The organism is Exiguobacterium sp. SH5S4 (assembly GCF_004337045.1).
Taxonomy (GTDB): Bacteria; Bacillota; Bacilli; order Exiguobacteriales; family Exiguobacteriaceae; genus Exiguobacterium; species Exiguobacterium aurantiacum_A.
The window spans coordinates 1-43,833 of the sequence record NZ_SJUQ01000025.1; the positions used below are offsets into that span (position 1 = coordinate 1).

Genomic DNA, 43,833 nt, shown 5'->3' on the forward strand with positions numbered 1-43,833 from the left:
ATAGCGAAGCGGCCACACCCGTTCCCATGCCGAACACGGAAGTTAAGCGCTTCAGCGCCGAAAGTAGTTGGGGGTCTCCCCCTGTGAGGATAGGACGTTGCCAGGCCATATGAAGGACGACCAAGCATCTGCTTGGTCGTCTCTTTTTGTATAATTTATGCGTACGGTGTCGGATAAGGAGGATTTCCACATGACTCGAAAGCCTAAAAATAATCCATTCACGTTTATGGAAATGCTTGAACAGCACGTTCGGGAAGGACGTGTGTCGTTTCATGTGCCAGGTCATCATAACGGGACCGTGACAGATGATAGCCTCCCGACAGCATTTAATAAAATCATGCCGTATGATTTAACCGAACTTGCACATCTGGATGACCTTCATCACGCTGAAGGGATTATCCAGCAAGGTGAAGAGGCTCTTGGGACCCTGTATCAAAGTAAGAGTAAGTGGTTAGTCAACGGATCGACCGTTGGCAACTGGAGCATGTTAGCTGCGACAGTCAAACGAGGTGAGCGGGTATACGTCCAGCGAAACTCACATAAATCAGTTTGGAACGCAATTGAATGGTTGGGCTTAGAGCCGATTTTATTGACTCCTGAACTAGAACGGGGCAGTGGTCTGCCGACAGTCGTGTCCCTTCGTACCGTCGAAGCGGCGGTTACGCAATATCCCGGAGGAAAAGCGTTACTGCTTACGTCCCCGACTTACTATGGGGATATGGCAGATGTACGGGCAATCAGTCGTTTTCTGCAGACGTTAACGATTCCTTTACTCGTAGACGAGGCGCATGGGGCACACTTGATTCATCCGAATCTTCCAAACCGCTCAGCGATTTTTGAAGGTGCGAGCGCTGTCGTCCAGTCCGCCCATAAGACACTTCCGGCATTCACGATGGGGGCCTGGATCCACTATAAGGAAGATATTAATGAATCGCGTTTATTTCATGCGCTCTCTTCCTTCCAAACGTCTAGCCCGTCTTACTTGATCATGGCGTCGCTTGATCATGCTCGAGCTTATCTCGAAAATTTGAGTGACCGAGATTGGTCACTGATTCAAACGAGTCATTTAGCTTTTATTATGGAAATGAGACGTGCCGGTTTCACAATAAAAGTGGGCGATGATTTCACAAAAATGACAGTGCTGACTTATCCGAAGAACGGTTTGATCTTTAGTAGACATCTATCTTCGATTGGAATTGATATTGAACTTGCAGCCGAGGACCATGTGTTATTCTGTCTGCCGTTCCGGGAATTAAAAACGCAAGAGATCCATCATTGGGTGAAGCTGATTAAAAATGCTTCTCAGCATGTCCCACTCATTGACGAGGATGAAACAATTTATCCGTTTCCGATGACGGAGCCTGTTTCGCGCCTTCATCTTATAAAAGAAGATACACACGTCGTGCGCCTTCCGTTCGATGAAGCGATCGGACTCGTTGCAGCTGAGACGATTATCCCTTATCCGCCAGGAATTCCTTGGATTTTAAAAGGTGAGACCGTGACGGATGAGAAAATTCGTGTGTTAAAAGAGTGGATTTCGTTGGGACGGAACCTCCAGGCGAACAGACATGTTATGATAAAACAAATTGATGTTATCGTAGAGGAGTTTTAAAAGTGAAAGGTATGTTCATCACTGTCGAAGGTCCAGACGGGTCTGGAAAGACGACGCAGTTGCAATTGCTGGCTAACGCCTTGACTAAAAAAGGGTATGAGGTTGTTATGACACGAGAGCCAGGAGGAACGAAAGTCGGGAATAGCATCCGGGAAGTGTTATTGTCTCCAGAACATGACGAAATGACACCACGCACCGAAATGATGCTGTATGCAGCGTCTCGTGCACAAAACGTGGATCAGGTGATTCGTCCGGCCATCGACCGGGGTGCCATCGTTGTTTGTGACCGGTTTGTCGATGCATCCATCGCGTACCAAGGGTATGGTCTTCAGTATGACTTAGAGCAAGTCGTATCGCTCAATAAGTGGGCGACAGCTGGGGTCACACCCGATTTGACTTTCTTATTCGACCTAAGTCCAGAGCAGTCGAGTCATCGCATGAAAGAACGCGGGCAGTTAGATCGAATCGAGAGTCGGGACGAGGCGTTTCATCAACGCGTCTATGAAGGTTTCTTGACGTTACTTCAACAAAATCCTGGCCGAATGGTCCGAATCGACGCAAGCCAGACGATTGAAATCATCCAAGATGAAGTGTTCGATATCACGATAGAACGACTACACGAAAGAGGAGTGAACGAATTATGAAAATGGTAATCGCAATCGTACACGATAAAGACAGCGCGCGTTTGTCAGACGCTTTAATTGAAGAAGATTTTCGAGCGACGAAATTGGCTACGACCGGAGGTTTTTTGAAGGAAGGCAATACGACGTTCATGATCGGTGTCCCGAAAGAACGCCTTGACGATTTGCTAGGTTTGATCAAATCGAACTGCTCAAGCCGCGATCAAATGATTACGCCAATCTCGCCTATGGGTGGACATGCCGATTCATACATTCCGTATCCTGTTGAAGTCCAAGTTGGCGGAGCGACTATTTTCGTCTTGCCGATTGAAGGATTTCATCAGTTTTAATGGGAATGGTCACACATATGCGATTCCAAGAGTTGACTGAATCACAGAAAGTCGTAGCAAAAGTGATTGAGAATTCGATTGCCGCTCAAAAAATCGGGCACGCCTACATTTTTTCGGGTGACTATGAACCTTATCTGATTGAAACGGCCCAATTATTTGCCAAGGCACTTTTTTGTGGGATGCCTAGCGGGGCTGAACCTTGTGGCGTTTGCCGAAACTGCAAACGGATGGATTCTGGCAATATCGTCGACTACATGGAAGTTGAACCGGACGGGGCCAGTATCAAAAAAGAACAAATCCAGCAGCTATTGAGCGACCTGTCGTTACGGGGAGCCGAGGGCGATCGTCAAGTCTATGTGATCCATCAAGCGCATAAGATGACGACGCAAGCAGCGAACAGTTTATTAAAGTTTTTTGAGGAACCCGGTGTCGGCAAACTCGCCATTTTGGTGACGACGCAACCTCAACTGCTTCTCCCGACGATTCGTTCACGGGCTCAACACTTAGTATTTCGCCCCATTGACCGGGTCCGCCTTGCTGAAAAACTGGCAGAAGAGATGCAATGCACGAACGATTTGGCACGTCTTGCCCTGACCGTTTATCCGAAATGGGACGATGCGCGCGAGGCACTTCACAACGACTGGTTTGTACAGGCGTACGGGCTAGTGGTACAATTAGTTGAAGTATTGACAAAACGGCCGCAAGAGTTGCTTTTGTTCGCCCAAGAGAAGTGGCTCGGTCACTTCAAAGGGCGCAATGAACTCCGAGTCGGCCTCGAACTGTTCGAAAGTTGGTTGGAGGAAGCTCTCCACTTCAAAGTTCGAACCGATTATGTCCCGGAACTGTTCACGAAAGAGCAGTCGTTATATACGGCTTTCGTGAATGATCGTCCGGTACACAAAATCGTCCATGCCATCGAATTCGTTCATGAAGCGATTCGACGGCTCGAGGCAAACGTCAATCCTCAATTAACGTTCGAACGGTTAACGTTCGATTTGCAGAAGGGATAGGAGAGCGTGCTTGAAGTAGTTGGAGTCCGTTTTAAAGAAGCGGGAAAAATCTATTACTTTTCACCAGGCGAAGCAACGCTTGAACGTGGAGACCATGTCATCGTCGAGACGGTGCGAGGAATCGAATACGGTGAAATCGTCCAAGTTGGTAAACAACTAGGTGAAGACGAAGTCGTCTTGCCGTTGAAAACGATCCTTCGTGTCGCCGATCAAAAAGATGCCGAAATCGTTCAAGACAACCAATTGGCAGCTGTTGACGCTCACGCCGTCTGTGAAGAAAAAATTCGCGAACATCGACTTGAGATGAAATTAGTAGATGTTGAGTATACATTTGATCGTAATAAAGTTATTTTTTATTTCACGGCTGAGGGGCGCGTTGATTTTCGCGAGCTTGTTAAAGACTTAGCGAGCGTGTTCCGGACACGGATCGAACTCCGACAAATCGGGGTGCGGGATGAAGCGAAGCTACTCAGTGGAATCGGTCCTTGTGGTCGAGTGCTGTGTTGTTCCTCGTTCTTAGGCGAGTTCGAACCGGTGTCTATCAAGATGGCCAAGGATCAAAACCTTTCCTTGAACCCTAACAAGATCTCCGGTGTATGCGGTCGTCTCATGTGTTGTCTCAAATATGAGAACGATACGTATGAAGAATTGAAACGAGACTTGCCAGACGTCGGGAAGCGAATCAAAATTCCAGAAGGTGACGGACGTGTCGTCGGTCTCAACATCTTGGATCAGTTGATTCAAGTCGAATTGAATGACCGGACTCGTGTTGTGACGTATACGATCGATGAACTCGTCGAAGTCGGTGCGGTCAAACGAAAACCGTTGAAACAGTGATGGGGTGCTGAGCAGTGGAGAGAATGGATAAAAAAGAAGTTATGATGCGGGTCGATGCCATCGAGCAACAGATGTACGTGTTGACGGAGCATTTAAGCGTGCTCAAAGAACAACTCGCCTATTTGCTTGAAGAAAACCAACATATGTATCTCGAGAACCATCACCTGCGTGAAAAGGTTGAGCAGCTTGCAGAAGTCGAAACCCCTGATGGCGATCCGCAAATCGCTTTGTCCGGAAAAGGACAGAACAACTTGGCGGCGCTCTATCAGGAAGGGTTCCATATTTGCAACTTGCACTACGGACAAGTCAGAAAAGATGGCGATTGCCTCTTCTGTATGTCGATGTTAAATAAGCATTAATCGGGGGCGATAGACGGAGGAAATCTCTGTCCGTCGCCTCTGTTGTTATATAGGAGGGAAACAGCGTGACTGTAAAACAAGGGGAGCGCCTTGACGATTTGCTTGGACGCCCTGGTAAAATCATCCAAAGTGATGATGTCTTTTCATTCTCATTGGATGCGGTGCTACTCGCCGAATTCGTTTGGGTACCGATTCAACAAGGAAAGTTGGTCGATTTATGCGCTGGCACCGGCGCAATCCCGCTCTTTTTATCTTATCGGACGAAAGGGACGGTGACGGGCGTCGAGATTCAGCCCCGGCTCGTCGACATGGCGAATCGCAGCATTGAGGTGAACGGTCTCGAAGAGCGGCTTCACATCATCGAAGGAGATGTGAAAACGGCCGCCTCCAGTCTCGGCCATGCCCGTTATGATGTTGTGACGTGTAACCCACCTTACTTCCTGGCCAATGAGACGTCGCTTCGCAATCAAAATGAGCACCATACGATTGCTCGTCATGAAGTACTCTGTACGCTTGAAGATTGCATTCGTTCGGCAAGTCAGCTTGTGAAGCCAGGCGGGAAAGTCGCGTTCGTCCATCGGCCCGAACGGCTGCTCGATATCGTCACGCTCATGCGGGCATACCGCATTGAGCCGAAGCGGATGCAGCTCGTCTATCCGAAGGCAGGACGAGATGCGAACACATTACTTATAGAGGGGTCTAAAGATGGAAAACCAGGACTCACGATCTTACCTCCGTTTATCGTTTATGAGGAAGATGATACGTATACGAAAACGATGCGAGACATCCTCGATGCGTAACTATTATGCGTATATTCTCGAATGCAGTGACCAAACCTACTACACCGGTTACACGACCGATATCGAAAAACGGGTCACTGTACACAACGCCGGTAAAGGTGCGAAATATACGAGGGCGCGTCTCCCGGTCAGTCTTCGATACGTCAAGTCGTTCGAGACGAAACAGGAAGCGATGCGGTATGAATGGTCGATCAAACAATTGACCCGCGCTCAAAAACAGCAGCTGATGGAGGGGACGACCAATGAATTCACAGAAAAGTTATCAAACTGAGGGGCCGACGCTTTATGTCGTACCGACACCGATCGGCAACTTAGAGGACATGACGTACCGGGCCGTCCGCATCATGCGTGAAGTCGATTTGATTGCGGCCGAAGACACGCGGCAAACGATGAAACTATGTCGTCATTTCGAGATCGAGACGAAATTGGTCAGCTATCATGAGCACAATAAGCAAGTGAGCGGACCCCGTTTAATCGAAGACATTCAAAACGGTAAGTCCGTCGCCGTCGTATCGGATGCGGGCATGCCTGGTATTTCAGATCCGGGGAGTGACCTCGTCCGACTCGCGATCGAGGCGAAGCTACCGGTCGTCGTCTTGCCGGGTGCGAACGCGGCACTCACAGCACTCGTCGCATCTGGCCTCGCGACAGAACGGTTCTTATACTATGGTTTTTTACCTCGTAAAAAGAAAGAGCGGACCGAAGTGTTGGCTTCCCTTCAATATGAACCGGGCACGCTCATCTTTTATGAGGCGCCGCATCGGTTGAAAGAGATGTTGACCGGGGTGAAGGACGTACTCGGTAATCGCGAAATCGTGCTCGGTCGAGAGTTGACGAAAACGTTCGAAGAGTTTTTAAGAGGCACGGTTGAAGAGGCGCTCGCTTGGTGCGAGGGTGAGGTGCGTGGTGAATTCGTCGTCATGGTGAGCGGCTCTACAGAGTCTGCACCGACGAGCGACTGGTGGGAAACGCTGTCGCCTTTAGAGCATGTCGATCGGTACATCGAAGACGGACTCAAACCGAACGCGGCCATTAAGCAAGTCGCGAAAGAGCGTGGCTTGGCACGAAGCGAAGTCTACGATGCGTATCATCAAGTCGACAAAAAAGAGTAAGCAAGGATTCCCTTGCTTACTCTTCGCTGTAGTAGTTCTCGAGCATGTTTTTCAACTCGACGAGAACGCGCTGTGCGCCTTCAGGTGAAAGGATGAGTTTTCCGTCAGCCAACTTGAAGTTGTCGTCAGATACTTCGCCTGTCACTTGGCATGTCATGTTCGGTTTGTATTTTTTCAAGATGATTTGTTCGTTGTCGACGTAAATTTCGAGTGCATCTTTTTCAGCGATACCGAGTGTCCGGCGCAATTCAATTGGAATAACGACGCGCCCGAGCTCGTCAACTTTCCGTACAATACCTGTAGATTTCATTTTGTATTTCCTCCTCCAATGATGTCGAAATCTCGTGGTGACATGAATCGTCAAAATTCGACAATGTGGCTATAGCAAAAAGCATACTAAACTTTCCAATTGCAGTCAACTGCTTACTATTGGAAATACACATTTTCGAATAATGACGATAAGGGAATCGTATATCCATAAAATTCCCCGATTATTTGAACACGAAACAAAGAAAGGGTTTTTTTGGAACATTCTTTATGAATCAGCATCAAATTAATTCCAAACAATTGGTTTGGAAATTCTTTTGTCGAACCGTGTATAATGGAAATTGCAAATATCGAAAGGATGGAGAACATACTATGGCGAAGCCAACTTTTTATATCACGACTCCGATTTACTATCCGAGTGCGAAACTACACATTGGTCATGCCTATACGACGGTGGCCGGCGATGCGATTGCTCGCTATAAGCGCTTAAAAGGATTTGACGTCCGTTACTTGACTGGGACCGACGAGCATGGACAGAAAATTCAAGAAAAGGCCCAAGAAGCTGGCGTGACGCCACAAGCGTTTGTCGATGAAGTCGTCAAAGACATCCGTGTGCTTTGGGACAAGCTTGAGATCTCATATGACGATTACATCCGGACAACTGACGCCCGTCATAAAGCGGTCGTCGAACACGTGTTTGAGACGCTGCTCAAAAATGATGATATTTACCTCGGTGAGTACGAAGGGTGGTACTCGATTCCGGACGAGACGTACTATACAGAATCACAACTCGTTGATGGAAAAAGTCCTGACAGCGGCCATCCGGTGGAGCTCGTGCGCGAAGAGTGCTATTTCTTCCGCCTCAGCAAGTATGCGGACCGGTTGATCGAGTACTTCGAGTCACATCCGGATTTCATTTTACCGGAATCGCGTAAAACTGAAATGATCAACAACTTTTTGAAGCCGGGGCTTCAGGATTTGGCAGTCTCGCGGACGACGTTCGACTGGGGCGTACAAGTCCCGTCGAACCCGAAACACGTCGTATACGTCTGGGTCGACGCGCTCACGAACTATATCTCCGCGCTCGGCTACGGGACAGATAACGACGAATTGTTCAATCGTTACTGGCCGGCAGACGTACACTTGGTCGGGAAAGAAATCGTTCGTTTCCATACGATCATTTGGCCGGCGCTGCTCATGGCGCTTGACCTACCGTTACCGAAGCAAGTGTTCGCGCACGGCTGGTTGCTCATGAAAGACGGTAAGATGTCGAAGTCGAAAGGGAACGTCGTCGATCCGATTCCACTCATCGACCGCTACGGCCTTGATTCGCTTCGCTACTACTTGCTCCGTGAAGTCCCATTCGGTGCGGACGGCACGTTCACACCGGAAGCGTTCGTCGATCGCTTGAACTTTGATCTCGCGAACGACCTCGGGAATCTTCTCAACCGGACTGTTGCCATGATCAAGAAGTATTTCGATGGCAACGTACCGGCTTATGCGGGGAACGTGACGGCGTTCGATGCGGAACTTCTCCGTATGGTAAACGACACGACGAACAAGACAGAAGAAGCGATGGAGCACATGGAGTTCTCGGTCGCCCTCGCAAGTATTTGGCAACTCGTCAGCCGAGCCAATAAATATATCGATGAGACACAACCATGGGTGCTCGTAAAAGATGAGTCGAAGCGTGATGAGCTTGCATCTGTGATGACACACCTCGCGGGCGTACTCCGCCATGTCGCGATCATGATTCAACCGTTCATGACACGGGCGCCGAAAGAAATGTTCCGTCAGCTCGGACTCGTTGACGAAGACATGTCATGGGAAGCGCTCGATACGTTCGCTGCCTTTGATGGAGCGGTCGTGACGGACGGAACGCCGATCTTCCCACGTCGAGACGTGAAAGAAGAAGTCGATGCGATTCAAGAGATGATGCGTCAAGCTTCGCAAGCGCGCATCGAAGCGGAAGCAACGCCGGCTGAAGCTGAAGATGAGGACGTCCGTCCAGAAATCACGATCGATGTGTTCGACCAAGTTGAGTTTCGGGTCGGGCAAATCGTCGAAGCAGATAAGATCAAGAAAGCGAAAAAACTATTAAAGCTTCAAGTCGACCTTGGCGGCGAAACGCGACAAATCGTCTCGGGAATCGCCGAATGGTATGCGCCGGAAGACTTAGTCGGTAAAAAAGTGATCGTCGTCGCCAACTTGAAACCGGTCAAACTCCGCGGTGAACTGTCTCAAGGAATGATTTTAGCAGCCGATAAAGATGGTAAGCTAGAACTCGCCACCGTCTCAGAAAATATGCCGAACGGGGCCATCGTCAAATAATTTTGAGGGAGACTTCGGTCTCCCTCTCTTTGTCTAAAGAAGGAGGATGCATCATGTTGATTGATACGCACACCCATATTAACGCTGAGCAGTTCAATGAAGATGTCGAGGCGACAATCGAGCGTGCTCGCACTGCCGGCGTCTCGCCGATGCTCGTCGTCGGATTCGATACACCTACGATTGACCGTGCCATTGAGTTGGCCGAGGCGTATGAGGACGTCTACGCCATCGTCGGCTGGCATCCGGTCGACGCGATCGACTGCACCGAAGCTGAACTCGACCGAATTGAAGCGCTTATGGCACATCCTAAAGTGATGGCACTCGGGGAAATCGGCCTCGATTACCATTGGGACAAGTCACCGAAAGATGTACAGCAGCGTGTGTTCCGTCAGCAAATCGCGATCGCGAAGCGGACGAACATGCCGATCGTCATCCATAACCGCGAAGCGACAGCGGACGTGCTCGATCTGCTAGAAGAAGAGCACGCGGAAGTTGTCGGCGGCGTGTTTCATAGTTACAGCATGTCTGTCGAACTGCTCGAGCGCTGTTTGAAGTTGAATTTTTATATCTCGCTCGGCGGACCGGTGACGTTCAAAAACGCCAAAGTGCCGAAGAAAGTAGCGCAGCAGGTACCGCTCGACCGTCTTCTTGTCGAGACGGATTGCCCCTATTTGACGCCGACACCGTTCCGCGGTAAACGAAACGAACCGGCATACGTCACTTACGTCGCTGAAGAGATTGCAGCGCTCCGCGGCATGCCTTACGAAGCACTCGCCGAGGCGACGACCGCCAATGCGAAACGGCTGTTCCGACTTCCATGATGATGAGACGTTTCGTGTTAAGTGTAGGCGCCATTGTCGTTGTCGTCTTCGCCTACATGATGATGCAGCCGGAGCAGATTACGATTATCGATAACGGTGTCAAGATTGAGCACGACACACAGGCTGATTCGGTCATCGAAGTGCTCGCCGAGGCCGGGATCACGATCGATGAGGCCGACTATGTGACGCCGGCGCTCAGTGCGGACATCCCGCCGGAGCGTGTCATTCATATCGAACGGGCCCATACGGTGTCGCTCCAGATCGGTTACGGCCAAATGGAAACGATCGATACCCGTGAGCGGACCGTTGGTGATGTCCTGCTCCGATACGGTGTGAGCGTACGAGAAGGCGATGATGTCTATCCGTCGGTCAGAACACCGATCACGTCAGGAATGACGATTCGCTATCAGCCGGTCGTGGCGCTTGATTTGATCATAGGCGATGATGCGACGAAAGTTCATACGATGGCATCGACCGTGGAAGAGGTGTTACGAGAAGCCCGAATTGAGATTTCAGATAAAGATACGGTCGTTCCGGCGCTCACGGCCGAAGTGCGTGATGGGATGACGATCACCGTCAACATGAGCCGAGACGTCGTTCAATATGAGAACCGCTTAATCCCGTTTGAGATCATTGAAGAAGAGGATGCGACACTTACAGTCGGGACGACCGAAGTGTCACAAGTCGGCGTCCCTGGTCTAGAGCGGACGCGGTATGCACTGACAGTTGAAAATGGTACAATTACAAATCGGACCGAGACAGACGTCGAAATGGTGCAGACAGTCCGACCGCAAATCATTAAGGTCGGTACGAAAGTCGCAACCGAGCGCGAAGCCGAGTTTGAAGCAGCCGAAGCGCCGGCTGAGCCCGTTGACTCGACAAGTCCATTCCGCGAGGAAGCGGAAATCAAAATCGAGGAAACGCCTCGGGCCGACGATGTCCTCGACTTCACATCAGCCAAACAGCTCCTCGTCGAGGCCACCGCCTATACGAACAACGCAGAAGACACCGTGACGTATGACGGCAGAGTACTGACGCGCAGCGGCTATGACGTGACGGATACGATCCTGTATGAAGGAATGCGGATCATTGCGGTCGACCCGGCCGTCATTCCGCTCGGAACCCGTGTCTATATCGAAGGGTTTGGCATGGCGATCGCTCTCGACACAGGCAGCGCGATTAAAGGCAATATTATCGATATCATGATGGATACGAAAGAGGAAGCGGTCACGTTTGGTCGTAAGCCACTGACGATTTGGGTGATCCCGAAGCAAGAAGAGAAAGAAGGAACTGACAATGCGTGAGAAAATACAAGAAGTGATCGTCGTCGAAGGACGCGATGATACGACCCGGCTTCAAGAAGTGTACGACGTCGACACGATTGAAACGAACGGGTCGGCCGTGTCAAAACAGACGATCGAACGGATCAAACGTGCCCAGGAGACACGCGGTGTCATCATCTTGACCGACCCGGACTATCCGGGCGACCGGATCCGGGCCATCGTCGAAGAGCAAGTGAAGGGCTGTAAACACGCCTACCTCCCTCGGGCCGAGGCGAAAGACAAACGAGGGAAAATCGGCGTCGAACACGCGACACCTGCGACAATCCGTCGTGTGCTCGAGGCGGTTTATGAAACGCGAGTTGAGACGGACGAGCCGCTCGTCACACGACAGATGGTGCTCGAGGCCGATTTGATCGGCGGGGCTGACGCCGCAACTCGTCGCAAGCGTCTAGGTGTTTTGCTCCGCATCGGGGAACCGAACGCCAAGCAATTTGTGAAACGAGTCGAAGCGTTGCGTGTGACCATCGAAGAATGGGAGCGGGCGCTCGCTCAGTTAGAGGAGGAAAATCATTGAAAGACATTGCAACGATTCATCGCACAAAAGCGATTTTACAACGTCACGGCTTCTCATTCAAAAAGTCGCTCGGACAAAACTTTTTAATCGACTTGAATATATTAAATAAAATCGTCGACGCCGCAGAACTAGGTGAAGCGAGCGGTGTGCTCGAAATCGGTCCGGGAATCGGCTCGTTGACGGAACAATCGGCCAAGCGGGCGCAAAAAGTGGTCGCGCTTGAAATCGATCAACGCCTTCTGCCGATCCTTGAAGACACGATGGCGCCTTACCCGAACGTTCACGTCATTCATGGGGACGCGCTCGAGCTCGACATTCGCAGCATCGTCGAACGTGAGTTCTTGAATGAAGGAATCGATGATATCGCGGTCGTCGCCAACTTGCCATATTATGTGACGACGCCGATTATCATGCGTTTGCTCGAGAGCCGGATCAAGTTCCGTTCGCTCGTCATGATGATTCAAAAAGAGGTGGCTGAGCGCATCGGGGCGAAACCTGGCACGAAAGCGTACGGTTCGTTATCAATCGCGATCCAGTATTATGCGGAAGCGAGTGTAAGCTTTATCGTACCGAAAAGCGTATTCATGCCGGCTCCAAACGTCGACTCGGCCGTGATCACGCTCAAGATGCGGCCGCGCCCGGCCGTCGATGTCGAAGACGAAGCCTTTTTCTTTGAAATCGCCCGCGCTAGTTTCGCGCAACGTCGAAAAACGATTTTGAACAACTTGACGAATCATCTCGGCAAAGATAAAAAAGTAGACCTTGAACGTCTCTTGAATGAAGCGGGAATCGACCCGAAACGGCGAGGCGAAACGCTTTCGCTTGAAGAGTTTGCACGCTTAGCAGACACAATTTTACCACTTAAAAATAGTTGACGACCGGATAGGGAGTCGCTATAATATTTAATCTTTATTTCCGTTTTAGAATATGCTATACTTGTAACAGTGAGGTGAAGCGTATGCCAAAGACGTTGCAAGAAATCAGACAAAAACTCGAATCACATGTTGGAGAACGATTGACGTTGAAAGCAAACGGCGGTCGTAAGAAAGTCGTTACTCGGTTTGGAACGCTCGTTGAGACGTATCCTGCGGTGTTCGTTGTCAAGTTGGATGAAGACTACCATAATGTGGAACGTGTCTCGTATAGCTACGCTGATGTCCTAACGGATACAGTTAAAATTGAATTCAGTAATTGATCGATAAATGAGGGGCGGATGCATTGGCAGCTGCTTCTTTTTTTGTGCGTCCGTTTACGGTACAATGGCGAACAGGAGATACATTGGGAAGGGTGAACGATATGCGCACGATCAGTGTGAAAGCGCCGGCAAAAATCAATTTGACACTAGACGTCCTCGGGAAGCGGACGGACGGCTATCATGAAGTAGAAATGGTGATGACGACGGTGGACTTGTCCGACCGGCTCGAATTGACCGTACTTGATACGGATGAGATTCGAATCCAGTCTGAGCATGCCTATGTCCCGAGCGATCATCGGAACTTGGCTTACCGTGCGGCCGATCTGTTGCGGAAGCGGTTCGGCATCACAGAAGGAGTCGAAATCGTCCTTGATAAACAAATCCCGGTCGCAGCAGGGCTCGCGGGAGGGTCAAGTGATGCTGCGGCGACGCTTCGGGGAATGAATGAACTGTTCGACCTCGGTTTAACGCTCGAGGAGTTAGCAGAGCTCGGAGCCGCGGTCGGTTCAGACGTCTCGTTTTGTGTGATGGGTGGAACCGCGATCGCCCGGGGCCGCGGTGAGATATTAGAGGCGGTTCCGTCACCGCCGCCGTGCTATGTCGTATTGGCGAAGCCGAAGCTCGGTGTATCAACGGCTGACGTGTATCGAGCCGTTCAGATGGAGAAAATCATCCATCCAAACACTGCGGCGATGGTTAAAGCGATTCGTGAACGGGACTTTGACGGAATTTGTGCGAACCTCGGCAACGCGCTTGAAGGCGTCACGCTTGAACTGCATCCCGAAGTCCGTCAAATCAAAGAGACGATGCTGCATTGTGGTGCTGATGGCGTGTTGATGAGCGGCAGCGGCCCGACCGTATTCGCGCTCATCGAGCACGAGCAAAAAGCGCACCGCGTCTATAACGGACTGAAAGGATTTTGTCCGGAAGTGTTCGTCGTTCGGATTCTCGGTAAAAAACATTGAAAAAAAACGAATGAAAGTGATATATTCTGTTTAGAACATTCGTCTATTATTGACAAAGTGAAGGGGAATCCGTATGAAAATTCGTAGAAGTGGTCGTCTCGTCGATATGACCCGTTATATGCTTGACCATCCACATCAGCTCGTCTCGTTATCGATGTTTTCGAGCCGCTATCAGTCTGCTAAATCATCGATCAGTGAAGATTTAGTCATCGTCAGTGAAATGCTCGCCCACGACGGTACCGGAAAATTGATTACCGTCCCAGGTGCGGCCGGGGGAGTCATGTTCATTCCAGGGTGGAGCAAAGACAAGTCGCTATCGATGATCGATGGCTTGTGCGATCAACTGTCGAAACCGGAGCGTCTGCTTCCGGGAGGCTATTTATACTTAACCGACGTGCTTGGTAATCCGCGTCAAGTGAAACCGATGGGACAAATCTTCGCCTCGGTGTTTGCGGACCGTAAAGTCGACGTCGTCATGACGATTGCGACAAAAGGGATCCCGCTCGCCTACGCGGTCGCTGAGCAATTAGGTGTTCCGTTCGTCATCGTCCGGTCCGACAGCCGTGTCACGGAAGGGTCGACCGTCAGTATCAATTACGTTTCCGGCTCGTCAAAAGCGATCCGTACGATGGCACTCGCACGTCGAAGCTTGCCACGAGGCGCAAACGTCTTGCTCATCGATGACTTTATGAAAGCAGGCGGGACGATCCGTGGGATGATGAGCCTGTTGAATGAGTTCGAGGCAAACCTAGCTGGTGTCGGTGTCTTGATGGAAGCCGAAGGTGCCGAGAAGAAAATGGTGAGTGAGTACGTCAGCTTGATGAAGTTGACGAACGTTGATGCAGATGAAGGACTCGTCACAATTTCACGCGGTAACGTCGAACAGTTCTTAAAGTGATTGGCAAAAATTTGATTTCGTTTTATGATGAGAGGGTATATCAGTCATACGGAGTCAATCGGTTCGCTTGAATCACTTTAACCTTTTAGTGAAAGTACACCATGGCATAGACAACGAAGAAAAGGGGATGCGAAACATGCAGATCACAGACGTAAAAATTCGCAAAGTGACGACGGAAGGTAGGATGAAGGCGCTCGCTTCAATCACGCTCGACCAAGAGTTTGTCGTGCATGACCTTCGAATCATCGAAGGAAGCACCGGGCTCTTCGTCGCGATGCCGAGTAAACGAACGCCGGAAGGCATCTTCCGAGACATCGCTCACCCGATCAATGGAGATATGCGCCAAAAAGTCGAGGCGGCTGTGCTCGAAGCCTACGGCACGGTCGATGTTTCCACTTACGAAGCACAGGAATCATACAACGGTATAAACGAATAATGACTCGACAGCGGATGGGGACCCTTCCGCTGCCTTTTTGCGTTTGATTGGTTACGAATGGTTACAACGGTTGAAACCGCGTCACGGTTTCGATATAGTAGAAACGGTGTATTCAGGATTTAAATATAGAAAAAACCGAACGATTGAATAAAAACAGTCGATTAAGATAGGGGCGAATCAAGAATGGATCGTTTTGCAGTCATTTTGGCAGCAGGTAAAGGGACGCGTATGAAGTCTAAGCTCTATAAAGTGCTTCATCCGGTCCTCGGAAAACCGATGGTCGAACATGTCGTCGACCAACTCGACAAAATCGGAGTCAGTCGTCAAATCGTCATCGTCGGTCACGGGGCTGAAGCGGTACAAGAGACGCTAGGCTCGCGCGTCGAGTACGCGGTCCAAGAACAGCAACTTGGAACGGGCCATGCGGTTCAAATGGCAGAAGCTGAGCTCGCTGGTAAATCAGGTGCGACGCTTGTCGTCTGTGGTGACACACCACTTCTCACAGCGGAAACGTTGGAGGCGCTCCTTGCCCATCATGAGGCGCAGCAAGCGAAAGTAACGGTACTGACGGCGATCGCTGACGATGCGACCGGTTATGGTCGTGTCATCCGTGGAGAAGACGGTAACGTGACGAAAGTCGTCGAACATAAAGACGCCTCTGCTGCAGAGCAAGCGATTCTTGAAATCAATACGGGAACTTACGTGTTTGACAACGAATTATTGTTTGATGCCCTCAAACAAGTCGGTAACGATAACGTTCAAGGTGAGTATTACTTGCCAGACGTCATCGCGATTGCGAAAGAAGCAGGCGAAGTTGTCGCGGCCCATACCGCGCCGACGTTCGGCGAGACGATCGGTGTCAACGATCGTGTCGCTCTCGCGCAGGCTGAAACACTCATGCGCAAGCGGACGAACGAACGCCTTATGCGCGAAGGCGTAACCTTCATGGACCCGGCCTCGACATACATTTCGCCGGACGCCGTCATCGGATCAGATACGATCATCTACCCAGGGACAGTCATTCTTGGCAAGACAGTCATCGGTTCGGAGTGCGTGATCGGACCGAACTCGGACATCCGCAACAGTGTGATTGAAGACGGTGCGACCGTTCGTCAATCGGTACTCAGTGATAGCCGTGTCGGAAGTCATGCGCAAGTTGGGCCGTTCGCCCACCTTCGTCAACAAGCAGTCCTTGGCGCCAATACGCGCGTCGGCAATTTCGTGGAAATCAAAAAATCAACGTTCGGGGACGGTGCGAAAGCATCGCATCTCAGCTATATCGGAGATGCCTCGATCGGTGAACGTGTCAATCTCGGATGTGGATCGATCACGGTCAACTATGATGGTAAGAATAAGTTTGAGACGGTCGTTGAAGCAGACGCGTTTGTCGGATGCAACGTCAACTTGATTGCCCCGGTGACAGTCGGGAAAGGCGCGATCGTCGCTGCCGGTTCAACGATTACAAACGATGTCCCTGAAGAAGCTCTCGCGATTGCGCGCGAGCGTCAAACGAACAAAGAAGGTTACACGAAACGCTAAGTTGCTGCCTATTACTATGGAAAACGATGGAGGAGAATCCTAAACATGTCTACTGTATATGAACGTGAAATTCGCCTATTTAGCTTAAACTCGAACCGCCCGTTAGCTGAAGAAATTGCCAAAGAAATCGGTGTCCCACTCAGTGACTGCCAAGTGAAGCGGTTTAGCGACGGAGAACTTTACATCAATATCGAGGAGAGCGTCCGAGGCGACGATGTGTACATCATCCAATCGACGAGCTCACCAGTGAATGAAACGCTCATGGAACTGCTCGTGATGATCGATGCGCTGAAACGGGCCTCGGTTCGCACGATCAACGTCGTCATCCCGTACTATGGTTACGCACGCCAAGACCGTAAAGCACGGTCGCGTGAGCCGATCACAGCGAAACTCGTTGCCGATCTGCTTACGGTAGCCGGAGCGACACGCGTCATCACGATGGACTTGCACGCCGCTCAGATCCAAGGTTTCTTCAATATTCCAGTAGACCAATTGTTAGGCGTTCCGCTCATCTCGACGTATTTTGAGACAGATGAGTTCAAAGCAAAAGATATCGTCGTCGTCTCACCAGATCACGGCGGTGTCACGCGCGCCCGGAAGCTCGCAGAACGTTTGAAAGCGCCAATCGCCATCATCGACAAACGACGCCCGGAAGCGAACGTGGCCGAAGTCATGAACATCGTTGGCAGCGTTGAAGGCAAAACAGCCATCTTGATCGATGATATCATCGACACAGCCGGTACGATCACGCTCGCAGCAGACGCAATCGTCCAAGCGGGAGCAAAAGAAGTATACGCTTCATGTACCCATCCGGTTCTGTCTGGCCCGGCAATGGAGCGAATCGACAACTCGTCAATCAAAGAACTCGTCGTCCTCAACACGATCGATTTGACTGGTCGCGAGTGCTCGAGCAAAATCAAGCAGATGTCGGTTGCCCGTTTGCTTGGGGAAGCGATCATGCGTGTCCACGAGCACAAATCGGTGAGCACGCTGTTCGATTAAAAAAACGAGGCCCGAAGGCGTTCGCCTTTGGGCTTTTTTGTTCAGGAGGAACATGATGAAATGTATCGTCGGTCTCGGGAATCCGGGCAAGAAATATGGAATGACCCGTCATAATATCGGGTTTTTAGCAATTGATCGGTTAGCGGACAAGCACGGGATCACGCTTGACGAAGCCAAGTTTAAAGCAGTCATTGGAACGGGAAGAATCAATGGAGAGCGGGTCGTCCTCGTCAAACCGCTCACGTACATGAATCTATCAGGTGAAGCGGTCCGTCCGATTCTCGATTACTATAAAATCGATATCGACGATTTACTCGTCATCTATGATGATTTAGACATGGTCCCAGGTAAACTCCGCCTGCGTCCGAAAGGGAGTGCCGGTGGACATAATGGCATCAAGTCATTGATTCAGCATCTAGGGACGATGGATTTTAAACGGCTTAAGCTTGGCGTTGGACGTCCGCCGCACCCGATCAAAGTTGTTGATTGGGTACTGATGAGTTATCGAAAAGAAGATATGTCCGAATTGAACGATACGCTCGACCAAGCCGTGGCCGCCGCAACAGATTTTGTGGACACGGACTGGGTCGCGCTCATGAATCGATATAACTAAAGGGTCACAGCACCCTTTTTTGTCGTATAAGGTGGAGGAAAACAAATGAACGCTTTAGAGAGATTTATGGTGACACTGCCGGAGACGAACGTGATTCGAGACCGGTTGCCTAAAGTCGACCGTCAACTCGTCACGGGATTGACGACAAGTGCCAAAGCGCTCGTTTTGGCCGGTTTGGCGAAACAGTCGACACGCCGTCTCGTTGTCGTCACCCATAACATGTACCAAGCCCAAAAGATGTTCGACCAGCTTGAGCCACTTGTCGGACCGAGCAAGACGTTGCTCTATCCGATTGACGAGACGCTCGCCGGGGAACTGTCGCTCACATCCAGTCCCGAGCTCCTCGCCGCGCGAATCGAAGCCAGAACACGCCTCCTGACCGAAGAGGGAGGCGTCCTTGTCGTACCGCTCGGTGGCTTGCGTCGTTTCGTGCCGAGTCCGACCGATTGGCTGGCGAGTCATCGGACGATCAAACCAGGGCAAGAGCTTGATTTAAAGCCGTTTGCCTCAACACTGATTGAACTTGGTTACGAGCGGACGGCCACGGTTACGGCGCCAGGTGAGTTTTCGGTCCGCGGCAGTATTCTTGACGTCTATCCGCTCACGGAAGCGAGACCGTATCGAATTGATTTGTTCGACACGGAAGTCGATTCCGTCTTCACGTTCGATGCGGAGACGCAACGGTCGTTAGGTGTCGTTTCGGAAGCGGTCATCACGCCGGCGACCGAGTTCGTCGCATCGGTCGAACAGTTGAAGAAAGCCGGACAAGCGCTCGAACGGCAATACGAAAGGACGCTCGAGCTGATTGAAACCGAGACGATTCGACAAGCGCTTGAATCAGGTATCGCCCGCGACATCGAACAGTTCGGACGCGGTGATGTGCCGGAGAAGCTCGGGAAGTATACGCCGCTACTTTATACGTCGACGCTGCTTGACTATGTGGGTGCTGATTCGGTCCTCATGTTGGACGAAGTGGCACGCATCGAGGACGCGGCGGACGTGCAAGACCGTGAAGAGGCCGAATGGTTCTCGTCACTGATCGAACGCGGGGAGTCGGTCAGCAACTATACCCTCGCCGTGCCGATGCACAAAGTGTTCCGAAGCTTGAAACAAGTCGCGTTCTCGTTGCTGCCATCACGGCGTTCGGGGATCCCGGAGACGAATACGGTCCATCTCAGTTGCCGCCCGCTCCCTGCCTTCCACGGACAGATGCACTTGTTGAAGCAAGAGGTCGAGCGGTGGCAACAAAGTGATCACCGGATCGTTTTCCTCGCCGGGGATCAAATGCGGGCAGACAAAGTCGTGGCGCTCCTGGAAGACTACGGGATCCCGTCCACGTTCACAAACGTTGACGGGGAGCTGTTGCCACGCCATGTCCACGTCATGATCGGACAGGTCGAAGGAGGGTTCGAGTTATCGACGAGCCGCCTCGTCGTCGTCTCGGAAACGGAGCTGTTCAAGCGGGTCACGAAACGGAAACGGCAGACGAAGAATTTGACGAACGCCGAACGGATCAAGAGTTATCAAGAGCTGAAGCCGAATGATCATGTCGTTCATATCCATCACGGAATCGGGAAATACTTAGGTATCAAAACGATCGAAGTCGGCGGGATCCATCAAGACTACCTCCATCTCGTGTACGCCGGGGATGACGCGCTTTACGTGCCGGTCGATCAAATCGACCTCGTCCAAAAGTACGTCGGGGCCGAAGGGAAAGAGCCGAAGATTTATAAACTCGGCGGGACGGAATGGAAGAAGGTCAAATCAAAAGTCGCCAAGTCGGTCGAAGACATTGCCGACGAGTTGATCAAACTTTATGCGGCCCGAGAGGCATCGGTCGGCTTCGCCTTCCCGGCGGACGATGACGAGATGAGCCAGTTCGAATCGACCTTCCCGTACGCCGAGACGGAAGACCAAGTTCGGTCGATCGCCGAGATCAAGGCGGATATGGAACGGTCGCGCCCGATGGATCGCCTGCTTTGCGGTGACGTCGGATATGGCAAGACCGAAGTCGCGATCCGGGCGGCGTTCAAATCCGTTCTCGCGGGCAAACAAGTCGCATTCCTCGTGCCGACAACGGTGCTCGCGCAGCAACATTATGAGACGATGCTCGAACGGTTCAGTGAATTCCCGATCAACGTCTCGGTCATGAGTCGTTTCCGTTCGAAGAGTGAGCTGGCGGCGACGAAAAAAGGACTGAAAGAGGGAACGATCGACGTCGTCGTCGGGACGCACCGCGTGCTGTCGAAAGACGTGACGTTCGCCGATCTTGGCCTTGTCATCATCGATGAAGAACAGCGGTTCGGGGTCAAGCATAAAGAGCGCCTGAAACAGCTGAAGACGAACATCGACGTCTTGACGCTTACGGCGACACCGATTCCGCGGACGCTTCATATGTCGATGATCGGAATCCGTGATTTATCTGTCCTCGAGACACCGCCGGAGAACCGTTATCCGGTTCAGACGTACGTCATGGAATACGACGGCATCGTGTTGCGAGAAGCGCTCGAGCGCGAACTCGCCCGTGGCGGCCAAGCGTTCTTCTTATATAACCGAGTCGAAGGGATCGAGCGGAAAGCCGAAGAGATTCGGGCGCTGTTGCCGGATGCCCGTATCGCGACGGCGCACGGCCGGATGACCGAAACCGAGCTTGAAAGTCAGCTCATCAGTTTTCTTGAAGGAGAAGCCGACGTCCTCGTCTCGACGACGATTATCGAGACCGGCATCGACATCCCGAACGTGAACACGCTCATCGTGCACGACGCCGATAAGATGGGTCTGTCGCAGCTGTATCAGCTTCGAGGACGCGTCGGCCGATCGAACCGGATCGCGTATGCGTACTTCACGTATCGGAAAGACAAGCGGTTGACCGAAGTTGCGGAGAGCCGCCTGCAAGCGATCAAAGAGTTCACCGAGCTCGGCAGCGGGTTTAAGATCGCGATGCGTGATTTATCGATTCGTGGGGCCGGCAACCTGCTCGGTGCCCAACAGTCCGGGTTCATCGACTCGGTCGGGTTCGATCTGTATTCACAGATGTTGTCAGAAGCGATCGAAGAGCGGAAAGACCGCATGCGCGGCCAAGCGAAACAAGTCGTCTTCAAACCGGAAGTCACGTTCCAAGCGGATGCCTACATTCCGGACGATTACTTGTCGGACAGCGAACTGAAGATCGAGATGTATAAGCGGTTCAAATATGTCGATACACCAGAAGCACTGTTCGCGCTTCAAGACGAGCTGATCGAACGGTTCGGAGAATTCCCGGAACCGGTCGCGTTGCTCATCCAACTGACGCGTCTGCGCATTTACGGGGAGCTGGCGAAAGTGACACGGATCAAACAGTCACCAGAGCGGATCGACATCGTGTTATCGATGGAATCGACGACGGCACTCGATGTGCCGTCGTTCATGGAATGGACGATGCCGCTCGGACGGAAACTCGGAGTCGGGCAAGACAACGGGGCGCTCAAGCTGTCACTCAGCGGACGTATGCCGGTTGTCGAGCTGTTGAACGATGCCGACACGGTCCTTGAGGAACTCGTGAAGCGGTTGGTGGTCCATGCGGACGCCAAGTAAGTTTGCGACGGGCGTCGTCTTATTTGCGCTCGCAGGATACATTTCAAAATTTATTAGTTTTGCCTATCGGGTCCCGTATCAAAACATTGCCGGTGATTTTGGGTTATACGCTTACCAGACGGTATATCCGTTTGCGGCGATCGTCGCCTCGCTCGGGATTTACGCGATGCCGGTCGTGATTGCCAAAATCGGGGTCGGGGCACAAGGTCCAAGACAGAAGTTAGAAGTCCTGTGGGGCAGTTTTTATGTGCTCCTCGGCCTCGCTGTCGGCCTCGTGGTCGCGATGTTCGCGCTTGCGCCTGTCATCGCGCGCTTGCTCGGTGACCCCGAACTGGCGACGACGCTCCAAATCATCAGTCTCAGCTACTTGTTGATGCCTGCGCTTGCGGTACTGCGCGGGTCATTTCAATCAATTGATGACTTGCGACCGAGTGCGCTGTCGCAAGTGCTTGAAAACTTGATTCGGGTCGCGGTGTTGCTCGTCTCATTGCTCGTCGGTGTCCACTTTGGACGTGACGCATATGAACTCAGTCGCTATGCCTATGCGGCGACGTTAGTCGGCGGGAGTGTCGCCGTCGTCGTCTTGTCGATTTGGGCGAAAGGGTTCCGAATCGTCGCGGTCCGTGCCACAACACTGCGTGCCGTACTGCGTGTTCTCTTGACGAGCGGGCTTGCGGTCGGATTTGCGTCGCTCGGTATTCTTTGGATGCAACTCGTCGATTCATTCACAATCGTCAATTTGATGGGCGGCGATTATTCGGCCAAAGTGAGTAAAGGCGTGTTCGACCGTGGCTATCCGCTCGTGCAGTTTGCGATCCTCTTCACGACGGCACTCGGGATGGCGAACGTGCCGAACTTAGTCCGCCATTACCGGGCCGGGCGACTCACAGCGACGGCAACGGGCCTCAGTTCGATGATTCGAGTGACGACCACGGTCGCTGCGGCTGCAACGATCGGACTGATGGGCGTCATGTGGCCTTTGAACGTCGCGTTGTTTGAAAATGCTGACGGTACAAGAGCGCTTGTATTGTTGTCGACAAGTACGTTCGCGGCCTCGCTCGCAGTCGCGAGTATGACGTGCCTTCAAGCGATCGACAAAGAGCGGACGGCCGCCTTTGGTATGCTGTTTGCCATGATTGTAAAGTTTGTGATCAATTTGCTGCTCGTTCCGCGTTATGGGATTGACGGGGCGGCAGTCGGTACGTCGCTCGCATTTTTAGCGATGGCAGCCTTTAATTTTAATCGGCTCGATCAGAACATTCCGCTCGGTACGTTTCGATTGCACCATTACGGACTGCTTTTAAAGACCGTCCTGCCCATGGGGATCGTCTTGCTCGGTTTGAACGCGTTAGCGTCTGAGTCACCATCAAACCGCGTCAACGCACTCGGTTGGCTCGGTTTGATGGTGGTGTGCGGCGGCGCTTTGTACGTCTGGCGAGCGGTCAGGGAACAGGTGCTGACGATCGAAGAATGGGAGATGATCCCGTTTGGAAATCGACTCATCAATTTGATTGATAAAAAGGAGACCTAATATGAGTTATGGAATTACCGTCGTCGGACTCGGCTCCGGCGAACTCGAGCAACTTCCGCTCGGGGTATATCGTCATTTGAAACAGCAACCGCTCGTCTGGTTGCGCACGAAAGAACATCCGGTCGTCAAAGAGCTCGAGGCGGAAGGGGTTCATTTTGAATCGTTCGACCACATTTATGAATCAAACGATACATTTGAGGACGTCTATAAACAAATCGTTGAGACGTTGCTCGATAAGAGCGACGAACTGGCGATTACGTATGCGGTCCCGGGCCATCCGTTCGTCGCCGAGCGGACGGTCGAACTGCTCGTCGAACAAGGGGCGGACGTGACGTTCCTCGGCGGACAGAGCTTTTTGGACGCCATGTTTCAAGCGCTCCAGATTGATCCGATCAATGGATTTCAACTGCTCGATGCGACCGCACTCGACGTTGAACGGCTCCAAGTCACGCAGCACGTCTTAATCGGTCAAGTGTACGACGGGTTTGTGGCCGGGGATGTGAAAGTACAATTGATGGAACGTTATCCGGACGAACATCTTGTCAAGCTTGTCACGGCGGCCGGGACGAAACGAGAGCGAATTTCCGAAGTTCCGCTCTACGAGATGGACCGGGTCGCTGAAGTCGACAATTTGACGACGCTCTATGTCCCGCCACTCACTGACGAGACGCACCTCGCGCGGGAGTTTGCGACGTTGACAGACATCATCGCGACACTCCGCGGTCCGAACGGCTGCCCGTGGGACCGAAAACAGACGCACGCATCACTGCGGAAATATTTACTCGAAGAGGCGTATGAGTTGATCGAGGCGATCGACGAAGAGGACGATGATGCGATGATCGAAGAACTCGGAGACGTCTTGCTCCAAGTCATGCTTCACGCGCAAATCGGGGCCGATGAAGGGTACTTTGATATTCGTGACGTGATCGGCGCGATCAGCACAAAAATGGTCCGTCGCCATCCGCACGTCTTCGGTGACGTGACGGTCGCAGACGCCGACGACGTGGTTTCGAACTGGAATGCGATTAAACAAGACGAAAAAGGGGAAAATAAACATTCGCAGCTTGATGGTGTGCTCATGACCCAACCGGGGTTAATGCGTGCCGAGCAACTCCAAAAGAAAGCGGCTCAAGTCGGGTTCGAGTGGGATGACGTAACCGGAGCGTTCGAGAAGCTCGAAGAAGAGTTACAAGAGTGGCGAGAAAGTCCCGAAGATGAACAAGAACTAGGGGACGTACTGTTCTCAGTCGTCAACGTAGCCCGTTATTTCGGGTTGAACGCGGAGCAAGCACTTGAACGGACCAATCAAAAATTCAAGAGACGATTTGAATATATCGAAGCGAACGGATCGCTCAGCGACATGACGCTCGAACAGATGGATCGGCTTTGGGATGAAGCGAAGGAGAAGGGATTATGAGACTAGATAAATTTTTGAAAGTGTCGCGCTTGATCAAACGACGGACGTTAGCGAAGGAAGTGGCCGATCAAGGCCGTATCCGCTTGAATGGCCAAGTCGCCAAGGCCAGTACGGACGTCAAGGCCGGTGATGAGCTCCAAATCCGATTCGGGAATAAGCTGGTGACGGTCATTATCGATTCAATTGCCGAGCATGCCCGGAAAGAGGATGCGAAAGAAATGTACCGGTTGATCAAAGAAGAAAAGGTGAACAGTGGTACGGAAGCATAAAAAAAAGGTATACTGAATATAATAGGTCAAGAGGAAGGTGATTCGATGAATGGACGTAACCCGATGGAACGCAAACAGCGGATTCGGGCTCTCGACGAACGGAGAGAACAGCTGGAAAAAGAACAGAGCCGGCGACGTATCCATCTTCGACGCCGCCTAGCCGTGGCCTCACTTGTCTTTTTGTTGTTGATTGTCTTCATCGGTCAGAGCTATTTCTCAAAGGTCGGATATGTAGCGGATCAAGAGCTAAAGCAAGACGAGGCTCGTGTCGAGCTTCGTGAAACGAAGGAAGAACAAGCGGAGCTAAAAGAGCAGGTTGAACGTTTACAAGACGAAGAATACATCGCCAATCTTGCACGCAACGAGCTGTTGTTCTCGAAAGATGGCGAGATTATTTTTTACTTCTCACCAGAGGAATAAGTAGGTTCGTTGACCGTTGACGAATCGACTCGTATAATTGTAGGGAATCATTCAAAAAAAGGAGTACATTATTTTATGTCAATTGAAGTAGGAAGCAAGGTACAAGGTAAGGTTACAGGGATTACGCATTTCGGAGCGTTCGTAGAGCTCCCGAATGGAAAAACGGGTTTGGTGCACATCAGTGAAGTGGCAGATTCTTATGTCAAAGACATCAATGAAGTCCTAACGGTCGGTCAAGAAGTCACAGTCAAAATCTTGAACATCGAAAGTGATGGCAAAATCGGGTTGTCTATCAAAAAAACTGTCGATCGTCCTGTTAGCGAACGCCCAGAACGTCCAGCCGGCGAACGCTTCTCACGGGGCCCTAGTTCGGGCGGCCCTGGTCAAGGTGGCCCACGTCCGGGCGGTCCACGTCCAGGTGGTCCTGGTCAAGGCCCACGCGGCGGCGGTGGCCCACGCGGTGGCGGCGGTCCCCGTGGCGGTGGCGGCGCGCGTCGTGAAGTACGTCGTGAGCCAGAAACGTTTGATACGTTGATGACCAAGTTCTTGAAAGATAGCGACGAACGCCTTACAACGTTGAAGCGTCAAACTGATTCAAAACGCGGTGGACGTGGAGCCAAGCGCGGGTAACCCTTCGTAAACCATCAGCTTCTACTCGTAACGATAACGCCACGGACACCGGTCCGTGGCTTTTTTTCATGGCGCGACAATTGTCGACGCTTTTTTGTTATGAAAAATAACTAAAAAGGGTTGCAATTTTTCGATGGAGCGAGCACAATAGGGAACATGAAAAATAGTTATGTTTTATAAGTAAAGGTGGAGAAACAAATGAACGGATGGAAGTTGTGGAAAGCAGAATGGCAGAGCATCGGTAAAAATCCGCGGGTATGGATTCCGATTCTCGCGGTCGCGCTCGTGCCGCTCATGTATGCGGGCATGTTCTTGTGGGCATTTTGGGATCCTTACGGCCAAATGAAAGATTTGCCCGTCGCGATCGTCAATGAAGATCAAGGGGCCACGTTTGAAGGGGAGGAACTCGCTGTCGGTGACGAACTCGTCGATAAGTTGACGACCTCGGAAGCGTTCCGATTCGTCGAAGTGTCGAAAGCGGAAGCGGACGCCGGGTTACAAGATCACGCCTTTTACATGGCGATCGAAATCCCGGATGACTTTTCGGAGAAAGCGACGAGCGCGCTGTCCGCTGACCCTGAGCAATTAGAACTTCGGTACATCGCGAACGAGTCGTATAACTTCCTCGCCGCTCAAATCGGAGGTTCGGCGATGGAGCAAGTGAAAGGCGGACTGTCGACTGAAGTGACGAAACAGTACGTCAACGCCATGCGGGACGGATTGAAAACCGTGGCTGATGGATTAGATGAAGCCGCAACCGGTGCGACGGAGCTTGCTGACGGATCAACGACTGCTAAAGAAGGAGCCGTTAAGCTAGCGGACGGCTCGCAACTGCTCGCTTCAAAACAGCGGGAACTAGCGGACGGCGCAGCCAAGCTCGATGACGGACTCGGTGCGCTTGAGTCTGGGGCGGCTGATCTCGTCGACGGGAGCCAACGTATCCAAACCGGGAGTTCCACGCTGTCAGACGGTGTCCATCGTGTCGACGCCGGGGCCGCCGTGCTAAAAGACGGTACGACTCAGCTCGTCGACGGAACGAGCGCGTTCTCTTCGAAGTTAGGCGAGTTGCATAGCGGGACGCAACAGCTTGACGCTGGGATTCATGAACTCGCAGCCGGACTCGAGGACGCACAGGCCGGAAGCGGCCAGCTCGTCAACGGCTCGAACACACTCGCAGAAGCGCTTGGTGCGGCTAGTGCCGGAAACGAAGCACTTGTAGCAGGAACGGTAGGTGTCACCGCTGGCATTGACCAAATGAAAGCGGAGCTGTTAGGCCAGCAAGAGCAACTGATCGCCAAGTTGTCTGCGCTCGCCGAATCCGGCACGCCCGCAACGCCAGACGTGTTACAAGCCATCGTCGCCGAGTTGTCTACAGGCATGCAGGCAACGGAAGCGGGATTCACATCGCTTTCAGAGGGCGCGTCTCGTATCACGGAAGGCCAAACGACACTCGGGGACGGGTTGGGACAAGCAGAAGCCGGTGCCACTGAACTCGCGGCCGGATTGGTTGCGTTGAATGACGGACAGACTCAGCTCGTCAACGGGGCCGCGGCGCTGAGCGAGGGGTCAGGTCAAATCGAGCAAGGTATCAAAACCGCGATGGATCGTTCGGGTGAACTTGCATCGGCAAGCATTCAATTGAACGAAGGCGTGACGACGCTTCATGACGGGACGACGGAACTGGCGTCGGGGAGTGATCAATTGGCTGACGCCACGCTCGCCTTATCTGAAGGAAGTACGAAACTCGCCAACGGGGTCAAAACGGCCGGTCAAGGAACGGGTACCCTCGCTGAAGGGGCATCTCGTCTGGCCGAAGGAGGTCAAGCGCTCGGTTCTGGAAGTTCGGACCTGGCGGAAGGTCTGACTGAACTAGAGTCCGGTAACGGAAAACTTCGTGACGCCTTACTCTCGGGTGCGGAAGCGGCTGACGTCGACATCCGCGATGAGAACGTTGAAATGATGGCGGGGCCGATTCAAATCGTGAACGACTCGATTCATCACGTACCGAACTACGGGACAGGATTTGCACCATACTTCATGTCGCTCGGTCTCTTTGTCGGGGCGCTCTTGTTGTCAATCGTCTATCCGCTCTATGATCCGGCTGGCAAACCGAAGCGGAGTTTATCTTGGTTGTTATCGAAATCGGGCGTATTAATCGTCGTCGGTTTTGTTCAGGCGCTCGTCTTAAACGTGGCGATGATGACTTTGCTCGGACTCGAGGTCGAGTCACCGCTTCGCTTCTTCGGTTTCAGCTGGCTCGTCAGTATTACGTTCTTATTGATTGTTCAGTTGCTCGTCACGACGCTCGGGAACCCGGGACGGTTCGTTGCCATCGTCTTATTGATTCTTCAATTGACGACGTCGGCCGGGACGTTCCCGCTTGAATTGATTCCACGTGCCTTGCAGCCGTTCAACGCGTTACTTCCAATGACGTATACGGTGGCCGGCTATAAAGAGATTTTGTCGGCGGACGGGCTCAGTTATTTACAAGGGGCGATTCTATACTTGGCGCTCGTGTCGGTCGGTTGCTTCTTCTTGCTCTGGGGATATTTCCGCATCGCTTGGAAGAAAAAATATCGCCCGGCTCCGTCGGAAGCGTGATGCACAATCAACCGAAAATCGTGTATAGTGTATGAAATGGCACTATACACGATTTTTTGTGAAAAAAGTTTTAAAAAAGAATTGACACGGACGTGGCTACTGGTTATTATAGAAAATGTGCTTAGGACACAACACAATAACATGGCGGTGTAGCTCAGCTGGCTAGAGCGTACGGTTCATACCCGTGAGGTCGTGGGTTCGACTCCCTCCGCCGCTACCATTTTATTTAGGCCCGTTGGTCAAGCGGTTAAGACACCGCCCTTTCACGGCGGTAACACGGGTTCGAATCCCGTACGGGTCACTTACCTAAGCGAAAAGAAGCCATCTCAAGTTGAGATGGCTTCTTTTGTTATACCAAGGAGGAGCGACGATGACGAAAGTGCTGATGGCCGTATCGGGTGGGGTGGATTCAATCGTCTTGTTAGACCGCGTCGTGAGAAGCGGTGCTGACGTCGGGATCGCCCACGTCCATCATGGACTTAGGCCCGAGTCCGATGAAGAGTTCGAGTTCGTGAGACAGTTGGCGAAAGCGTACGGTGTGCCGTTTCACGGGAAGCGTCTTGCGTTTCCGGACGGGGGATCACAAGCCGTCTATCGGGCGGCGCGGTATGCATTTTTTGAAACGGTCATGCGTGAAGACGGGTATACCGAACTGATGACGGCTCATCACGGCGATGACGAGCTCGAAACGGTACTCATCCAGCTTCATCGAAACGTCGTCGAAGTGACTGGGATCCCGGAACGTCGACCGTTCGCCGGAGGGACGATTGTTCGTCCGTTGCTGACGGAAACAAAACGACAGCTCTTGGCGTATGCGTCAGCGAACGGACTCGTCTGGCGAGAAGACGCGACGAATGAGCAGACGGATTACTTGCGCAACAAGATCAGACACCACATCATCCCGCGGCTGCTCGATGTTTGGCCGAACGTGGTTCAAGACGTCGGTCAGGCGGCCCGTCGACAGCGTGAGATTTGGCATAAGCGCTACGACGACGTCGGGAAGTGGATGGTGCGCTACGTCCGTTGTGATATGAAAACGTTTCATGTGAAACTTGAAGACGTGGCCAGTTTGAACGGGCCCGAACGATACGTACTCGGCCGACTCTTATCGGCTAGATATGGTGTCGAGATGGGCGAAGGGATCAGTCGGCTTCTGGACAGTCCAAAAGGGACGGGCCGTTACGACCTTGAAGGCGGCTCTCGATTACAAAAGTATGATGGGGTGATCAGCCTCGTCCCACATACCGATCCAGTGCTGACTGAAGCACCGGGTGACCGAGTGATCTCGAGCCTCCCGGTCCAGGCGTCTTTTGGCGACCGCGGGCTCTCACTTGAAGTCGTCACAGGCAAGGATGGGATCCCGCTCGAGGCGCTCACGTTCCCGTTGACCGTCCGCTCCGTCCGACCAGGGGATGTGATGAAACTCTCGATCGGGACGAAAAAAGTCGCCCGAATCTTGATCGATGCGAAAATTCGTCGTGAAAATCGTCCGTTTGTCCCCTTAGTAGTTGACGCGACAGGGAGGATTGTCGCTATAGTAGGAGTAAGAGTTTCGGATTTTCCGGATAAGTCAGATGCGATTTGCCCACGATTAATGGTAAAATGATGATTGTGTCGGATTAGAAAGAGGAGGATTTCAAGATGTCATTAATGAACGATATGGAAAAGGTGCTTATTTCAAGTGAAGAGATTCAAGTAAAGGTGAAAGAACTCGCAACAACGCTCAGCGAAGAATATAAAGAAGAGTTTCCGCTTCTCGTTTGCGTATTGAAAGGCGCGATGCCGTTCATGTCGGACCTCGTCAAAGAGATGGACATCCATTTAGAGATGGACTTCATGGACGTATCGACGTATCACGGTGGAACGTCATCGACAGGTGAAGTGAAAATCGAGAAAGATTTAAACACGTCTGTAGAAGGACGAGACATCCTGATTGTAGAAGATATCATTGATAGCGGGCTCACGCTCGGCTATCTCGTCGATCTCCTCAAATATCGGAAAGCCAAGTCGGTGAAGATCGTCACGTTGCTCGATAAACCGACGGGTCGCAAGAACGGTCTATCGGCAGACTATAGCGGGTTCGTGATTCCGCACGAGTTTGTCGTCGGCTACGGTCTCGATTACGAAGAGAAATATCGTAACCTTCCTTACGTCGGTGTGCTCAAGCCGAGTGTTTACGGGGGCTAACGTTTTTCTTTTGAAAATGTGACGTGTTAAGATAAAAGAAATACCCCAAAGTATACACATATACTGAATGGGCGAGAACATCGTTTCTCGGAATAGGAGGCAGAGAATGAATCGTGCAGTGAAAAACACCTTAGTGTTCGGTGTGATTTTCCTGGCCTTGATCTTGTTCCTTCAATATTTACAGAACCCGAGTAGCCAGAGCGAAACGCTCTCTTATTCGAAGTTCTTAGAATATGTGGAAGACGATCGGATCGAAACGGCAACCGTACAGGAAATCCCGGGAGCCATCTCAATTACAGGTGACCTTACAGGAGATGAAGACCAGCGTTATGAAACGAATATCCCGGCCAACGAGGCCGAATACGCCGAAGTACTCTCGCAACTTCGTGCGAATACCGACATTCAAATCGAAGAATCAGAGTCGAGTGGTAGCTGGTTTAGCATCGTATTCGCGATCTTACCGTTCATCATCATCTTCATCTTGTTCTTCTTCTTGCTCAACCAAGCCCAAGGCGGCGGTGGTGGCGGTCGTGTGATGAACTTCGGGAAATCGAAGGCGAAACTCTACGACCAAGAAAAACGTCGTGTAACGTTTGATGACGTTGCCGGGGCGGATGAGGAGAAACAAGAACTCATCGAAGTCGTCGAATTCTTGAAAGACCCTCGCAAGTTCTCGCGACTTGGAGCGCGGATTCCGAAAGGCGTCTTGCTCGTCGGTCCTCCGGGAACAGGTAAGACGTTACTCGCTCGTGCAGCTGCAGGAGAAGCCGGTGTACCGTTCTTCTCGATCTCAGGTTCTGACTTCGTCGAAATGTTCGTCGGTGTCGGGGCGTCGCGTGTCCGCGACTTGTTCGAGAATGCGAAAAAGAACGCACCGTGTATCATCTTCATCGATGAGATCGATGCGGTCGGACGCCAGCGTGGTGCCGGTCTTGGTGGTGGCCACGACGAGCGTGAGCAAACGCTCAACCAACTTCTCGTCGAGATGGATGGATTTAGTGACAACGAAGGAATCATCATGATTGCCGCGACGAACCGTCCGGACATTCTTGACCCGGCCCTTCTTCGTCCAGGTCGATTCGACCGTCAAATCACGGTTGACCGCCCGGATGTTAAAGGCCGTGAAGCAGTACTCAAAGTTCACGCCCGTAACAAACCGCTCGATTCGACAGTTGACTTGAAGTCGATCGCGCAGCGGACGCCTGGATTCTCAGGTGCTGACCTTGAAAACTTGTTGAACGAAGCAGCGCTCGTCGCAGCCCGGTCTGACCGTTCAGCGGTCTCGGTCGTGGATGTCGAGGAAGCGATTGACCGTGTCATCGCTGGTCCTTCTAAGAAGAGCCGCGTCATCTCGGAGAAAGAACGCCAAATCGTCGCCTATCATGAGGCGGGTCATACGATTATCGGGATTGAACTTGAGAACGCAGACGAAGTACACAAAGTGACAATCGTCCCACGTGGAAATGCTGGCGGATACGTCGTCATGCTTCCGAAAGAAGATCGTTACTTCATGACGAAACCTGAACTCGAAGATAAAATCGTTGGTCTCCTTGGGGGGCGCGTGGCGGAAGACGTCATCTTCGGTGAAGTATCGACAGGAGCAAGCAATGACTTCCAACGCGCGACTGGTATCGCTCGGAAGATGGTCATGGATTACGGGATGAGCGACAAGCTCGGACCGCTCCAACTTGGATCGAACCATGGAGGACAAGTCTTCTTAGGTCGCGATTTCCAAACGGAACAAAACTACTCGGATGCGATTGCACAAGATATCGACCTCGAGATCCGGGACATCATCAACCGTTGTTACGCGAAAGCAAAACAGATTTTGACGGACCGTAAAGACGATCTCGAGCTCGTCGCGAAGACGTTGCTCGAAGTCGAGACGCTCGATTCGAAACAGATTCGTCACTTGATCAAGACGCGCGAATATCTTCCGCACGAACCGGAAGAGCCGTCTGAACCATCGAAAGATGATGCAAGCGATGAGGCGAAGAAAGATGAGGCGGCCGTCAAGCACGGACAAGTCATCGATCAGCCTGGAGTCGTTCAAGAAGCGAAGCCGGACGTTGTCCCTGAAGGCGATAAGCCGGAAGCGACACCGACGGAACGCCCGAACAACGAATCACGGTAAGTGTAAGAGACGAATGCCCTAAATAAGGCATTCGTCTTTTTTCGTGTTATAATTCGATCGAACTGTAATTGACAACAAAGTGAGGAACCATATCATGATTTTAGTGATCGATGTTGGGAATACAAATATTGTCCTCGGGATGTACGATGGTGAGACGCTCGTCCATCATTGGCGCATCTCGACGGACCGCACGAAAACGACCGACGAGTACGGTATGCTCGTCAAGTCGCTGTTTGACCACTCGAACGTCTCGTTTGACCAAATCGACGGCGTCATTTTGTCTTCGGTTGTTCCACCGGTCATCTTCCCGCTCGAACAGATGTCGCAGCGCTACTTCAACGTCCGGCCGATCGTCGTCGGTCCCGGCGTGAAAACAGGTCTCGACATCCACGTCGATAATCCGCGTGAAGTCGGGGCGGACCGCATCGTCAACGCGGTCGCAGGTATTGCCAAGTACGACGGTCCATTGATCATCGTCGACTTCGGTACGGCGACGACGTATTGCTATATCGATGACAACCGCCGCTACCATGGCGGGATCATCTCCCCGGGGATCATGATCTCGGTTGAGGCGCTCTATCAACGGGCTGCGAAATTACCGCGCATCGAGCTCGCGACCCCGCCGACCGTCGTCGGAAAAAATACGATCCAAGCGATGCAATCGGGCACGTATTACGGGTATGTCGCCCAAGTCGACGGCATCGTCAGTCGCGTCAAGCGTGAAGTCGGGGAAGCGACCGTCATCGCGACTGGTGGGCTGGCCCGTTTGATCAGTGAACATGCTGAAACGATTGACGTCGTCGACTCGTTCTTGACGCTCGATGGACTTCGTCTCATCTATGAGCGCAACCAGAAATAAACTTTAAAGGAGTTACTCAATATGATTCAACCAGAACAACAAGCGTTACTTGACCAAATGAAAGACGACTATCTCGTCCGTGCCCTCGGGTTCGGTGGAGAAGTCCGGGCGTTCGCCGTACGGACGACAAAAACGATTTTCGAAACGCAACTTCGCCATCAGACGACACCAGTCGCCTCAGCCGCGCTCGGGCGGACGATGACGATCGGGACGATGATCGGTTCGATGCAAAAAGGAGCCGCGCGCGTTACCCTAAAAGTCGAAGGCGATGGACCGATCGGGAAAATTATCGTCGATGCGGACACGGCAGGAGACGTCCGCGGATACGTGTCACATCCGCGTGTCGAAGGCGGAACATTCGTCAACGACCACGGATTGACGAAGTTGAAAGTCGGCGATGTCGTCGGCCGCGGCACGATCTCGGTCATCAAAGACCTCGGGCTAAAAGACTTCGTTGGCGGTTCGTCCGAAATTCAAACGGGTGAGATCAGTGAAGACTTCACGTACTACTTCGCGACGTCGGAACAAGTGCCTTCAGTCGTCGGAGCTGGTGTGCTCGTGCTTCCAGAAGATGAATCGATTTTAGCTGCCGGCGGGATTATCGTCCAGTTGATGCCGGACGCTTCAGAGCAAACGATTCAAGCGTTAGAAGACGCATTGAAAACGTTCCCGCCAGTGTCGGTTCTCATCGGAGAAGAGAAGACACCAGAAGAGATGCTACAGATGTTACTCGGAGATAGTTTAGAAGTGCTCGACCACCAAGCGGTACAGTTCAACTGTACGTGCAGCCGGGATCGGATGGAAAGTGCGATCATCGGGCTCGGTACCGAAGAGATCCGTCAAATGATCGAAGAAGACGGTGGCGCCGAGGCGGTTTGCCACTTCTGTGGCGAAAAGTATCACTTCTCGGCTGAACAGCTCGAAGTGATGAAACAGCAAGCTCGCTGAGGCTGTCGTTCCAAATTGCATATTTTCAATCCGATAGGGTATTATTACAATATCGGAATAGTCGGAATTATGAAGGAGGAAATGAAATGCGTATCGTAGATTCAGTGACAGACTTAATTGGAAAGACTCCGGTCGTGAAGTTGAACGGGCTGACTGGACCGGATGACGCGACGGTTTACATGAAGTTGGAATATATGAACCCTGGTTCGAGTGTAAAAGACCGGATCGCCTTAGCGATGATCGAGGCCGCTGAGGAAGAAGGCGTCTTAAAGCCGGGTGACACAATCATCGAGCCGACGAGTGGGAACACGGGCATCGGACTCGCAATGGTCAGTGCCGCTAAAGGCTATAAGGCAATTCTCGTCATGCCGGAAACGATGAGTATGGAACGTCGCAATCTGCTTCGTGGATACGGTGCCGAGCTGATTTTGACGCCTGGTCCTGAGGGGATGGGCGGAGCGATTCGCCGGGCGACAGAAGAAGCTGAGAAAAACGGCTACTTCCTCCCGCAACAATTCAATAATGCGGCCAACCCGAATGTCCATGAAATGACGACCGGCCCTGAGATCGTCGATGCGTTCGACGCGTCAGGTCTTCAAGTCGATGCGTTCATCGCTGGTGTCGGTACAGGCGGAACGATCACAGGAGCGGGTAAAGTATTGAAAGCCCACTATCCGGACGTGCAAATTTTAGCGGTCGAACCGGTCGACTCTCCAGTCCTATCTGGCGGGAAGCCAGGACCTCATAAAATTCAAGGCATCGGGGCCGGGTTTATCCCGTCGATTTTAGACACTGAGATTTACGAAGGTGTCCTTCAAATCACGACAGAGCAGGCGTTCGAGTACGCGCGTCTCGCGGCTCGGACGAACGGTGTGCTCGGTGGCATCTCGTCAGGTGCAGCCATCGCGGCCGCGGTCGATACGGCGAAGCGCCTTGGGAAAGGCAAAAACGTGCTCGCGATCATCCCGTCAAACGGAGAACGCTACCTTAGCACGCCGCTCTATCAGTTCGACGAAGAATCAGATAGCGTTCGCGCATAACAAACGGCAGTTACCAGAAGACATCTTCTTTCGGTAACTGCCTTTTCTTGTGTACAATTAGAGGCATGAATGAGTGGAACGGGGGGATTTGACGTGAGAACGACAGCGTTCAAAACGATGCGAACGACAAAAGAGAGAATGTATGAGACGTATATGACGTTGACGGAAGCGGGCGAGCGCTATGCGTGGCTCGAGAGCGGGAGGGCTGGACGTTACACGATGGCCGGAATCGAGCCGTTCGGTGCGCTTCACGTGAAAGATGGGACTGGAACGCTCGTCATTTCAGATAAGACCGAGACGTTTTATGGCCAACCGCTCGACATCGTCGAGCAAGTGCGGGCCCGTTACGTTGCCGCAAGACCAGAAGGAGCACCGCCATTCTTCGGCGGGATGATCGGTTATGTCAGTTACGATGTCGCCCGGACACTCGAACGCTTGCCGCGTCAAGCCGAAGATGATTTAGGGACGCCCGACGTCTCGTTCTTGTTGTTTGATGAAGTGGCGGTATTCGACGAAGCGACGTCGCTCCTCTATTTGCTGGTCACCGCCGATGAAGAAGTAGAAGCGAAGCTCGAGCGCTGGGCTGCCATATGGCAGACGGAGACGCATTACACGTTCGGACCGGTCGCGCAAGCGCCACTCGAGCGAGCGCGTTCTCTATCGCAAGGTGAATTCGTCGAAGCTGTGCAGAAAATTCAAGACTACATCGTCGAAGGCGACGTGTTCCAAGTGAATCTGAGCGTCCGCCAATCGGAAGCGCTGCTCGGGGACCCACGCCACGTCTATGACACATTGCGCCAAATGAATCCCTCACCGTATATGGGGTACTTCGTCGATGATTTTTTGACGATGGTGTCGGCCTCGCCAGAACTGTTGATTGAGAAACACGGGACGTCGATCTCGACACGCCCAATCGCCGGGACACGGCCGCGCGGACGGGACGAGGCAGAAGATATGGAACTAGCGCGGACGTTGCTCGACAACGAGAAAGAGCGGGCCGAGCACGTCATGCTCGTTGATTTGGAGCGGAACGACCTCGGGAAAGTGGCGGCTTATGGGACGGTGCACGTCGACGAATTGATGGTCATCGAGAAGTACTCACACGTCCAGCACATCGTTTCGAACGTGCGCGGCACGATGCGAGACGGTGTGTCCGGGTCAGAGGCGCTCGGGGCGATGTTCCCGGGCGGAACGATTACCGGTGCCCCGAAAATTCGGACGATGGAAATCATCGAGGAACTTGAACCGGTTCGACGTGGGATTTACACGGGTTCGTTTGGCTGGATCAGTTGGGACGACGACCTCGTCTTTAACATCACGATCCGGACGATGGTCGTCAAAGACGGGATGGCCCACGTCCAGGCCGGGGCAGGGATCGTCATCGACTCCGACCCGGTCGCTGAATATGAAGAATCGTTGTCGAAAGCGAAGGCGCTATGGGCCGCGAAAGAAATGACGGAGGCGACGGTATGATTTTACTCATCGATAACTACGACTCATTCACGTACAACTTGGTTCAATACTTTGGTGAGCTTGGAGAGGACTTGATCGTGCGTCGTAATGACGACATTACGATCGAAGAGATTAAACAGATGGGTCCGAGTTATCTCGTCATCTCGCCAGGTCCGCGGACGCCGAACGAAGCGGGGATCAGCGTCGACACGATTCGGACGTTTGCTGGGAAGATCCCGATTTTAGGGGTGTGTCTCGGTCATCAAGCGATCGGTCAGGCGTTCGGCGGGAAAGTCGTCCATGCGGACCGCCTCATGCACGGGAAGACGTCACCGATCGAACATGACGGCAAGACGTTATTTAAAGACATCCCACAGCAGACGATCGTGACGCGTTATCATTCGCTCGCCGTCGAGCGCACTTCATTGCCGTCCTGCTTAGAAGTGACGGCTGAGACGAGCACGGGAGAGATCATGGCGCTACGCCATAAAGAGTTGCCGATCGAGGGCGTCCAATTCCATCCTGAAGCCATCTTGACGGAACATGGGAAAGACATGATTAAAAACTTTATCGAGGCGTATCGTCATGTGGCTTTGGCATAACGGCGAACTGCGCGGCAGTTCAGAAGTGACGGTGCCGGTTCACGACCACGGTTTTTTGTACGGGATGGGGTTGTTCGAGACGTTCCGGACGTTTGACGGGGTCCCGTTCTTGTTCGACCTCCATTGGGACAGGCTTGAGAAAAGCATGGACGCTCTTTGGATCGATCTACCTTATACGAAGCAGGAGATCGTGCAGGCGATTCAAGACGTCGTGCGTCAAAACGAGGCGCCGAACGTATATATCCGACTGAACGTCTCCGCCGGTGTCGCTCCGCTCGGTCTGCACGACGGGCGTTACTCACGGCCGAACGTGACGCTGCTCGTCAAACCGTTACCGGAAACGTTCGAACCGACCGAGAAACGGCTTGAGGCACTCCCGTTTCCGAGAAGTCGACCGGAAGCGGCGTTCCGTTTGAAGTCACATCACTATATGAACAACATCCTTGGAAAACGTGCCTTGGTCGACCGGGAAGCGGAAGGTTTGTTCGCGGACGAGGCGGGACGTGTCGTCGAGGGACTCGTCTCAAACATCTTTTGGGTGGAACAGGATGGGCGGCTATGGACGACGCCGCTCGCGACCGGGGCGCTTGCGGGCGTGACCCGGCACTGGCTGATGGAGACGTTTGACGTGCTCGAACGTGACGTGACGTTTAAAGAACTCGAGCATGCATCCGAAATTTGGCTCACGAACTCGGTGCAACAAATCGCACCGGTCACCGCTTATGCCGGCCGGACGTATCCGGGCAAGCAGGGTGCTCGATTTACAGCGTGTTGGTCCGAGTTACGACGAGCAATTGAAAGCGAGGGAACAGCATGACAAAAATTATGGGCATTTTAAACGTGACGCCAGATTCGTTTTCAGACGGTGGGCGTTATAACGCAGTCGAGCAAGCGCTCGAACACGCTAAACGGCTCGTTCAGGACGGGGCCGATGCGATCGACGTCGGAGGCGAGTCGACAAGGCCGGGCGCACAGTTCGTCACGGCGGATCAAGAGATCGACCGCGTTGTCCCGGTCATTCGCCGCTTGAAAGAGGAGCTTGACGTCCTGATCTCGATCGATACGTACAAACCTATCGTTGCGCGAGCGGCACTTGAAGCGGGCGCTGACATCATCAATGATGTGTGGGGGTCGAAGTGGGACGATCAATCGATGGGAGAAGTGGCCAAAGAGTTTAACGTCCCGATCATTTTGATGCATAATCGAGACAACCGAAACTATGGACACTTCATCGAAGAAGTCGTCGGCGACATACAAGAATCAATCGCGATCGCCCGTGCCGCCGGTGTTTGTGATGACCAGATTTGGTTAGACCCCGGCATCGGCTTCGCCAAAGACTACAACCAAAACTTAGAGCTCATGAATCGGCTCGACGTCATCACGAATCTCGGGTTCCCCGTTCTGCTCGGGACATCGCGAAAATCGTTCATCGGCCAGACACTTGATTTACCGACCGAGGAGCGGGTCGAAGGGACGGTCGCGACGACATGTCTCGGGATTGTGAAGGGGTGCGCCTGGGTACGGGTGCACGATGTGTTAGAGAACAAACGAGCGTCACGGATGATGGATGCGATGTTAGGAGGCGGACAAGTTGGATAAGATGTTTGTGAACGGGATGCGTTTTTACGGTTACCACGGTGTATTTGAAGAAGAGAACCGGCTCGGTCAGCGATTTAATATTGATTTGATGTGTGAGTTAGACCTGGCCCCTGCCGGCCAGTCCGATAATTTGGAAGACGGCGTCAGCTATGCCGGACTCTATCAACTGACAGAAGACATCGTCACAGGCGAGGCGGTCAACTTACTCGAAGCACTCGGTGAACGGATCACGACGGCCGTGCTCGCCCACAGTGACAAGATTCAAAGTGTGACGGTCAAGGTCATCAAACCGGATCCACCGATTCCGGGCCATTACGATTCGGTCGCGATCGAGATGACGCGGAGGCGTAACGGATGATGTATGTGGCGCTTGGTTCGAATATCGGTGAACGGGAGCGTTATTTGTTCGGTGCCCTTCAAGAGATGGAGGCGGCCGGTCTTCATGTGACGAAGCAATCGAATGTATACGAGACGGCACCGGTCGGCTATAAAGATCAACCATCGTTTTATAACATGGTCGTCGAAGTCGAGACATCGCTAGGGGCGGACGATGCGCTCGTTCGTCTCCAACAGGTTGAACGTGGTCTTGGGAGAGAGCGTCTGTTTAAGAACGGGCCGCGTACGATCGACCTTGACATCTTGCTCTATAACGGCGAATATATACAATCGAAGCACTTAACTGTTCCGCATCCGCGAATGCATGAACGTGCTTTTGTCCTTGCCCCGCTCGCGGAGATTGCTCCGACGCTCGAGGTTAATGGGAAGACGGTTCGACAATTATGCGACGCCTTGCCGGAATCGGAGCGGCGCGACGTCGTACGTCTACAGTCGTTAACGTCATTAGTCGGTTCTGTTTAACGCTATTGAAGGAAGTGAAGCAATGTCAGGGTTCAAAATTGGTAACGTTGATATAAAAAATCGGGCGGTCCTCGCCCCGATGGCCGGAGTGACGAACCCGGCATTTCGTTTGATTGCGAAGGAATTCGGTGCCGGACTCGTTTGTGCGGAGATGGTCAGCGACAAAGGGATTTTATTTGAAAACGCGAGAACGCTACGCATGTTATACGTCGATGAGCGCGAAAAGCCGCTCAGCCTGCAAATTTTTGGCGGTTCGAAAGACACGCTCGTGAAAGCGGCGCAATACGTGGATCAAAATACGAACGCCGATATCATCGACATCAACATGGGATGTCCGGTCCCGAAAGTCACGAAATGTGAAGCGGGTGCCAAGTGGCTCCTCGATCCGGATAAGGTTTATGAGATGGTGAACGCTGTATCGAAGGCGGTGGACAAACCGGTGACCGTCAAGATGCGCACCGGCTGGGACAGTCAGCACATCTACCTCCTAGATAACGTCAGAGCGGCCGAATCCGGTGGCGCGGCGGCGATCGCGATTCACGGACGGACGCGGTCCCAATTGTATGAAGGAACAGCCAACTGGGAGCTTATTGGTGAGGCGAAGAAAATTGCCGGCATCCCGATTATCGGGAACGGTGATATTACGACGCCGCAACAAGCGAAGCATGCCCTCGACCATTACGGTGTCGATGCGGTCATGATCGGGCGGGCTGCCCTCGGAAATCCATGGATGCTCTATCAGACGGTGCAGTACCTCGAGACGGGTGAACTTCCGGTCGAGCCGAAGGCACGCGAGAAAATTGACATTTGCATGCTGCATCTCGATCGTTTGATCGACTTGAAAGGTGAGGTGGCGGCGGTTCGTGAAATGCGTCAACACGTGGCCTGGTACTTGAAAGGTCTCAAAGGGAACGGGCCGGTCCGTAAGCAAGTCTTTGAGTTGGAATCACGGGATGCCGTCGGGAGTGTGCTCTACGATTTCGTCGGACAGATCGAGAACGCGCCACAAGAAGTGTGAACTAGTGTAAAAAAGTGATTTATGGTAAGCTTGTTTGGCGAAAAAGTGATACGCAAAGAGCGAACAGCTTAGGCTGTGCTGTTGGCCGTGAGGTCGACAGCTTTTTGTTAGGAACAAACCCAATATGTATAGAGGAGTGAATGGAGTAGTGAGTCACGAGTTGGAAATGAACGACCAAATGCAGGTTCGATTTGAAAAGATGACTGAGATGCGCGCGCAAGGTCTCGACCCGTTCGGACATCGGTTCGAACGCTCAGCCCATGCTGGTGAATTACATGAGCAATATGAAGCGATTGAGAAAGAGGCGCTCGCTGAGCAAGACGTAGAAGTCACGCTCGCAGGACGGATTATGACGAAACGTGGAAAAGGGAAGGTCTTCTTCGCCCACATCCAAGACGTCACGGGACAGGTTCAAATTTACGTCCGTAAAAATGACGTAGGGGATGAGGCGTTTGATTTGTTCAAATCGTCTGACCTCGGTGATATTGTCGGCGTGAAAGGTAAGCTGTTCAAAACGAATGTCGGCGAGTTATCGATTCACGTCGAGACGTTTGAACTTTTGACGAAAGCGCTCCGTCCGCTTCCAGACAAATATCATGGCTTAAAAGATGTCGAACAACGTTATCGTCAACGTTATCTCGATTTGATCACGAACAATGATTCGCGCCAAACATTCATTTTGCGTAGCCGAATCATTTCAGAGATCCGTAACTTCTTGAACCATCGCGGTTACTTAGAAGTTGAGACACCGATGCTCCATACGATTGCAGGCGGAGCAGCTGCCCGTCCGTTCTTGACGCACCATAACGCCCTCGATATGGAACTTTATATGCGCATCGCGATCGAGCTTCACTTGAAGCGCCTCATCGTCGGTGGCCTTGAGCGTGTTTATGAGATTGGCCGTGTCTTCCGTAACGAAGGTATCTCGACACGACACAACCCAGAGTTCACAATGATCGAGCTCTATGAAGCGTACGCTGATTACAACGACATCATGGATTTGACAGAAGAACTCGTTGCGCACGTTGCTAAAGAAGTACTCGGTACGACAGACGTGAAGTATGGAGAAGATACGATCCATCTTGGTGTCGGTTGGAAGCGGGCCCATATAGTCGACTTGGTTAAAGAAGAGATGGGTGTCGACTTCTGGCAGCAGATGTCTGATGAACAGGCACGTGAACTTGCGAAAGAGCACGGAGTAGAAGTCCAAGACCATATGACGTTCGGTCATATCGTCAACGAGTTCTTCGAACAAAAAATCGAAGAGACGTTGCTTCAACCTACGTTCGTCACGGGACATCCGGTCGAAGTGTCGCCGCTTGCGAAGAAGAACGATCAAGACCCGCGCTTCACAGATCGCTTCGAGCTGTTCATCGTTCGTCGTGAACACGCGAACGCGTTCACAGAGTTGAACGATCCAATCGATCAACGTGAGCGCTTCGAAGCCCAACTACTTGAAAAAGAAGCTGGGAACGATGAGGCCCATGAACTTGATAACGACTTCCTAGAAGCGCTCGAGTACGGGATGCCGCCAACAGGTGGTCTCGGAATCGGGATTGACCGTCTTGTCATGTTGCTCACAGACGCACCATCGATTCGCGACGTATTGCTCTTCCCGACAATGCGTCACCAACAGTAACAAGTTACGACCTCTCACCATTGCGGTGAGAGGTTTTTGGTTTCTACAGCCAAGCTATAACGTGGCAGGAAACTTTTTCAGAAAAACTTTTACCGAAACTATTGCATTCTATTTGAGGATGGGTTAAAGTAATGAACGTTGCCGCTGATGGCAGCGGAAAAGAATTAAAAAAGTGGTTGACAACTGTGTCGATGACTTGTAATATTGTAAGAGTCGTTAAGAGCGACAGACGAACTTTGAAAACTGAACGATGAGGCAAAAAAAGTTTTACAAGTTTTGATTGAAGCGCAAGCTTCGTCATTTTTAAGAGCTATATCAAATTCTTTGGAGAGTTTGATCCTGGCTCAGGACGAACGCTGGCGGCGTGCCTAATACATGCAAGTCGAGCGCAGGAAATCGACGGAACCCTTCGGGGGGAAGTCGACGGAATGA

Annotated in this window: 43 protein-coding genes, 2 tRNA genes and 2 rRNA genes; 46 read left to right on the top strand and 1 reads right to left on the bottom strand. The window is 52.2% G+C overall.

Going from position 1 to position 43,833, the window contains the following annotated elements; translation table 11 throughout:
- From rrf to rsmI, 10 genes are all read left to right on the top strand, one after another.
- A 5S ribosomal RNA gene (rrf, locus tag EVJ32_RS12795) occupies positions 1-106 on the top strand; the annotation flags it as partial.
- 84 nt (positions 107-190) lie between these two features.
- Positions 191-1,612 carry an aminotransferase class I/II-fold pyridoxal phosphate-dependent enzyme gene (locus EVJ32_RS12800; RefSeq protein WP_236634156.1) on the top strand — a complete coding sequence of 474 codons (1,422 nt, stop codon included), beginning with the start codon at positions 191-193 and terminating at the stop codon, positions 1,610-1,612.
- A gap of 2 nt (positions 1,613-1,614) precedes the next feature.
- Positions 1,615-2,256 carry a dTMP kinase gene (gene tmk / locus EVJ32_RS12805; RefSeq protein WP_070329396.1) on the top strand — a complete coding sequence of 214 codons (642 nt, stop codon included), beginning with the start codon at positions 1,615-1,617 and terminating at the stop codon, positions 2,254-2,256.
- Complete coding sequence (locus EVJ32_RS12810; RefSeq protein WP_070329395.1) at positions 2,253-2,582, top strand: cyclic-di-AMP receptor; 330 nt, start codon at positions 2,253-2,255, stop codon at positions 2,580-2,582. Before tmk ends, EVJ32_RS12810 begins: the two co-directional genes overlap by 4 nt.
- Positions 2,582-3,592 carry a DNA polymerase III subunit delta' gene (locus EVJ32_RS12815; RefSeq protein ID WP_131458678.1) on the top strand — a complete coding sequence of 337 codons (1,011 nt, stop codon included), beginning with the start codon at positions 2,582-2,584 and terminating at the stop codon, positions 3,590-3,592. Before EVJ32_RS12810 ends, EVJ32_RS12815 begins: the two co-directional genes overlap by 1 nt.
- 6 nt (positions 3,593-3,598) lie before the next feature.
- Entirely contained in the window at positions 3,599-4,429 is an 831-nt protein-coding gene (locus EVJ32_RS12820; protein ID WP_131458679.1) for a PSP1 domain-containing protein, read from the top strand.
- A gap of 23 nt (positions 4,430-4,452) precedes the next feature.
- Complete coding sequence (yabA, locus tag EVJ32_RS12825) at positions 4,453-4,788, top strand: DNA replication initiation control protein YabA (RefSeq protein ID WP_016510808.1); 336 nt, start codon at positions 4,453-4,455, stop codon at positions 4,786-4,788.
- 65 nt (positions 4,789-4,853) lie between these two features.
- Entirely contained in the window at positions 4,854-5,588 is a 735-nt protein-coding gene (locus EVJ32_RS12830) for a tRNA1(Val) (adenine(37)-N6)-methyltransferase (RefSeq protein ID WP_070329393.1), read from the top strand.
- Positions 5,581-5,859, top strand: coding sequence for a GIY-YIG nuclease family protein (locus tag EVJ32_RS12835; protein WP_016510809.1), 279 nt, complete (start codon positions 5,581-5,583; stop codon positions 5,857-5,859). Before EVJ32_RS12830 ends, EVJ32_RS12835 begins: the two co-directional genes overlap by 8 nt.
- Positions 5,831-6,700 carry a 16S rRNA (cytidine(1402)-2'-O)-methyltransferase gene (gene rsmI, locus EVJ32_RS12840; protein WP_131458680.1) on the top strand — a complete coding sequence of 290 codons (870 nt, stop codon included), beginning with the start codon at positions 5,831-5,833 and terminating at the stop codon, positions 6,698-6,700. Before EVJ32_RS12835 ends, rsmI begins: the two co-directional genes overlap by 29 nt.
- Positions 6,701-6,716: 16 nt before the next feature.
- Here rsmI and EVJ32_RS12845 read toward each other — a convergent pair whose 3' ends face one another.
- Positions 6,717-7,010 (bottom strand): transition state genes transcriptional regulator AbrB, encoded by a 294-nt coding sequence (locus tag EVJ32_RS12845; protein WP_070329391.1) that lies wholly within the window; start codon positions 7,008-7,010, stop codon positions 6,717-6,719.
- Positions 7,011-7,339: 329 nt separating this feature from the next.
- Here EVJ32_RS12845 and metG point away from each other — a divergent pair, with 329 nt between their 5' ends.
- From metG to EVJ32_RS13025, 36 genes are all read left to right on the top strand, one after another.
- The gene (gene metG, locus EVJ32_RS12850) at positions 7,340-9,298 is read left to right on the top strand and encodes a methionine--tRNA ligase (protein WP_131458681.1); all 1,959 of its coding nucleotides are present in this window, start codon (positions 7,340-7,342) and stop codon (positions 9,296-9,298) included.
- Between the two features lie 53 nt (positions 9,299-9,351).
- Positions 9,352-10,119 carry a TatD family hydrolase gene (locus EVJ32_RS12855; protein WP_131458682.1) on the top strand — a complete coding sequence of 256 codons (768 nt, stop codon included), beginning with the start codon at positions 9,352-9,354 and terminating at the stop codon, positions 10,117-10,119.
- A 14-nt stretch (positions 10,120-10,133) separates the two neighbouring features.
- Positions 10,134-11,423 carry a 3D domain-containing protein gene (locus EVJ32_RS12860; RefSeq protein WP_236635584.1) on the top strand — a complete coding sequence of 430 codons (1,290 nt, stop codon included), beginning with the start codon at positions 10,134-10,136 and terminating at the stop codon, positions 11,421-11,423.
- Positions 11,416-11,976 carry a ribonuclease M5 gene (gene rnmV, locus EVJ32_RS12865; RefSeq protein WP_016510695.1) on the top strand — a complete coding sequence of 187 codons (561 nt, stop codon included), beginning with the start codon at positions 11,416-11,418 and terminating at the stop codon, positions 11,974-11,976. The genes EVJ32_RS12860 and rnmV overlap by 8 nt, the downstream gene beginning before the upstream one ends.
- Positions 11,973-12,851, top strand: a complete 879-nt coding sequence (gene rsmA, locus EVJ32_RS12870; RefSeq protein ID WP_131458684.1) for a 16S rRNA (adenine(1518)-N(6)/adenine(1519)-N(6))-dimethyltransferase RsmA — start codon at positions 11,973-11,975, stop codon at positions 12,849-12,851. Before rnmV ends, rsmA begins: the two co-directional genes overlap by 4 nt.
- A gap of 83 nt (positions 12,852-12,934) precedes the next feature.
- Positions 12,935-13,171: a Veg family protein gene (locus EVJ32_RS12875; protein ID WP_016510694.1), complete on the top strand. Its 237-nt coding sequence runs from the start codon at positions 12,935-12,937 to the stop codon at positions 13,169-13,171.
- A 101-nt stretch (positions 13,172-13,272) separates the two neighbouring features.
- Entirely contained in the window at positions 13,273-14,136 is an 864-nt protein-coding gene (ispE, locus tag EVJ32_RS12880; protein WP_131458685.1) for a 4-(cytidine 5'-diphospho)-2-C-methyl-D-erythritol kinase, read from the top strand.
- A 73-nt stretch (positions 14,137-14,209) separates the two neighbouring features.
- Positions 14,210-15,034: a pur operon repressor gene (gene purR / locus EVJ32_RS12885; RefSeq protein ID WP_070329384.1), complete on the top strand. Its 825-nt coding sequence runs from the start codon at positions 14,210-14,212 to the stop codon at positions 15,032-15,034.
- Between the two features lie 136 nt (positions 15,035-15,170).
- Positions 15,171-15,470: a septation regulator SpoVG gene (gene spoVG, locus EVJ32_RS12890; RefSeq protein ID WP_070329383.1), complete on the top strand. Its 300-nt coding sequence runs from the start codon at positions 15,171-15,173 to the stop codon at positions 15,468-15,470.
- Between the two features lie 183 nt (positions 15,471-15,653).
- Entirely contained in the window at positions 15,654-17,009 is a 1,356-nt protein-coding gene (gene glmU / locus EVJ32_RS12895; protein ID WP_070329382.1) for a bifunctional UDP-N-acetylglucosamine diphosphorylase/glucosamine-1-phosphate N-acetyltransferase GlmU, read from the top strand.
- A 45-nt stretch (positions 17,010-17,054) separates the two neighbouring features.
- On the top strand, positions 17,055-18,011 hold the full coding sequence (locus EVJ32_RS12900; protein WP_131458686.1) for a ribose-phosphate diphosphokinase: 957 nt from the start codon (positions 17,055-17,057) through the stop codon (positions 18,009-18,011).
- A gap of 55 nt (positions 18,012-18,066) precedes the next feature.
- Positions 18,067-18,624: an aminoacyl-tRNA hydrolase gene (pth, locus tag EVJ32_RS12905; protein ID WP_070329381.1), complete on the top strand. Its 558-nt coding sequence runs from the start codon at positions 18,067-18,069 to the stop codon at positions 18,622-18,624.
- Positions 18,625-18,669: 45 nt separating this feature from the next.
- Positions 18,670-22,197: a transcription-repair coupling factor gene (gene mfd / locus EVJ32_RS12910; RefSeq protein ID WP_131458687.1), complete on the top strand. Its 3,528-nt coding sequence runs from the start codon at positions 18,670-18,672 to the stop codon at positions 22,195-22,197.
- Complete coding sequence (locus EVJ32_RS12915; protein WP_131458688.1) at positions 22,181-23,728, top strand: polysaccharide biosynthesis protein; 1,548 nt, start codon at positions 22,181-22,183, stop codon at positions 23,726-23,728. Before mfd ends, EVJ32_RS12915 begins: the two co-directional genes overlap by 17 nt.
- A gap of 1 nt (position 23,729) precedes the next feature.
- A complete protein-coding gene (yabN, locus tag EVJ32_RS12920) occupies positions 23,730-25,145 on the top strand; it encodes a bifunctional methyltransferase/pyrophosphohydrolase YabN (protein WP_131458689.1) in 1,416 nt (471 codons plus the stop codon).
- Positions 25,142-25,414, top strand: coding sequence for an RNA-binding S4 domain-containing protein (locus EVJ32_RS12925; protein ID WP_070329377.1), 273 nt, complete (start codon positions 25,142-25,144; stop codon positions 25,412-25,414). The genes yabN and EVJ32_RS12925 overlap by 4 nt, the downstream gene beginning before the upstream one ends.
- Positions 25,415-25,459: 45 nt before the next feature.
- Complete coding sequence (locus EVJ32_RS12930; RefSeq protein ID WP_131458690.1) at positions 25,460-25,834, top strand: FtsB family cell division protein; 375 nt, start codon at positions 25,460-25,462, stop codon at positions 25,832-25,834.
- A 75-nt stretch (positions 25,835-25,909) separates the two neighbouring features.
- Entirely contained in the window at positions 25,910-26,464 is a 555-nt protein-coding gene (locus EVJ32_RS12935; RefSeq protein ID WP_070329375.1) for a S1 domain-containing RNA-binding protein, read from the top strand.
- Between the two features lie 198 nt (positions 26,465-26,662).
- On the top strand, positions 26,663-29,065 hold the full coding sequence (locus tag EVJ32_RS12940; protein ID WP_236636090.1) for a YhgE/Pip domain-containing protein: 2,403 nt from the start codon (positions 26,663-26,665) through the stop codon (positions 29,063-29,065).
- 143 nt (positions 29,066-29,208) lie between these two features.
- Positions 29,209-29,285, top strand: a tRNA-Met gene (locus EVJ32_RS12945).
- Between the two features lie 9 nt (positions 29,286-29,294).
- Positions 29,295-29,366: transfer RNA gene (locus tag EVJ32_RS12950), tRNA-Glu, on the top strand.
- 69 nt (positions 29,367-29,435) lie between these two features.
- Positions 29,436-30,671: a tRNA lysidine(34) synthetase TilS gene (gene tilS, locus EVJ32_RS12955; protein WP_236635576.1), complete on the top strand. Its 1,236-nt coding sequence runs from the start codon at positions 29,436-29,438 to the stop codon at positions 30,669-30,671.
- A gap of 35 nt (positions 30,672-30,706) precedes the next feature.
- A complete protein-coding gene (gene hpt / locus EVJ32_RS12960; protein WP_016509617.1) occupies positions 30,707-31,252 on the top strand; it encodes a hypoxanthine phosphoribosyltransferase in 546 nt (181 codons plus the stop codon).
- Positions 31,253-31,358: 106 nt separating this feature from the next.
- On the top strand, positions 31,359-33,386 hold the full coding sequence (gene ftsH, locus EVJ32_RS12965; RefSeq protein WP_131458693.1) for an ATP-dependent zinc metalloprotease FtsH: 2,028 nt from the start codon (positions 31,359-31,361) through the stop codon (positions 33,384-33,386).
- Positions 33,387-33,480: 94 nt separating this feature from the next.
- Positions 33,481-34,245, top strand: coding sequence for a type III pantothenate kinase (locus EVJ32_RS12970; protein WP_131458694.1), 765 nt, complete (start codon positions 33,481-33,483; stop codon positions 34,243-34,245).
- Between the two features lie 21 nt (positions 34,246-34,266).
- A complete protein-coding gene (gene hslO, locus EVJ32_RS12975) occupies positions 34,267-35,193 on the top strand; it encodes an Hsp33 family molecular chaperone HslO (protein WP_131458695.1) in 927 nt (308 codons plus the stop codon).
- 86 nt (positions 35,194-35,279) lie between these two features.
- On the top strand, positions 35,280-36,233 hold the full coding sequence (cysK, locus tag EVJ32_RS12980; RefSeq protein WP_131458696.1) for a cysteine synthase A: 954 nt from the start codon (positions 35,280-35,282) through the stop codon (positions 36,231-36,233).
- A gap of 93 nt (positions 36,234-36,326) precedes the next feature.
- Positions 36,327-37,706, top strand: a complete 1,380-nt coding sequence (locus tag EVJ32_RS12985; RefSeq protein ID WP_304984925.1) for an anthranilate synthase component I family protein — start codon at positions 36,327-36,329, stop codon at positions 37,704-37,706.
- Positions 37,703-38,287 (top strand): aminodeoxychorismate/anthranilate synthase component II, encoded by a 585-nt coding sequence (gene pabA / locus EVJ32_RS12990; protein ID WP_131458697.1) that lies wholly within the window; start codon positions 37,703-37,705, stop codon positions 38,285-38,287. Before EVJ32_RS12985 ends, pabA begins: the two co-directional genes overlap by 4 nt.
- Positions 38,271-39,104, top strand: coding sequence for an aminotransferase class IV (locus EVJ32_RS12995; protein WP_131458698.1), 834 nt, complete (start codon positions 38,271-38,273; stop codon positions 39,102-39,104). Before pabA ends, EVJ32_RS12995 begins: the two co-directional genes overlap by 17 nt.
- Positions 39,101-39,886 (top strand): dihydropteroate synthase, encoded by a 786-nt coding sequence (gene folP / locus EVJ32_RS13000; protein WP_131458699.1) that lies wholly within the window; start codon positions 39,101-39,103, stop codon positions 39,884-39,886. The genes EVJ32_RS12995 and folP overlap by 4 nt, the downstream gene beginning before the upstream one ends.
- Positions 39,879-40,244, top strand: a complete 366-nt coding sequence (gene folB / locus EVJ32_RS13005; RefSeq protein WP_070329365.1) for a dihydroneopterin aldolase — start codon at positions 39,879-39,881, stop codon at positions 40,242-40,244. Before folP ends, folB begins: the two co-directional genes overlap by 8 nt.
- Positions 40,241-40,744, top strand: coding sequence for a 2-amino-4-hydroxy-6-hydroxymethyldihydropteridine diphosphokinase (folK, locus tag EVJ32_RS13010; protein WP_131458700.1), 504 nt, complete (start codon positions 40,241-40,243; stop codon positions 40,742-40,744). The genes folB and folK overlap by 4 nt, the downstream gene beginning before the upstream one ends.
- A 22-nt stretch (positions 40,745-40,766) precedes the next feature.
- On the top strand, positions 40,767-41,762 hold the full coding sequence (gene dusB / locus EVJ32_RS13015) for a tRNA dihydrouridine synthase DusB (protein ID WP_131458701.1): 996 nt from the start codon (positions 40,767-40,769) through the stop codon (positions 41,760-41,762).
- A gap of 148 nt (positions 41,763-41,910) precedes the next feature.
- A complete protein-coding gene (lysS, locus tag EVJ32_RS13020) occupies positions 41,911-43,401 on the top strand; it encodes a lysine--tRNA ligase (RefSeq protein WP_131458702.1) in 1,491 nt (496 codons plus the stop codon).
- A gap of 321 nt (positions 43,402-43,722) precedes the next feature.
- Positions 43,723-43,833: ribosomal RNA gene (locus EVJ32_RS13025) — 16S ribosomal RNA — on the top strand; the annotation flags it as partial.

Excerpts from the sequence above, each read along its gene's own strand:
- pabA (WP_131458697.1), top strand. The coding sequence starts at position 37,703 with ATGATTTTACTCATCGATAACTACGACTCATTCACGTACAACTTGGTT.
- EVJ32_RS12925 (WP_070329377.1), top strand. The coding sequence starts at position 25,142 with ATGAGACTAGATAAATTTTTGAAAGTGTCGCGCTTGATCAAACGACGG.
- hpt (WP_016509617.1), top strand. The coding sequence starts at position 30,707 with ATGTCATTAATGAACGATATGGAAAAGGTGCTTATTTCAAGTGAAGAG.
- EVJ32_RS12875 (WP_016510694.1), top strand. The coding sequence starts at position 12,935 with ATGCCAAAGACGTTGCAAGAAATCAGACAAAAACTCGAATCACATGTT.
- purR (WP_070329384.1), top strand. The coding sequence starts at position 14,210 with ATGAAAATTCGTAGAAGTGGTCGTCTCGTCGATATGACCCGTTATATG.
- dusB (WP_131458701.1), top strand. The coding sequence starts at position 40,767 with ATGTCAGGGTTCAAAATTGGTAACGTTGATATAAAAAATCGGGCGGTC.
- glmU (WP_070329382.1), top strand. The coding sequence starts at position 15,654 with ATGGATCGTTTTGCAGTCATTTTGGCAGCAGGTAAAGGGACGCGTATG.
- folK (WP_131458700.1), top strand. The coding sequence starts at position 40,241 with ATGATGTATGTGGCGCTTGGTTCGAATATCGGTGAACGGGAGCGTTAT.
- EVJ32_RS12935 (WP_070329375.1), top strand. The coding sequence starts at position 25,910 with ATGTCAATTGAAGTAGGAAGCAAGGTACAAGGTAAGGTTACAGGGATT.
- EVJ32_RS12915 (WP_131458688.1), top strand. The coding sequence starts at position 22,181 with ATGCGGACGCCAAGTAAGTTTGCGACGGGCGTCGTCTTATTTGCGCTC.
- folP (WP_131458699.1), top strand. The coding sequence starts at position 39,101 with ATGACAAAAATTATGGGCATTTTAAACGTGACGCCAGATTCGTTTTCA.
- ispE (WP_131458685.1), top strand. The coding sequence starts at position 13,273 with ATGCGCACGATCAGTGTGAAAGCGCCGGCAAAAATCAATTTGACACTA.
- EVJ32_RS12835 (WP_016510809.1), top strand. The coding sequence starts at position 5,581 with ATGCGTAACTATTATGCGTATATTCTCGAATGCAGTGACCAAACCTAC.
- EVJ32_RS12900 (WP_131458686.1), top strand. The coding sequence starts at position 17,055 with ATGTCTACTGTATATGAACGTGAAATTCGCCTATTTAGCTTAAACTCG.
- cysK (WP_131458696.1), top strand. The coding sequence starts at position 35,280 with ATGCGTATCGTAGATTCAGTGACAGACTTAATTGGAAAGACTCCGGTC.
- tilS (WP_236635576.1), top strand. The coding sequence starts at position 29,436 with ATGACGAAAGTGCTGATGGCCGTATCGGGTGGGGTGGATTCAATCGTC.
- EVJ32_RS12855 (WP_131458682.1), top strand. The coding sequence starts at position 9,352 with ATGTTGATTGATACGCACACCCATATTAACGCTGAGCAGTTCAATGAA.
- EVJ32_RS12815 (WP_131458678.1), top strand. The coding sequence starts at position 2,582 with ATGGGAATGGTCACACATATGCGATTCCAAGAGTTGACTGAATCACAG.
- rnmV (WP_016510695.1), top strand. The coding sequence starts at position 11,416 with ATGCGTGAGAAAATACAAGAAGTGATCGTCGTCGAAGGACGCGATGAT.
- EVJ32_RS12940 (WP_236636090.1), top strand. The coding sequence starts at position 26,663 with ATGAACGGATGGAAGTTGTGGAAAGCAGAATGGCAGAGCATCGGTAAA.
- EVJ32_RS12995 (WP_131458698.1), top strand. The coding sequence starts at position 38,271 with ATGTGGCTTTGGCATAACGGCGAACTGCGCGGCAGTTCAGAAGTGACG.
- EVJ32_RS12930 (WP_131458690.1), top strand. The coding sequence starts at position 25,460 with ATGAATGGACGTAACCCGATGGAACGCAAACAGCGGATTCGGGCTCTC.
- EVJ32_RS12970 (WP_131458694.1), top strand. The coding sequence starts at position 33,481 with ATGATTTTAGTGATCGATGTTGGGAATACAAATATTGTCCTCGGGATG.
- yabN (WP_131458689.1), top strand. The coding sequence starts at position 23,730 with ATGAGTTATGGAATTACCGTCGTCGGACTCGGCTCCGGCGAACTCGAG.
- metG (WP_131458681.1), top strand. The coding sequence starts at position 7,340 with ATGGCGAAGCCAACTTTTTATATCACGACTCCGATTTACTATCCGAGT.
- yabA (WP_016510808.1), top strand. The coding sequence starts at position 4,453 with ATGGATAAAAAAGAAGTTATGATGCGGGTCGATGCCATCGAGCAACAG.
- ftsH (WP_131458693.1), top strand. The coding sequence starts at position 31,359 with ATGAATCGTGCAGTGAAAAACACCTTAGTGTTCGGTGTGATTTTCCTG.
- hslO (WP_131458695.1), top strand. The coding sequence starts at position 34,267 with ATGATTCAACCAGAACAACAAGCGTTACTTGACCAAATGAAAGACGAC.
- pth (WP_070329381.1), top strand. The coding sequence starts at position 18,067 with ATGAAATGTATCGTCGGTCTCGGGAATCCGGGCAAGAAATATGGAATG.
- EVJ32_RS12845 (WP_070329391.1), bottom strand. The coding sequence starts at position 7,010 with ATGAAATCTACAGGTATTGTACGGAAAGTTGACGAGCTCGGGCGCGTC.
- EVJ32_RS12810 (WP_070329395.1), top strand. The coding sequence starts at position 2,253 with ATGAAAATGGTAATCGCAATCGTACACGATAAAGACAGCGCGCGTTTG.
- mfd (WP_131458687.1), top strand. The coding sequence starts at position 18,670 with ATGAACGCTTTAGAGAGATTTATGGTGACACTGCCGGAGACGAACGTG.
- spoVG (WP_070329383.1), top strand. The coding sequence starts at position 15,171 with ATGCAGATCACAGACGTAAAAATTCGCAAAGTGACGACGGAAGGTAGG.
- rsmI (WP_131458680.1), top strand. The coding sequence starts at position 5,831 with ATGAATTCACAGAAAAGTTATCAAACTGAGGGGCCGACGCTTTATGTC.
- EVJ32_RS12800 (WP_236634156.1), top strand. The coding sequence starts at position 191 with ATGACTCGAAAGCCTAAAAATAATCCATTCACGTTTATGGAAATGCTT.